Origin of the sequence: Streptomyces sp. NPDC088124, from assembly GCF_040685895.1 — a bacterium.
GTDB lineage: Bacteria > Actinomycetota > Actinomycetes > Streptomycetales > Streptomycetaceae > Streptomyces.
Genome location: NZ_JBFBJB010000023.1, coordinates 57,672 through 114,311, shown reverse-complemented (window position 1 = coordinate 114,311; position 56,640 = coordinate 57,672). Strand labels below are relative to the sequence as shown.

Here is a 56,640-nt window from a genome sequence, read left to right as displayed (position 1 = left end):
CCTGCGGACGGTACGCCTCCCAACGCGCTCCTCCACCAGCCCGAACGTCATCTTCGGCAACGGCGCCGACTCGACCAGCTCAGGAGCGGCGTCCGCGAACTCCCCCGGAAGCCACGACGTGGAGAGCGCCACCACGCCGCCGTCGTCCGGATACCTCCGCTGCCGCCTGACGAAGCCGGTCCGCACCCGTCGTCTGCTTCGCCCCCAGGTCCACGAAGGTCCCCTGGGTCGACGACCGTACGTATCCCTCGGCCTGCAGTTGCTTGATCCCCTTGGCCGCCGTGGCCGTGGCTACGCCCGCTCGCTCACCTGACCCCGGTCGCGGCACGCGCCGCGTCAAGGATCGTGTGCGCGCCCCGACCGATGAGATCGGCGGCCAGGGCCGCGCCCAGCTTCTCCGGCTCACCGGACGGACCGGCAACCCTCCCTGAAACACGCTCTGTTCCGTCCAAGGATGTCACTTGGCCGAACAGCGACAGTTTCCCGTCCGGTGAACTCACCGCGTATGCGCCCAAAGGGACACTGCACCCGCCGTGCAATTCGGCCAGCAGTGAGCGTTCCGCCCGCACTTGAGAGTCGGTATCGAGATCTCCTGTGGCGGAGAAAATTTCGCGGGCGGCCGCATTGTCCTCGTGAATCTGGATTCCCAGCGCACCCTGTCCCGGGCTCGGCGGAAAAAGATCCGGGGGCAGGATTTCCCCGATCGCGTCCTCCAGGCCGAGTCGGCGGAGTCCCGCGACCGCGAGGACGACCCCGTCCAGGCCCATGGTCTCGATCTTCTTGAGGCGCGGCGGGACATTGCCCCGGATGGGCACCACCTCAAGGTCGGAACGTACGGCAAGGAGCTGGGCGATCCTCCGGGGCGCACCCGTTCCAACCCGCGCGCCCTGCCGCAGGTCAGCGAGGGTAGATCCGCATAGTGCATCCCTTATGTCCTCACGTCCGGGCGGGGGCAGGAGCACCAGACCCGGCGCGTTGGCAGTCGGCAGGTCCTTCAGGGAGTGAACGACAACGTCCACCTCCCTCCGTACCAGGGCCGCTTCCTGCGCGGAGCTGAATGCGGAGCCACCACTGAGCGCCGATACGCCGGGAAGCTGCGACTTTCGATCCCGGTTCGCAATGGATCGCTCATACAGACAGCGGGTCGGTAACGGCCGCTATTCCGGTGGCGGAGCCGTGCTGTCCCGTACGACCAGCCGCGTGCCGAACTCGATACGGGTGTCCGCCTGGTCCGCGTGGCCGGCCTGGTCGCCCTGGCCCTGGTCGGCGCGGCGCAGCCGTAGCAGCATCCGGGCCGCCTCCTCGGCCATCTCCACCAGGGGCTGGTTGACCGTGGTGAGCGCCGGGCTCGACCACTGGGCGAGCGGGATGTCGTCGTACCCCACCAGGGAGAAGTCCTGGGGGATGCGCAGGCCGAGCACGCGCGCCGCCTCCAGCACGCCGAGCGCCTGGAGGTCGCTGCCCGCGAAGATCGCGGTGGGCCGGTCGGGGCCCTGGAGGAGTTCGGCCGCGTGTGCGTGGCCCGAGCGGACGTGGAAGTCGCCGAAGCGCACGAGTGTGGGGTCGACGTCGACGCCCGCCATGCCCATGGCCGAGCGGAAGCCGTCGAGGCGGGCCAGGGAGCAGAGCATGTCCTCGGGGCCGGTGATGACGGCGATCCTGCGGTGGCCGAGGTCGAGCAGATGGCGGGTGGCGGCGAGGCCGCCGGCCCAGTTGGCGGAGCCGACGGACGGCACGTCGGGTTCCGGGTCGCCCGCCGGGTCGATGATCACGAAGGGGATGGCCCGGGACCACAGCTTCTTCTTGAGGTCGTCGGGAAGCGTGGAGAAGACGAGGACGACGCCGAGCGGGCGGCGCCGCAGGACGCCCTCGACCCAGTCGGCGCCCGGGGAGTGGCGGGTGCCGGTCTCGGTGAGGACCACGCTCAGACCGGTCTCCTTGGCGACGTTCTGGACGCCCCTGATCAGCTCCATGGCCCAGGTGCTGTCCAGTTCGTGGAAGACGATCTCGATGAGCGGGGCCTCGGGGGCGGTGGGGCTGGAGCGGCGGTAGCCGTGGGCCTCCAGCAGTTCCTCGACCTTGCCGCGGGTGGGTGCGGAGACATCAGGACGCCCATTGAGCACTTTCGAAACTGTCGAAAGAGAAACCCCGGCTTGCGAAGCCACCTGAGCCAGGGTGACCCGGCCTGCACTTGTCTCGTCTCGCATGGACTGAAGGATAAGGCACCGGAAGTCGGGCGGAAGTCGGTAACGGTTTGACTGTGTGGTGACCGCACTGTTGACCGTTCCGTAGAGGAGTTCTACGGTCACACGCCAGATACTTTCGGCAATGTGGCCGATACTTTCGAGAGGTCGAGAGGTCGACGATGAAGGCGATGAAGACTCGCACGACTCGCGCACGGTTCTCCCGGACCGTCGCCGGCTGCGCGGCGCTCCTCCTGGGCCTGGGCCTCACGGCCTGCGGCGGTGGCGGCAGTTCCTCGGGCGGTGGCGACGAGTTCCACGTACTCGTCTACGGCGACGCCACCAACAAGGTGGAGAAGCAGATCGTCGAGACGTTCAACAAGACCTCGAAGGTCAAGGCGGTCCTGGACACGGTCCCCGGAGCCGACTACCAGAAGAAGCTCCAGACCACCATCAGTACCCCGCAGGCGCCCGATGTCTTCTTCAACTGGGGCGGCGGTTCCATCCAGCCCTTCGTGAAGTCGGACCTGCTGCTGCCGCTCGACGATCTGGTGGCGAAGGCGCCGGGGCTCAAGTCGAACTTCCTGCCGTCCGTGTACGACACGGCGGTGATCGACAACAAGGCGTACGGCGTGCCCATGCGCGGCACCCAGCCGGTGCTGCTCTTCCACAACAAGAAGGTGCTCGCGGACGCGGGCGTCGAGGCGCCGAAGACCTGGGACGACCTGCTCGGCACGGTCGCCAGGCTCAAGGCGAAGGGCGTCACGCCGATCGCGCTGGGCGGCGGGGACAAGTGGCCGACGCTGATGTGGTTCGAGTACCTGTACGACCGGGTGGCGGGCCCTCAGCTCTTCAAGGCGGCGCTGGCCGGGGACAAGAGCGTCTGGGAGAGCCCGGAGAGCAAGCGGGCGCTGGCCATGCTGAAGGAACTGGTCGACGCGGGCGCGTTCGGCACCAACTACGACTCGGTGAAGTTCACCGACGGCGGCTCCCCGGCCCTGCTGGCGGCCGGCAAGGCGGGCTTCGAGCTGATGGGCTCGTGGGTGTACTCGACCCAGCGCGACGTCAACCCCGACTTCGCCAGGAACGGCCTGGGGTACACCACCTTCCCGACGGTCGACGGCGGCAAGGGCGACCCGGCCGATGTCGTCGGCAACACCAACAACTTCTACTCGGTGCTGAAGAAGACCGAACACGCGGACGCGATAGCCGAGTTCCTCAAGCTCATGTACTCGGACGAGTTCGTCGAGGCGCAGCTCGCCATCGGGAACCTGCCGACCACCACGAACACCGAGAAGTTCCTGGACTCGACGGAGGACCCGGCGTACCTGAAGTACCAGTTCGACCTGGTCAGCAAGGCGCCCTCGTTCCAGCTCTCGTGGAACCAGGCGTACCCGCCGGCGGCCGACGCCCCGATGATGCAGGCCGTCCAGGAGTTCTTCAACGGCTCGATGGACGCCGACGGCTTCATCAAGGCCATGCAGGCCCTGTCCACCGACTGAGAGCGACGGACACCGGAGATGACCGAGACAGCCGACACGGCCGCGGCTCCCACCGGCCGGGGCCCGGCCGGGCATACGGTGGCCAGGCCCGGGATCCTCTGGGCGCTGCCCGCCGCCGCCTTCTTCGCCCTGTTCGCGATGGTCCCGCTGGTGCTGGTCGCGGTCCTCTCGTTCGCCGAGTGGAACGGGCTCGAAGCGCCGCGCTTCGCGGGGTTCGACAACTGGACCGCGCTGCTCCACGACCCGGTGATGATCAAGAGCCTGTGGCTGAGTGTGCTGCTGACCGTGCTCGGGGTGGTCACCCAGACCCCGCTGGCGATCCTGCTCGGGGTCTGGGCCGCCGGGCCGCAGCGCAACCGGGCGGTGCTCTCGGCGGTCTTCTTCGTGCCGCTGCTGCTCTCCGCCACGGCGATCTCCGTCCTGTGGCGGGCGCTGCTCGACCCAAACTTCGGGGTGCCGGCGGAGCTGACGTGGCTCTTCGGCGACGGCAATCTGCTGGGCACCAGGACCGGGGCGATCTGTGTGCTCGTGTCCGTGGCGGCGTGGCAGTTCACCCCGTTCCACGCGCTGATCTACCAGGGCGCGGCGCGGGCCGTCCCGCCGGTGCTCTACCAGGCGGCGGCGATCGACGGGGCCGGGCGCGGGCGACGGTTCTTCCACATCACGCTGCCGCAGCTCCGTAACTCGATCATCACGTCGGTGATCCTGATGGTGGTCGGCGGGCTCACCACCTTCGACACCGTGCTGATCCTGACCCAGGGCGGCCCCGGCACCGACACCAGCATCAGTGCCTACTACATGTACCAGAAGGGGTTCCGGGAGTTCGACTTCGGCCAGAGCGCGGCCATCGCGCTGCTGCTGGTCGTGGTCGCCACGGTGATCTCGCTGGTCATGGTGCGGATCTCGGGCTACGACAAGATGGCCGGCACCAAGGAGGGAATGTGACGGGCCGTTCCGTGGGCGGAGGGAGGGTGTCGGGCCGTTCCGTGACGAAGGGGCGTCCCAACCATCTCGCGGGTCTGGGCGCCCTGCTGTGGCTCGGGCTGGTGGCGCTCCCGCTGTACGTGATGCTCGGGGCGACCGTCCAGAGCCGCGCCGAGTACAGCGCGAACGGCCCGCTCGCCTTTCCGCGCTCCTTCTCCCTCGACAACTACGCGCAGGACTTCTCCAACGGCTTCGGCCGCTACTTCCTCAACACGGTGGCCGTCACGGCGAGCGTGGTGGCGATCGTGCTGCTGCTGGTGCCCCCGCTGGCGTTCTCGATCGTACGGAACCGGGGGCGGGGCACCGTCCGGATCTTCCGGCTCTTCCTTCTCGGGCTCGCCATCCCCGCCCAGGCGGTGATCGTCCCGATGTTCTACGCGATCAGCAAGGCGGGCCTGTACGACAACCTCATCGGGGTCATCCTGCCGACCGCCGCGTTCTGTCTGCCCGTCTGCGCGCTGATCCTCACCGGGACGATGCGCGACATCACCGGCGACCTCTTCGAGGCGATGGCCATCGACGGGGCGAGCACGCGCCGCGTCTTCTTCCAGCTCGTCGTGCCGCTCTCCCGGGGCGGGATCGCGACGATCGTGGTGTTCTCCGCCCTCCAGGCGTGGAACGGCTTCCTCTTCCCGCTCGTGCTGACGCAGTCGGAGGAGACGAAGGTGCTCACTCTCGGGCTGTACAACTTCCAGACCGAGCACGGCGTCGACATCCCCGGTCTGCTGGCGGCCGTGGTGCTGTCCACGCTGCCCGTCCTGTTCGTCTACCTGTTCGCCCGCCGAGCCCTGGTCCAGGGGCTCATGGGGGTCGGAGGAAAGTGATCGACAACGTGAGCACCGAGACCACGGCCGTGCCCGGGGCCGCCCTCCTGTCCGAGGCGCGGGCCCGCCGCGTCGAGGAGCTGATCGCGGCCATGACCACGGAGGAGAAACTGGCGCAGCTCTACGGGCTGTGGGCGGGCGCCTCCGCCGACGGCGCCGAAGTCGCCCCGCACCAGCACGACATGGACGCCCCGCCCGCCCTGGCCGACCTGCTGCCGTACGGCCTCGGCCAGCTGACCCGGCCGTTCGGCACCGTGCCGGTCGATCCCGCGCTGGGCGCCCTCTCCCTGATGCGTACGCAGGAGCGCGTCGTGGCGGCGAGCCGCTTCGGCGTGCCCGCCCTGGCCCACGACGAGTGCCTCGCCGGCTTCGCCGCCTGGGGCGCCACCACGTACCCCGTCCCGCTCTCCTGGGGCGCGTCCTTCGACCCGGAGCTGGTCCGGGAGATGGCGGGCGCGATCGGGCGGGACATGCGCTCGGTCGGGCTGCACCAGGGGCTCGCGCCGGTGCTCGACGTGGTGCGCGACGCGCGCTGGGGGCGGGTCGAGGAGACCATCGGTGAGGACCCGTATCTGGTCGGCACCGTCGCCACGGCCTATGTGCGGGGCCTGGAGTCGGCGGGCATCGTGGCGACGCTGAAGCACTTCGCCGGGTACGCGGCCTCGCGCGGCGGACGCAATCTGGCCCCGGTGGGCATCGGTCCCAGGGAGCTGGCGGACGTGGTGCTGCCGCCGTTCGAGATGGCCGTGCGGGAGGGCGGCGTACGGTCCGTCATGGCCGCCTACAACGATCTCGACGGGGTGCCGTGCGCGGCGGACGAGCGGCTGCTGACCGGACTCCTCAGGGACGTCTGGGGGTTCGGGGGCACCGTGGTCTCGGACTACTTCGGGGTCGCCTTCCTGGCCACCCTGCACGGGGTGGCGGGCGACCGTGCGGAGGCCGCGACGGCCGCGCTCGCGGCGGGCGTCGATGTCGAGCTGCCCACCGTCAACACGTTCGGACGGCCGCTGCGGGACGCGGTCGCCGACGGGCGGCTGCCGGGCGAGGTGGTGGACCGCGCGGTACGCCGGGTCCTGACCCAGAAGGCCGGGCTCGGGCTGCTCGACCCGGGGTGGAGCGCCCGGCCGGCGGCCCTGACCGGGCCGGCGCCCGACGGGACCGGCCCGGACGGGACCGGCCCGGACGGCCCGGAGCGGCTGCGCGGCACGGTCACCCTGGACTCCCCCGCGCACCGGGACATCTCCCGTCGGCTCGCGGAGCGTTCGGTGATCCTGCTGCGCAACGACGGTACGCTGCCGCTCGCGGCCGGGGCCGCCGGACCGGCGAGGATCGCGCTGATCGGCCCGCAGGCCGAGACCCCTACGGCGGTGCTGGGCTGCTACTCCTTCCCCGTCCATGTCGGCGCCCGGCATCCGGACACCCCGCCCGGCATCGAACTTCCCACGCTGCGCGAGGCGTTGGCGGCGGAGTTCCCGGAGAGCGAGATCGTCACGGTGGCGGCCACCGGCATCGACGACCCCGTCGTCCCCGGCGTCCCCGGCGCGGTCCTCCCGGACGGCTTCGCGGAGGCGGTACGGGCGGTCCGCGCCGCGGATGTCGCCGTCCTCGCGCTCGGCGACCGCGCGGGGCTCTTCGGGCGCGGCACCAGCGGGGAGGGCTGCGACGCCGAGACCCTCGATCTGCCGGGCGCCCAGGCCCTGTTGCTGGACACGGTGCTCGACGCGGCGCGGGCGGCCGGCACCCGGGTGGTGGTCACCCTGCTCGCCGGCCGGCCGTATGTCCTCGGCCGGGCGGTCACCGAGGCCGGGGCGATCGTGCAGGCGTTCTTCCCCGGGCAGGAGGGCACCCCGGCGGTGGCGGGCGTGCTCAGCGGCCGGATCAACCCCTCGGGCCGGCTCCCGGTGAGCGTCCCCCGGCTGGCGGGCGCGCAGCCGTCCACGTATCTCGCGGCGCCGCTGGCCCGCGCGAGCGACGTCTCCAGCATCGACCCGACACCGGCCTTCGGGTTCGGCCACGGGCTGACGTACACGTCGTTCGCCTGGTCGGAGCTGGAGGTCACGACGGAGGGCGCCGCACTGCCCACGGACGGCGCGGCGCGGCTGGCGTTCACCGTCACCAACACGGGCGGGCGCGCGGGCGTCGAGGTGGTGCAGCTCTATCTGCACGACCCCGTCGCCTCGGTCGTCCAGCCCGCGCAGCGCCTGATCGGCTACGTACGGCTCCCGCTGGCGGCGGGCGAGCGGGCCAGGGTCGGCGTCACCGTACCCGCCGATCTGGCGTCGTTCACCGGGCGCGACGGGCGCCGGATCGTCGAACCGGGGGCGCTGGAGCTGCGGTTGGCGGCCTCCAGCACCGATGTGCGGCTGACCGCCGCGCTCGCCCTGACGGGGCCCGTACGGTACGTGGACCACACCCGCGCGCTGCACGCCACGTTCACCGTCGGGACGCGATACCGGCCACGGGAAACCGACGGGATGTGAAGATCTTGTAGCCGCCCGGGGGCCCAGCGGATAGCGTGACGGCACGTCGCCACGGATACGACGCATGCCAAGGAGCGCGGCGGACAGGACGGACGCGCGCATCGGCTCGGTCGGCCGGGTGGGAGACAGATCAGATATGACGCCGACTCAGCTCCGGGCGTACGCCGCGGTCGTCCGCCTGGGTTCGGTCAAGGGGGCCGCGGCCGATCTCTCGGTGTCCGAGGCCGCGGTCTCGATGCATGTCGCCCAGCTGCGCAAGGAGTTGGGCGACAGGCTGTTCGCCAGGACGGGCGCGGGCCTCGCGTTCACCCCCGGCGGACTGCGGCTGGCCAGCCGTGCCACGGAGCTGCTGGGGCTCCAGGACCGGACCATCCTGGAGGTCAGCCAGGCCGGTTCGGGCCGCAGGCTGCTGCGCGTCGCCACGTCGAGCCTCTTCGCGGAGCACGCGGCGCCCGGCCTCATCGAGCTGTTCGCGGGCCGGGCGGACGACCTGGACGTCGAGTTGAGTGTGCACAGCCCGCAGCGGTTCGCCACCCTGCTGCGCAACCGCACCGTGGACGTGGCGATCGGACCGCGTCCGGCGGTCGTGGACGACGGCATGAAGTGCACGCCGTTCCTCAACTACCAGATGGTGGGCGTCGTCGGCCCGGACCACCCGCTCGCCGGCCGGCGCCCGGGGCCGGGCGAGCTGCGCCGCCAGACCTGGCTGCTCGGTCCGTCGGCCGCCGACCGCGCGGGCCTCGTCCCCTCCGTACTCCAGCAGCTCCAGGTGGACGAGGAGAACCAGCGGATCTTCCAGAGCCACGCGGCGGCCCTGGAGGAGGCCAAACACGGCAAGGGCGTGGCGCTGGCGCTCTCCTTCTCCGTCACCCGGGCGCTCTCCGGCGGGGAACTCAAACAGCTCCTGAGCCCCGCGCTGCCCGCCAAGGGCTCCTGGAACGCCCTCGCCCTCCCGGGCCGTGACGCGCCGCCCGCGGCGGCCGAGTTGATGCGTTTCGTCACGACGCCGCGGGCCCTACAGGCGATGCTGCGCGGGGAGGGTGTGACGGCGGGCAGGTTCCGGCCGGCCATCCATGTGACGCTGTGGAGCTGACGGGCCCGGCGGCGCGGTGCGCGACCGGGCCCGTCCACCGACCGCGCTCGGCCGGGTGCTCAGCCGGTTGCGTTCTGCTTCTCCCTCGCCGCGGCGGAGGCGCCTTCCGGTGGATTGACGCCGACCAGGCGGTGGGCGCCGATCCGCTTCAGCAGCGGGCCGGTGAGGACGGTGGTCACCACGGCCATCACCACCATGATCGAGTAGAACTGCTGGTCGATCAGGGCCATTTCCAGGCCGACGGTGACGATGACGATCTCGGTGAGCCCGCGCGTGTTCATCAGGACGGACGCCGTCAGCGCCTGCCCGTGGTCCGCGCCGGCCAGACGTCCGGCGGCGTAGACCCCGAGCGCCTTGGTGGCGATGGCGACGGTGATGACCAGCACGAGGGTGAGGAGGACCCCACCGCCGAATCCGGCGAGGTCGACCTTCATGCCGGCGACGACGAAGTAGAGCGGCAGCAGCAGATAGCCGGTCTGCTGCGTCTGGTTCACGACGAGGACGCGCAGCGACTCGGACATCGCGCGGGGCATGATCGCGCCGAAGGCGAACGCGCCGAAGATGAAGTGGATGCCGAGCCACTCGGTGGCGGCGCTGGACAGCAGCAGGCCGGCGATCAGCACGGGGAAGAGGACCGTGGCCTGCTTGTCGTTGTGTTCGGCGTACTGAACGGCCCTCTTGAGCGCCGGCCGGACCAGGAAGGCCATCGCCAGTACGTAGAGCGGCAGCAGCACGAAGCGCCACTCGCCGGTCGCGCCCGTGAACGCGATGACACCGGCCAGGCAGATCCAGGCGACGATGTCACCGATGGCCGCCGCGACGAGCACGATGGCGCCCGTCGCCGTACGGTTCAGCTCACGGTCGGACAGGATGCGCGCCAGCACGGGGAAGGCCGTCACGGACATGGCCACACCGACGAAGAGCACGAATCCGGTGTGACTCTCGGGCGCGTAGGTGGAGGCGAGCGGTATCGCCAGGGCGACTCCGCCCGCGAGCGGGAGCACGACCGAGCCCACCGCGATGCTCAGGGGGATGCGCTTGCGGCCGCGCAGCAGCGCCCCGTCCATCTCGTAACCGACGAGGAACATGAAGGTCGCGAGGCCGACGTTGGCCAGGCCGGAGAAGACGGGCTGCACACTCTCCGGGAAGATCTTCTCGCTCACGGTCGCCGACAGCACCACGGGGCTGACGAGGATGCCGGCGAGGATCTCTCCCACGACGGCGGGCTGTCCGATCCGGCGGAGTGCGGCTCCCAGCAGTTTGGCTGCGGTGATGGCGAGTGTCAGCGCCAGGAAGAAGTCTGATACGGCGTTACCAGTCATCAGTATCGGCCTCAGGTGGGTGGCCGGGCGTGTCGCGGCCGGCCGGGCACGGTGGGTGGACCGGTGGGCCTGCTGTGACCGCAGGCCCACCGCGGTACGTTCAACACACGTGCTGTACGGGGGTGGTGCGCGGGATCGCATGACGGGCGGGCAGTGTGTCCGGCGCCGGTGGTCGCCTCACCCGTGGCGCGTCACACCGACAGGAAGTCCTTCGCGGCGATCAGCACCCGCCGGTGGGCCTCCTCGGTCCCCACGGAGATCCGGACACCGTCGCCGGAGTACGACCTGACCCGCGCCCCGGCCCGCAGCGCCGCGGCGGCGAAGCGGTCCGACTCCGGTCCGAGGGGCAGCCAGACGAAGTTGGCCGACGACGGCAGCGGCACCAGCCCCTGCGCGCCGAGATCCGACCGGAGGTCCGCGCGCATGCGCCGTACCGTACGGAGCCGTTCGGCCAGGTCGCTCCCCTGTGCCAGCGAGATCACGGCCGCCCGCTCGCCGGAGCGCGTGACGGAGAAGGGGATGACCGTCTTGCGGGCGCGCACCGCGATCTCCGACGAGGCGAAGGCGTAGCCGACCCGCAGCCCCGCCAGGCCGTACGCCTTGGAGAACGTCCGCAGCAGGACGACGTTCGGGTACTCCCGGATCAGGCCGAGGTCGTGCGGATCCTCCTCCTCGTCGAACTCCATGTACGCCTGGTCGAGAATGGCGACGACGTGGGACGGGAGGCTGTTCAGGAATCCCAGCAGCTCACTCCGCGGGATCCGGCGGCCGGTGGGGTTGTGCGGGGAGCACAGGATGACCGCCCGCGTACGGGGGTTCACCCGCTCCAGCAGCCCCGCCAGGTCGTGCTCACCGGTGGTGGTGAGCGGTACCGGTACCCCCTTGGCGCCGGTGACGGCGATCAGCAGGGGGTAGGCGTCGAAGCCCGGCCAGGCGTGGAGGACTTCGTCGCCGCGGCCCGCCAGGACCAGGAGCAGTTGCTGGAGGACGCCGCCGCTGCCCGGGCCGACCACCGTCTCCTCGGTCTCGGCGCCGAAGTGCCCGGCCAGTGTGCCCTTGAGCACGCGGGCGGTGGGGTCGGGGTACAGGTTGACCTGGAGGCTGCTCCGGCGCAGCGAGTCCACCACCGCCGGCAGCGGTGGCAGCATGAGTTCGTTGTTGGAGAGGTCCAGGACGTCCTCGGCCCTGCCGGGCTCCGTCGCCTCCGTTCCCTGGATCGCCTCCGTCGCCTCCGTTCCCTGTGTCGCCTCCGTCCCTTCCGTGGCGCGGTAGGCGGAGAACCTGTCCAGCTCGGACGTCCTGAAGGATGGCTGCGTGACATGGCGTGCCGTCATCAGTGCCCTGTTCTGTGAGTAGCGGTTTCGGTTCCGGACCGGGGCCGTGAGACACGCCGCGGGGGAAGTCACGGGTGCTCACGGCCCCGGTTCACACCGGTGTCGGGCGGTTCACACCAGGTTCAGCCGCGGCTGCTCCGAGCCCCGTAGGCAGGCTCCGAACCCTGTAGCGCGGGCTCCGAACCCGGCTGCGCGGGCCGCGGTCCGAGGCCGCCGTCCAACGGCAGCGGCCAGGCGGCGAAGGAGCGCAGGCCGTACAGCAGCGGAGTGCCGTCGGTCTGGGCGATTCCGGCGACCTCACCGAAGACCACGGTGTGGTCGCCCACCTCCTGGGTGCCGCTGACCCGGCACTCCGCCACCGCGAACGCGTCCTTGGACAGCCACGGCAGACCCGACCGGCACTGCTTCCACTGCACGCGCGAGAAGCGGTTCGGGTCGGGGCCCGAGAACACCTCCGCCGCGTGCCGTCCGCCGTCGTGCAGCAGGTTGACGGCGAACCCGCGGGTGGCGGAGACCGCCTCCAGGGTGGCGCTGCCGTTGCGCAGGCAGACCAGCAGTGTCGGCGGGGACAGGGTGGCGCTGGTGACCGACGAGCAGGTCATGCCGCGGGGCACACCCTGGGCGTCGAGGCTGGTCACCACCGCGATCCCGGTGGGGAAGGCGCTCATCAGATCGCGGTAGTGCTGCTGCTCGGTCGTCACGCCGCCCGCCGCACCCTTCACGACGCACCGTGCAACTGACGCAGCAGGTCATAGGTCGACGGCAGCGACTCGACCAGGTTGTCCCCCTTGCGCTTGACGTCGGCGAACAGCAGCTCGGACTCCGCGATCGACTGCGGCTTGTAGGCGAGCGCGGGCAGCGGGTTGCGCGGCATCAGGCCGAGGCCGGCGAAGATGCAGTAGTAGCTGCCGTTGGTCCAGAAGTTCCGGAACTCGGCCTCGAAGTTGCCGTAGTAGGTCCCCTCGTCGGTGACCGGCAGGTTGACCGGCAGCCCGGCCCGGTACGTCTCGACCTTGTCCTTGATGGAGTCGGCCAGCTTCAGTTCCTTGTTCGCCCGCCAGAACGGCGTGTCGACGCGCGGCGAGAAGTAGTAGTGCGCCTGGAGGAAGTCCCGGGTGTCGTCGAACATCTCCTCGATCTCCCGGTTGAACCGGTCGACGAGCACCTTGTCGAAGGTCTTGTCGGGGAAGTGCTTGGCCAGCATGTGGATGGCCGCGTAGATGAAGTAGATGCCGCTGGACTCCAGCGGCTCCACGAAGCACGACGCGAGGCCGACGCTGACGCAGTTGCGCACCCACGCCCTGCGGTTGCGGCCGACCCGGAAACGGACGTGGTTGAACTCGGTGTTGTCCGGGTCGAGGCCCCACAGCTTCGAGAAGGCCAGGGTGGCCTCGTCCTGGGTGGCGAAGTGGTTGGAGTAGACGTGACCACTGCCGAACCGGCCCAGCATGGGGATCTTCCAGGTCCAGCCGGCCTCCATGGCGATCGAGGAGGTGTACGGCTCGACACCGTTCTTCTCGTCGTCGTGCGGTATGGCCGTGGCGACCGCGCTGTTGCACAGGAGGTGGTCGCTCATGTCGATGAACGGCTCCTCCATGGCCTTGTTGATCAGCAGCCCGCGGAAGCCGGAGCAGTCGACGAAGAGGTCACCCTGCAGGAGCCGTCCCGACTTGGTGCGCAGGGCGGTGATGAAGCCCCGTTCGTCGGTGAGGACCTCGGTCATCTCGTCCTCGACGTGCTCGACCGCCTGCTTGGTGACGGCGAAGTTGCGCAGGAACGCGGCGACCTTGCTGGCGTCGAAGTGCCAGGCGTAGTTGGTCGCCCGCCGCATGTCGAGGAAGCGGGGCGCCTTCTTGGCGTTCATGATCGCGGTGTCGGCGAAACACGCCTCGTCGAAGTTCTCGTCCGTCTCGCCCTGGAGCCGCTTGGCCGCCCAGTAGTGGGACAGCGGTATCTGGTCGGCGGACGGCAGCAGTCCGAAGGGGTGGTGGAAGGTGTCGGTGTGACCGTCGTCGAGCGTCCGGGGATCCGGAGTGCCTTCCCCGGCTGTGCGCCAGTTGATGAACTTCACCGCCATCTTGTAACTGGCGTTGCACTCGCGCATCCACTCCTCCTCGGGGATGCCGAGGTAGTCGAAGAACGCGCGCTGCAGGTTGGGGACGGTGGCTTCGCCCACACCGATCCGCGGGATGGTGGGCGCCTCCAGGACCACGATCTTCACCGTGTTCTGCAGCGCCTTGCCGAGATACGCCGCAGCCATCCAGCCGGCGGTGCCGCCGCCCAGGATCACGACTGTCTTGATTCGATTGTCCACGTTGTTCTCCTTCAGAGATTCGAGCAAAGTGGGCTTTTCGGTGGTCCGGGCACGCCGCTTCTGCCTCTTGAGGGAGGCCGTTCTTCGGAAGGGCGAGTTCTCGGGGGCCCGCGGGCGCCTCGGTGGGCGCCCGCGGGTGCCGGCGTCAGGCGGAGAGAAGTCCGCGGGCGCGCAGGTCTTCGACGACCTTGTCGGTCAGGCCCGCGGCGCGGGCCTCGGGAAGGGTGAGGGATCCCGGGATGCTCTGTTCGAAGGCGAAGACGTTGTCGGGGTCGTACCGCCTCTTCACGTCCATCAGCCGCGGGAGGCTCTCCCCGTAGTAGGCGTGCAGCCAGTTCTCCAGATCGCGGTCCGGACTGTTGACGTAGGCTCCGCCCGTCATGAAGGCGTCCATCTCCTCGCGGACGCCGGACAGCCAGCCGAGGTGTTCCCGGTCGTGCTCCGCCCCCTGCCAGTGGCCGAGGTACTCGACGCAGATGGACGCGTCGCGGTGGGCGAACGCCGAACTGTCCGGGGACACACTGCCGAGCACCTCGCCGCCGAGCCCGTAGAGCCCCGTCTTGACCCCGGCCGGCGCGTCCTTGTGCCAGCGCTCCAGGGTCTTCAGCGCATCGGAGTCGAGCGGCCCCGCCGACAGCGCGGGCACGAACTTGGCGCGAATGGACGGGACTTGCTCACTGAACGTCCCGACACACTCCATGTAGGGCATGGTGCGCACGAAGGAGTCGCGCGGCGGGAACCTCTCGACCAGCGGCTGGAGGATCGACTCCAGCTCGTCGGCCGACCCCTCGAACAGGCCGGTCGTCATGACCGTACCGACCGTGCTGGAGAAGACGTTGAACCGGGCGTTGACCCGCGAGTCCGCCGAGAGGAGCCAGTGCTGCCAGGCGTCGAGCACCGCCATGCCGCCCTGCCAGTCCCACTCCAGCTTGAAGATGGTCACGTCGGAGATGGGCCGCATCTCGAAGGTGTACGAGGTGGCGATCCCGTAGTTGCCTCCGCCGCCTCCCCGGCAGGCCCAGAAGAGATCCGGGTGATGGTCCGCGTCGACCTGGAGCTTCTCCCCCCGCGCGTCGATCACGGTGAGGCCCACCAGGTTGTCGATGAGCAGGCCCCGCGAGCGGACGAGCATCCCGATGCCGCCGCCGAGCACGTGCCCGCCGATCCTGATGTCCGGGCAGACCCCGGCGGGGATGGTGCCGCCCACCGACCAGAGGTTCGCGTACACCTCACCGAGCATGACACCGGGGCTGATGACGGCCCGGGTCCGGTCGTTGTTCACGGCGATCGAGCCGAGCTTCGACAGGTCGATGATGATGCCGTCGTCGACCGTGCAGAAACCCTCGCTGTTGTGACCGCCGGAACGGATACGGAACGGGACCTCGTTGTCCCGCGCGTATCCCAGCGCCGCCGCCGTCTCCGCTTCGTCGCACGGGTACATGATGGCCCGGGGCCGGCAGTCGAAACGGTCGTTCCAGATGCGTCGTGCCCGTTCGTAGTCCGGGTCGGCCGGCGAGACCACCGTGCCGGCGTTCCGGGGATATCTGTCCATTCGTCGTCCTCCACCTTCGGACAGCCTGGGAGTTCTGGTGCCTCACAGCACCTGGCACGTCACGGCATTCGTCGCGCCACGGAATTCGTCACGTCACGGAATTCGTCACGTCACAGCGCCTGGCACGTCACCGTGCCCGGCACGTCACTCGGAGCCGACGTGGCCGTGTGCGAAGTGCCGGACGGTGACCTTCCTGACCCGCCCCGACGGATCGTCGGGGGCGGGCGGACGCCACGCGGCGTACGTGTGGGTGATGCCGCCGCCCCGGCTCTCCAGGTAGCAGATGATGTTGAGCGGCCAGCCCGCGTTGCGGAAGAGGTACTCGTCCATCCGGCTGGGGTTCTCGCTCAGGTTCTCCGTGCCCCGTTCGTGCGCGGGCCCGATGCGGTGCCAGTCCGGGTGCATGTGGACCGATCCGAGCATCTCCAGGCCGGCGTTCTCGAACTCTCTGACGATCTTGAGGAGTTCACGCGAGTCGCACCAGAACCCGCGCTCCCCGTCGTCGTACTGCTTGCCGAACTGGGGGACGATGTTCTCCTTGAACTCCTCCAGGGGGACGGACTCGACGGCCCGGACGTTGGTGGCGAAGGCGACCTGCCTCACGATCATCGCGTCGCCCTCGAACGTGCCGCCCAGCAGTCCGAAGCTGTTGGGCCGGTGCAGCCGCGGACCGGCCGCCTTCACCGACGCCAGACCGAGGCTGTACTGCTCGATCGCGTCCTCGACGAAGGGCGCGAAGGTCTCGGTGTCGATGACCACCACGTCGAGGTTGTCCAGGATTCCACCGGGGTCGCTCTCGCCCCGCGGGACCGTGCTCTCCAGCATTGTGGTGCTCCTCTCCGGGAATGACGGGGACGTCACACGATTCCGCCGTTGGCGTGCAGCACCTGCCCGTTGATCCAGCCGCCCTGCTCACCGAGCAGGAAATCCACCACCGCCGCGATGTCGTCCGGCCGGCCGATCCTGCCCAGCGGGATCTGCCCGGCCAGCGCCTCGATCGCCTCCGGCGGCCGGCCGCTGAGGAACAGTTCGGTGCCGGTGGGTCCCGGGGCGATCGCGTTGACCGTGATGTCCCGGCCGGCCAGTTCCTTGGCCAGCTGCCGCGTCAGCACCTCGACGGCGGCCTTGGAGGCGTTGTAGACCGCCTGGCCGGGCGCCCCCAGGGCCAGAGCGGAGCTGGAGAAGGTGATGATCCGTCCGCCCGTACGGACCCGGGTCGCCGCCGCCCGCAGCATGTGGAAGGTCCCGCGGAAGTTGACGTCCACGACCCGGCGGAAGTCGTCGTCGTCGGTGCCCGCGAGGGGGCCGCGCCGCGCGGCGTGGGCTCCCGCACAGGTGACAACGATGTCCACCCCGCCGAAGGTCTGTTCCGCCTCGTCGAAGAGGCGCGCGGCACCGTCCGGTTCCGCGATGTCCGCGAGCACGGCCTTCGCCTGTCCGGCTCCCGATCCGGAACCGCTCCCGGCTCCGGCTCCGGCTCCGGCTCCGGCTCCGGAGATTTCCCCCACCAGCTTCTCGGCGGCCACGGTGTCATGGGCGAAGCCGATGACCACATCCATGCCGGCGGCCGCGAGGTGACGGGAGATCTCCGCCCCGATGCCGCGGCTGCCGCCGGCCACGATCGCCACCGTACGTGGCGTGGCGGCCGTCACTTCTCCGACTCCGCACGGACGCGCAGCTCACCGATGGCCGCCCGGCCCTTCTCCGACCAGCGGGACTCCTCCGCGTCCTCGAACCGCTGCCCGTACGACTCCAGGAACTTGATGCGGTCGGGCACGGGATCGTCGACCCGGTTCAGGAACGGCAGGTCGGAGTCGACCATGTGCCGGATGGCCAGCAGCGGAATCGGACTGCGCAGCGGCCGGAACCCCGGGTTGTGGAGCCCGCCCTGCTCGCTGCGCGGATGGAACTTCCCGATCATGAGGCCGGAGGCGACGAACTCCGCCTTCAGCCTGCGGTGTGTTTCGTCCACCACCTCGGCCGCGTCCTCCTCGCTCACATCGGGGAGGATCACCATGATCGCCTTGTCGATGGCCTCCTGCCCCGACCGGGGTTCCATGTCGAGGATGGTCTGCCGGTACGAGGCGATGATCCCGTCGATCTCGGCCTCGGTGCGGTTCGCCGTGTGCAGGACGACGAACGAGACCCGGTTCATGGCCAGGGCACGCGGAATGAAGGGACAGACCGAACCGCCCCGCCCGAGATCGGGATGCGGCTTCGAAAGGAACTCCGTACACCAGTCGGCGATGGTCCGGATGAACGGCAGGTCCTCCGCGATCCGGGCCAGGTCCTCCGGGCGGTAGAGCACGGGACTCCCACCCGACGGGGAATTCCCGTCCACGACGGGATTTTCGTCCACCACGGGATTCCCGTCCGGCGGGGAACTCTTCTCCGCGGAACTCTTCTCTGCGGTACTCATATCGAGCTCACCTCCGGTTCACCAGGTAATCGGGAGTTCCGCGATGGCATGCGTCATCATGTCCGGCTTCCAGACGATCTCCTCGGCGGGCACCGCCAGCCGCAGATCCGGGAAGGTGCGCACGATCACGTCGTACGCCTCCTGGAGCTGCACCCGCGCGAGATACGCGCCGATGCAGTAATGCGCGCCCTTCCCGAAAGCCATGTGCGCGTTGTCCACCCGGTGGATGTCGAACCGGTCGGGGTCCGCGAACTTCTTCGTGTCGCGGTGCGCCGACGAGATGAGCGGCATGACCCCCTCGCCCCGCCGGATCTGACCGGACGGCAGATCGACGTCCTGCGTCGCGACGCGGAGGAAGCCCACATCGGCGGGGAAGTCGTGCCGGAGCACCTCCTCGACCGCGGCCGGCACCAGCGAGGGATCCGCCACGAGCTGCGCGTACTGCTCGGGGTGGCGCAGCAGCGTGAAGATCCCGCGCCCGATCGACGTCATGGTCGTCTCGTGCCCGGCCAGCAGCAGCGAGCGGGCGGTGTCGCACAGCTCCGCCTCGCTCAGCCGGTCGCCGTCCTCCGTCGCCTGGATCATGGCGTCGAGGAGATCCGTTCCCGGTTCCCTGCGGTGCTGCTCGATGAGGTCGACCAGGTACGCGAAGAACTCCTCGCGCCCCGTGACGCGCTCGTCCGCCATGTCGGGCGTGATGCTCATGGCCACGTACGACCAGTGGCGGAACTGGGCGAGATCGCTGTCGGCGACCCCGAGCACCCCCGCGATCACCCGCATGGGCAGCGGTTCGGCGAGGCCGGCCATCAGGTCGACGGGACCCGGGGCGGCCGCCACCATGTCGTCGACGAGTTCCTGGACGATCTCCCGGATGCGCGGCCGCAGCTTCTCGATGTTCCGTACGGTGAACGCGCGGCTGAGGAGCCGGCGGACCCGGGTGTGCCGCGGCGGGTCCATGTTGATGAGCGTGTCGCGGTCGTCGGACATGTCCGCGCCGGACTGCAGCCGGGGGCATCCGGGCTTGCTCAGGTCACGGCTGAACCGCGGATCGGTCAGGACGGCCTCGACGTCGTCGAAGCGCACCGCGAGCCGTACGGCGTCACCGCTGGGCAGGGTGACCTGCCCGAGGGGATCGGACTCACGCCGCCAGGTGCAGCTCTGCGGGACCGCGCCGAGCGGCTCTTCGGGAAAGGGAAAGAATTCAGCGGACATGGCTCTCAGCTTTCAAAGGTGAGCAGGGGCACGTCGTACAGCTCGGTCTTCACCGGACGACGCATGTGCGGGGAGGCGACCTCGACGATCAGCATCTCGGTCAGGTACTGGACCGTGGCCGATATCAGATGACTGGAATAGGCGAGGGCCGACTGCTGCTTCAGTCCGACCGTGACATGCACGTGCGGCACGACGATGTCCCGGTCGGGGTCGTAGGAGAAGGTGCCGCTGCCGACGGCCTCGACCTTCTCCAGGTATACGGGGAGGCGGACGGGGGCTTCCGGGTCCTCGACCCGGTCGCACGTTCCCGCGATCTCGGTCTCGGCGAAAGCCGCGAGGAACATCGGGATGTAACCCTGCCGGACATCGTTTTCCTTGCAGAAGTCGGCCAGCGTCTGGAAGAAGTCCTCCTTGTGGTCGAAATTGAGTCCGAAGGACCTTCCGATCGTGAGCTCGCTGCTGCGCATGCTGAAACCACTCCCGTCGTACGTGTGGGCAGGGAAAATGCGGAGGAAAGGCAGAGGGGAAGCAAGGCGAGGAGAGAAGCGCGAGGAGGAGTCCGGCGCCCGGCGTCAGACGTCGACGCGCAGCGACTGGGACTCCAGCCAGGAGTTCAGGTCGAGCACCATCTCCAGGCTGATGCGCGTCACCGTGGACGCGGACTCCTCGGCCGGCGACTTGAGCAGGGTGCGTACGGCCTCACCGTCCAGCAGGGGCAGTACGGGGGCGTTCCCGTCCGCGATCAGGTCGCTGAGCGTGCCGCGCAGCGCCTTCCCGTACGCGGGGTCCTGGGTGGCGGGATACGGGCTCTTGCGCCGCTCCAGGATCGACGCCGGTACGAGGTCGGAGACCGCGGCGCGCAGCAGGCTCTTCTCGCGCCCGTCGAAGGTCTTGAAGGCCCAGGGTGTGTTGAAGACGTACTCCACCAGCCGGTGGTCGCAGAACGGCACCCGGACCTCCAGGCCGTGCGCCATGCTCAGCCGGTCCTTGCGGTCGAGCAGCATGTTCACGAAACGGGTGAGGTGGAGGTAGGAGACCTCCCTCATCCGGCGTTCGCGGGCGCTGACCATCGGCAGGTACGGCACCTCGGCCAGCGCGTCGCTGTACCGGTCGCGCTCGTACGCGAGGACGTCGAGCTGTTTGCGCAGCTCGGGGTCGAAGAGGTCCTCGGGCCGCTGCTTCTGCATCATGAAGACGAGCCAGGGGAACGTGCCGGAGTCCACCGCCTTCGGCAGGTGGAACCAGGCGTACCCACCGAACACCTCGTCCGCGGACTCCCCTGACAGCGCGACGGTCGAGTGTCCCTGGATCGCGCGGAACAGCATGTACAGCGAGGTGTTCATGTCGCCGCTGAACTGGGGGTATTCCCAGGCGTCCATCACACTGGCGCGCAGCCGTGGATCGGTGAGCTCGGTGGTGTCGAGTGTGATGTCGGTGTGATCGGGGCGCAGGTGTGCCACCGCGTCGCGTACGAAGGGCCCGTCGGCGCTGCCGCGCATCTCGTCGGGCTGGAAGTGGTCGGCGTAGCCGGCGAAGTCGACGGCGAACGACCGGGTGTCCCCGTGTTTCAGGGCCAGGGCGGTGAGCGCGCTCGAATCGAGGCCGCCCGACAGCAGGCTGCAGAGCGGGACGTCCGAGACGAGCTGCCGCTCGACGATGTCCTCCAGGAGCTCGCGCACCGTACGGACCGTCGTGTCCAGGTCGTCGGTGTGTTCCTGGGCCGTGAGCTGCCAGTACTGCCGCTTGGTCAGGCCCTGGCGCCGTACTCTCACCACTTGTCCCGCGCGCACTTCGTGCATGCCCTTGTAGAGGGAGAGGCCGGGCGTCTGCGTGATGGTGAAGATCTCCCGCAGTCCGTCGGCGTCCACGGCCCGGTCGGCCTGCGGATGGGCGAGGATGGCCTTCGGCTCGGATCCGAAGAGCACACCGCCGCCGGGGAGCGGGTAGTAGAAGAGCGGCTTGACACCCATCCTGTCGCGGATGAGCAGGAGTTCCTCGCGCCGGACGTCCCACAGCGCGAAGGCGTAGATCCCGTTGAGCTTGTCGACGAGGTCCTCGCCCCACTCCAGGTAGCCGCGCAGGACGACCTCGGTGTCGCTGTGGGTGCGGAAGCGGTGTCCTCTCGCCTCCAACTGGACTCTCAACTCACGAAAGTTGTAGACCTCGCCACTGTAGGTGAGGACGGCCACGTCGTCCGCGGCCATCGGCTGGCGGCCGCCTTCGACATCGATGACCGCGAGCCGGCGGTGCCCGAGCGCCGCATGGGGGGAAAGCCAGATTCCGGTGTCGTCCGGCCCCCGTAACGCCATGGTGTCCGTCATGGCCAGCACTGTGGACCGCTCTCCGGTCAGGTCGCGGTTGAAATCTACCCAGCCTGCGATACCGCACATATGGCTTCCCATTCTCGGTTCGATCGCTTCGACCCCGACCCCACCGGTACGCCGGACCCCGGTCCCGGCAAATCGGCATGCCAAGGCCGTCTGTGAGAGATGGGCGCACGTCGGTAAGGCCGGAACGCGGACAACGCGGGACTACGGATTCAGGGTCTCTACGGAGTGGTCTGTGCCGGGGTCAGCAGAGGTCAGCAGTAAGGGTCAGATTGAAACAATTACCCGATGACGCGCCGGAAAGGGCGGCGGGTTGGATTCGACGGAAGGGGTGCTCGATGACAGTGGTCCTGCAGATCCGATGTCTTTCAGAGGTATGTGGTCGCGCATCCCTGGAGTGGATGCGGATGTTCGCTCTGTGCAAGCGGCCGGCGAGAGCAACCACCGGCCGAGGTGCTTGGTAACGGTCAATCACACGAATACGGTCAAGCACTGCGTCGGGGCCAGATCCTGCCATGGCCCCTTCTCGCGGTCCAGACCGGCTTCTTAGCGCCTGTGCATTCCGGCCTCACCGCATGACGAACCGGCCATGAGCCACAGCCCGTTCGGCCACAGTCAGGCCACTCCGAAGCCTTGTCCGGGCCACCAACGGTCCATTGGACACAGAGCGCCGGCCGTGTCGGCACCCCTTCACAGAAACGTTTCTTCTACCGGACCGCACCGCTCCGGAACGCCGGCAGGCGCCTTCGCACCGAAGCCGGACACGGTGTGAGGATCGGTCGGCCCCCGCGGCGATCCGGGCTCGACCCGGATGGCCGAATAGAGCTCATTTCATACGCCGTTAATACTCCGAGAGGCATTCCGCGCGACGGGGAAAGAGCCCCGGAAACACTCGGTGGCGATTCGGCGTCTTTCACGCAAACTGCACCTTTGACCAGTTTGTTTGCCCTTGAGGACAGCCGGTGTGCCCTCGGATGTCTTGATGAGGACAACAGCCGGCAACACGCCAGAAATTCCGTCCGGCGGAGGGCGGGAAGCAGCCACCGCGACGGGGCGACCGTGCGCGGTATCAGCGCCTGAAGTTCACACCCCGTCCGGGTGCATTCCGGCATCGCGGGCGAGCAGCGCCGCCTGTACCCGGTTTTCGCACCCGAGCTTGGTCAGGATGCGGCTGACATAGGTCTTCACGGTGGCTTCGCTCATGTGCAGCCGCCTGCCCGCGTCCGCGTTGGAGAGGCCCTCGCCGAGCAGCGCGAGCACATCGCGCTCCCGGGCCGACAGCCGGTCGACACGCGCTCTGGCCTCGTCGGCGCGGGTGGTGGCCCCCGGGGAGGCGAGGGCGTCCACCACGTGCCGGGTGGCCGCGGGCGAGAGATAGGCGTTCCCGGCCGCCGCCGCCCGCACCGCGTGGATCAGCTCGTCGGGCGCGGAGTCCTTGAGGAGGAAGCCGGCGCCGCCGTGGCCGAGCGCGCGCAGCACGTTGTCCCGCTCGCCGAAGGTGGTGAGGATCAGCACCCGCACGTCCGGCGCGGCGCGGCGCAGCTCGGTGAGGGCCGCCAGCCCGTCCATCACCGGCATCTGGATGTCCAGCAGGGCCACGTCCACGGCGGTGCCCCGGGCGCTCTCCACCGCCTCACGGCCGTCGCCCGCCTCGGCGACGACGTCGATGTCCTCGGCCGAGGTGAGGATCATTCTGATGCCGGCCCGGATGAGCGGCTCGTCGTCGGCGACGAGGACCCGGATCACAGAGCCTCCTGCGCGGTGTCGGTCATGGAGCGGATGGCGTGGCCCCGCCATCATGCCCTGCCCCGACCGGGTAGGCCGCACCGAGGTACGGCGTAACCCGCCGTACGTCACGCGGAGGTTGGGCGCCACCCGCCGTACGTCACACAGCGGTCGGGCGCCACCCGCCGTACGTCACACAGCGGTCGGGCGCCACCCGCCCCACGGCACGCCGAGGTCCGGCGCCACCGCGCGCCGGGTCACGTCGCCCGGAACGTGTCCTTCGCGACCAGCTTCCCGTCACGGAAGCAGAACCGGAAGACCTTCAGGCTGTCGAGGCTCTCGTCCTCGTCGGAGATGAAGTGGCGGCAGGTCGCGCCCTCGGGCGCGGCAGGCGCCTGGTCCGCCAGGTCCGAGGTCGTCCACGAGTCCCCGGCGGGCAGTTTCTCCTGTACGTCCGCCTCGGCATCGCCCACCTTCACCGATTCGTACACGCTCGGCGAGATCTCGGCCCGCTCCATCTCCTTCATCAGCTCCTTCGTCCCCCATATCCCCAGCGCGACGATGCCGCCGACCAGGACGACGGCGACAGCGGCACAACCGATGGCCACATTCTTCTTGTTGGTCATGATGGTGGTGAACTCCGTTGGCGGATCGATGCGGTTGATGACCGCTCCACCATCGCCCGCGGCGCCCCTCCTCATCTGCCCCACAAAGTCGCTCCCGGGACCGACGGAAGTCGCGCCGTCCGGGCCGGGCCCCGGCCCGCCGTCCCCGGTGCCGTACGGCAGCAGGCCGGCGATACGGAATCCGCCGTCCGCGGTGGGACCGGTGTGCACCATGCCGCCGACGAGCCGGGCCCGTTCCCGCAGGCCCTTCAGTCCCTGGCCGCCGCTGACCACGGCCGGCCCCCGCGCCGCCCCGGCCGGTACGGGCCCGTTGGCGACCTCCACCACCAGGCTGTCCGGCTCGTAGCGCAGGGCCAGGCTGATCGGGGCACCCGGGGCGTGTTTGTGGGCGTTGGTCAGGCCTTCCTGGGCTATGCGGTACGCCGCGTGCTCGACGGCGGGCATCAGCGGCCGGCGGACGCCGGACCGGTGCAGCTCCACGGCCGCGCCCGCCGCCCGGGAGGACTCGACCAGACCGTCGACGGAGGCGGCCGGCCGCCGGCCCGGACGCCCGTCGCCCGCTCCGGCGGCCGGGCGGGGACCGTCCCTGCCGTCCGGCCCCTCCCCTTCATCGCGGTCGTCGCGGAGGATCCCGACGGCCTCGCGCAGCTCCCCCATCGCGGTCACGGAGGCCTCCCGCAGGATCCGTACCCCTTCCCGCTGGCGGTCGGTCAGCTCCGGATCGACCTGCAGGGCGCCCGAGTGCACGGATATCAGGGCGAGTTGGTGGCCGAGGCTGTCGTGCATGTCCCTGGCGATACGGTGGCGCTCCAACAGGCGCGCCTCCCGTGCCACCATCGCCTGCTCCCGTACGAGCTGGGCGTTGTTGCTCCGCAGCGCACCGAGCAGCGCATGACGCTGGGCGCGGTAGCGGGCGACCAGCCCCGGCACGATCGCCAGCGCCAGGAACATTCCCCCGCTCACCGCGCCGGTGGTGGCCAGCGACATGACGGAGCCGGCGCTGATCTCGTCGTAGGCGACCAGCGCCGTATGGGCCACGAGCGCGGCGGCGTACGCGCCGGCCACCCGCCAGGGTTTCACGATGCGGCTGCCCGCCGACCAACTCGCGTAGACCAGCAGCGGAACCGCCGCGATCAGCGCCCCCGCCGCCGCGGCGGAGAGGACCAGCACCGTCGCCGGCAGGGCGCGCCGGGTCAGCGACAGCAGGGCGACGCCCGCGACGACGGCGAAGGTCCGGGCACCGAACCCGGATCCCACGACGTCGAACATCCCCGCGATCCCGGCGAGGGCAACGGTGAGCACGGCCTCCCCGGCGATCCGGTAACGGCCCCAGGGCGACGCGGCGGCAAGCCGGGTCAGGAGCGTCCGGGCGGTGCGAGGGGTGTCTGCTTCTTCCACTTCCACGGACCGACGATAGGCAACGAGCGGGAGCGCCCGCATCATCCCCCCGTCGTACGGGCGAACGACGAAAGTTGACAACTCCTGCCGGGACGGCGGCCGTTCGAGGCTCCGGTGCCGTCGCCTTCAGTCGTTCCTGACCGCGACTTCCGGTAACTGCGCCGGGCCGGCCGCCACGGCGACGATGAACGGGTCGCGCTGGAGGTCCGGCGGACGGTACCGGCCGAGCCGTACGAGAAGAAGACAACGGGAGACGTCACATGAACAGCACACACGTACAGGCACACGAGCGGTTCACCATCCGGCAGAAGATGACCCTCAGGGCCAAGGAGTACGTGGTGACCGCGGTCGGGCCGGACGGCTCCGAGGGCGAGGTCGTCGCCTTCGCCCACCAGAAGCGGATGACGCTCGGCGAACAGATGACCTTCTACACCGACGAGTCCAGGAAGCACGTCCTGTGCACCTTCGAGGCCCGCGAGCTCCTCGACCCCGAAGCCGGGTACGACGTACGGGACGCGGTGGGCCAGCCGATCGGCTCCTTCGGCAACGAGGCCATCGCCTCCCTCCTCCGCTCCACCTGGACCCTGCGACAGCCGGGCACGATCAATCTCACCGGGCGGGAGCGCAACCGGGTGGTGGCCGGGGTGCGCCGGATCTGGGAGTGGCTGCCGTTCACGGATTTCGTGCCCTTCCTCTGGCCGTACCACTTCGACTTCACCGAGGGCGACAAGCGGCTGATGGCGGTCGACAAGAAGTTCGGACTGCGGGACCGGTACGTCCTCGACATCCTCGCCCCGGACCTCGACCGCCGCCTCGCCATCGCGCAGGCGGTAGCGCTGGACGCACTGGAGGAGCGCTGACGGCTCCCGCCGCACGGCCCGTCGAGCACGTCAAGAAGGCCGGGGCCCCTGCCAAGACGTGCGGCGGCGCCACGGCCTGTCGTACCGGCCGCCGCAGGTGCGGCACGAGGCGGTACAGAGCGCGGCGGCCGGGGTCACACGGTCCGCGGGCCCGGCCGGACAGGGATGACCCGAGATCGTCACCGACAGTATCGTCCGGCCGGTCGGCGATGTCCCCGGCCCGCCTGCCGGCGAGCCCTTGGCGTCAGTCGCCCGGTCGCGGGATCAGGCCGCCCTCGTGGGCGGCGATGGCCGCCTCCACCCGGTTACGGACGCCCAACTTGCCGAGCACGACGCTGACATGCGCTTTCACCGTGCCCTCGACCAGGTGCAGTCGCTGTGCGATCTCCGCGTTGGACAGCCCCGCGCCGACTCCGGCGAGTACGTCGCGCTCCCGCGCCGTCAGCCGGCTCAGCGGACGGTGCGGGTGCGCCGAGCGGTGCGCACGCATTCCGGCGATGACCCGGGCGGCGACCCGAGGAGACAGATAGGCCCCGCCGGCCCCGACCGCCCTGACGCCGTTGAGGAGCTCCCGCGGGTCGTCCGCCTTCAACAGAAAGCCGTCGGCGCCGTCTTCGAGCGCCCGGGCGATGTACTCGTCCTGCCCGAAGGTCGTCAGCATGACCACACCGACCGCGGGCAGTTCCCGGCGGAACCGTGCCACCGCCGTCAACCCGTCGAGACCGGGCATCCGAATGTCCAGCAGGACCACGTCCGGCCGGTGACGGCGGGTCGACTCGATGGCCTCGTGCCCGTCTCCCGCCTCGGCGACCACCTCGATGTGCGGATCCCGCGCCAGGATGGCCCGCACGCCCGCCCGCACCATCGTCTCGTCGTCCGCCACGAGGACCCGGACCGGTCGATCGCGCGGTGTCGTCCCTTCCACGCGACGAGCCTACGGGCGGCTCGCCGGCGGGTGGGCCGGTGAGCCCGGAGATCCCTCCCGGGTGGCGGCACCCCCTGACGAAAGGCAGGGCGCCGCTTCCCTTCGACCGGTGGGAGCCGCCCCCGCCCGCCCCTAGCGTCGTCGCCGTACGAAGGCTCCGCGCCGAGCCGCGACCGACCACGGAGGAACCGCGTGATCACTGTCGGAGGACTCTCCAAACGCTACGGCGACATCGTCGCCGTGGACGATCTGACCTTCACCGTCCAGGCAGGCCGTGTGACCGGCTTCCTCGGCCCCAACGGATCCGGCAAGTCCACCACAATGCGCATGATCCTGGGTCTGGACCACCCCACCCGTGGGCAGGCCCTGATCGCCGGCCGGCCCTACGCGGATCTGCGCCGGCCGCTGCGGGCGGTCGGCGCGATGCTGGACGCCCGGGCGGTGCACCCGGCGCGGTCCGGCCGTGCGCACCTGATCGCGCAGGCCCGGACCAACGGAATCCCCCTGGGCCGCGTCGACGAGGTGCTCGCGACCGTGGGCCTCGGACAGGCGGCCCGTCGGCCCGCCGGGACGTACTCCCTGGGCATGAGCGGGCGGCTCGGAGTCGCCGGGGCGCTGCTCGGCGACCCGCCCGTGCTGATTCTGGACGAGCCCGTCAACGGACTCGACCCGGAAGGCGTGCGGTGGATCCGCCGACTCGTGCGCGACCTGGCGGCCGAGGGACGCACCGTGTTCCTCTCCAGCCACCTGATGAGCGAGATGCAGCTGACCGCCGACCACCTCGTCGTCATCGGGCGGGGGCGGCTGCTCAGCGATACCTCGATGAGGGACTTCCTGGCCGCGGCCTCGACCGCGTCCGCGCGCGCCTCGGTACCCGACCCACGGCAGCGGGCCGCGCTGGTCCGCCGGCTGACGGCTCTCGACGGCGTGGGCGTCGGGACATCGGCGGACGGCGGACTCACCGTGGAGGGCCGGACCGCCGCCCAGGTGGGCGACCTCGCTCATGACCTCGGGGTACGGCTGCACGGCCTCGGCGACGTCCGGGTGTCGCTGGAGCAGGCGTACATGGATCTGACCGCCCGGAGCGTCGAGTACGCGACCGACGGCACCACGGAAAGGGACGCGACATGACCGCGACGACGCACGAGGGGCGTGCCGTGCCGCCGCCGCCCGCGCCCGGACGGACGGCCCGGTGCACATCAGGCGGTTTCGCCGGGGCGGTCGCCTCCGAGTGGGGCAAACTGTGGTCCGTGCGAGCCGCCTGTCTCTGCCTTCTGGCGGGCCTCGCGGCCACGGGGTTCTTCACCTTCTACTACGCCTCGATCGCCCGCATCAACGGCCATCCGGTCCAGCCCGTCGGGAACGCCGCGGCCGCCTCCGTCGTCCTGTCCCAGTTCGCCGTCGTCGTCCTGGCCACGGTGGCCGTGACCTCCGAGTACGCGACGGGGAGCGTACGGGCCACCCTGCTGTGGGTGCCGCGGCGCCATCAGGTCCTGGGGGCGAAGGCCGTGGTGACGGCAGGCGTCGCGTTCCTCGGCGGCGCGGGGTTCGCCGCCGTGGGCACGGCCACGGCCTGGGGGGCCTTCGGCGGGCGGGCGTCGTTCGACGCCGCTGAAACGCTCGGACAGCTCCTCGCCATCGGTGTCTACCAGGCGCTCGTCGCCGTGCTCACCGTCGGCACGGCCTTCGCCGCCCGTCACCCGGCGGGCACCCTGTCCTTCGCCGTCATGCTCCTGTGGGGGCTGCCGACCGTGCTCCTGGGGCTCGGCGTCAACGGGGTCAACCACGCTCTGCCGCACGGGGCGGGCGACCACCTCATGCGCCTGGGGGACGACGCACCGTACACGTCGGCGACAGCGGCCCTGATCGTGGTCGCCTGGGCGGCGGCCGCCCAGGCGACCGGCCTGTACGTGCTGCGCCGCAGGGACGCCCTGTGAGGTGACCGCCCGGCCCGCCCGGAAGGCCGACGCGCCTCCCCGTATCGTCGGCCGCCTGGCAGCCTGGACGCCCGGGTGCGCGCCGGCAGGGCCCGCCCCGGGGCACGTGAGGCCACCCGACACGCCACCGATGGCCCGCCGACCGGAAGGACGCCTCCCCCACCATGCCGCGCCAGCTCGTCCCGCCGCCCCGACATGTGCTCGCCGACGCCGCCCTGTGGGCCGTGCTCGCCGCCGCCACCGGGTACGGCTTCCGGGACGCGGGCGCGGCATCGCCCGTCGTCGGCCTGCTGCTCCCGCTGACTGTCCTGGCGGTGGCCGTGCCGCTGTCCCGAAGCCGGCCGGGGACCGCGGTGTTCGTCGTCAACGGGCTGTGCGTACTGGGCCTGGCCGACCCCGTCACCCCGGGCAACGCCCACGTCCTCTCGCTCGCCGCGCTGAGCTGTCTGCTGGGCGCCCGCGTCGCCACGGCCCGGGGTCCTCTTCTGGTACTCGCCGCCTGCCTCGCCGTCGACGTCGCGGCGTGCGCCGTGCTGGGCGCGCCCGCCGTGTGGTGGTTCTACGCGCTGACCGTGCTGCCCGCCGCACTCCTGCTGCCCTGGCTCGCCGGACGGCATGTGCGCGGCCGACGCGAACTCGTGCGGGAGGGCTGGCGGCAGGCCCGGAGCCTGGAGGACCGGCAGCACCTGATCGCGGAGCGGGCCCGGCTGACCGAACGCGCCGGCATCGCCTCCGACATGCACGACTTCCTCGGCCACGCCCTGAGCCTGGTCGCCCTGCGCGCCGGCGCCCTGGAGCTCTCCCCCGATCTCACCGACCGCGACCGCGCGGACCTCGCCGAGCTGCGCGGAACCGTCACCGACGCCGTCGAGCAGTTGCGCGAGGCCGTCGCCGTCCTGCACGAGCCACGGGAGCGGGGCGCGGACCCGGTGGGCCTGCCCGTCACGGACGGCGTCGAAGACCTGCTCGGACGGGCGGTCGCCTCCGGCGTCGCGGTGCGCTGGGAACGGCACGGTACGGTCCCCGCGCTGTCGCCCCTGGTCGAACGCGGTATGTACCGGGTGGTGCAGGAGGGCCTCACCAACGCGGTGAAGCACGCGCCGGGCGGCGCGGTCCGGGTCAGCGTCAGCCATGAGGCGGACCGCACCCGGGTGACCGTGGTCAACGAGGCCCCGCCGGGGCCCTCACCGGCGGGCGGCCGGCCGGACAGGCCGGCGGCGGACGGCCGCGCCGGCGGTCCCGGTCAGGCCGAGGACCACCGGGAACCCGGCCCCGCGCGCCGGGGACTGACGGGCCTTCGGGAGCGGGTGAGCGTACTGGGAGGCTCGCTGTGGGCAGGTCCGCACCAGGGCGGGTTCCATGTCGCCGCCGTCCTCCCGCACCAGCCCCCCGACCGCCGCGCGGACCGGGCATCCGACCCGGCCCCCGACCCGGCCTCCGGCTCGGATCGGGACGCGGACGCCGGTGTCCCCCGGGAGTCCGCCGAGCGGCTCGCCGAGGTACGAGCCGCCGCGCGCCGCCGCGCCGTGCTCGCCTTCGCGGCACCGGCCGTCGCGGCGGTGTTCTTCGTACCGGCCGCCGTCTTCCTCGCCTGGCAGCTGACGACCGGCGTCCTCCCGCCGTCCGGGTTCGACCGGCTGGAGGCGGGGCGCTCCCGTGCCGAACTCGCCCATCTGCTCCCGGCCCGGGCATTCCCGTACCCGCCCGACCACATCCGTTCCGCCGCCCGGCCGCCGGACGCGGACTGCGCGTTCTACCGCTCCGGCCGCGATCTGCTGAACGAGGTCGACCTCTACCGGCTCTGCTGGCGCGACGACGTTCTGGTGGCCAAGGACACCATGGACGCGAACCGACGCTGACCGGCCGCCCGTCAGCCGCTCGCCCGACGGAACGGGCCGCCGCGGACGGTACGGGCGCCCCGGCAAGCGGGGCGTCCCGGCAGTCAGACCCGCCACCCTGCCGAAGACCCGCGCGGTGTCACGCGGAGCCGTGCGACCTCTCGTGGCGGAAGTCGCGGGGCGAGAGACCGTACGCGCTGTGGAATGCGCGCGTGAAGGTGGTGTGACTGGGGAATCCCCATCGCGCGGCGACGTCGTGAATGGTGGTGCCGCTCTGCGCCGGATCGGCGAGGTCTTTCCGGGCGCCTCGCAGTCGCAGGCCACGGATCATGGCCGCGACCGTGGTGTCCTGGTCCCGGAAGAGCTGGTGCAGGTAACTGGTCGAGATGTGATGGGCCACGGCGACCGCGCGCGGGGTCAGGTCCGGGTCGTGCACATGACGGCGGATGAACGCCTGGATTTCCATCGTCAGGGCCCGTCGGCGCGTCTCAGGGCCGAGTTCGTCGTCGGTGGCGAGATGGTGGGTGAACAGCGCCGAGAGCAGATCGACCACGATCGCGGCCAGTCGTTGCCCGTCCGTCGGCCGGTAGACGGCGGTGTCCCGGGCGATCTGGGTCAGGAAGGCCACGAGCAGGCCCCCGAATCCTTCTCGCCCGGACAGCCGGTATCGGCTCAGCTTTTCCAGCCCGTTCCCGGACAGCGGCAGCAGGGCTTTCGGTACGTCGAGCCCGATGCCGGTCTGAGGGGCGAGCGTCCGGACCTCGATGGTGCGCGAACTGTCCACGACACACAGGGCATCGGGGCCGTACGCCATCTCATGGCCGTTCCGGGTGACGTACAGCGTGCCTCGCAGAGGAATGGAGATATTGACCTGCTCCGGGTCGGACTGCCGGATCAGCCGTGGAGTCCGCCGGAAGGAAACCGGCTGGAAGCGGGTGGGCCACACCGAGATCCCGTCGAGCTCCAGCAGCCGCTGCGACGCGCTGAATTCCTTCCGGTACTCGCTGTCCAGCTCCAGAGGCGCGGTGCACTGCCGCATCAGCTCACGCCAGCGGTCGAACCGGTCCGCCGCCGGAACGTCCTCGCTCCTGAACACCGTCTCGATCATCGGCACCGTTCCCGTCGCCCGTCCCCGGCGGCCGTGCGGGTGACCGAACGGCACGACCGCGCCGATGGGACACTATGCCAACGCCGAAGTGGAAGTAAACGAGGCGAAGTCCACCGCGCGGACAGGACCCGGGCCTCGGGCGGTGCACTGCCTGACAGTGTCAGATCTTCCTCGCAGTAGCCAACTTCTCCGTGCGTCGCCGGAGTTGACGTCGTACGGTCGCCACATGCCCGTAGACGAACCCATGCCGGCCCCGACCACCCTGCGCCAACGCCGCCGGGCCGCCGCGACCCAGGAGATCCTGGACACCGCCGAGTCCCACATCGCCGAACACGGAGCGGTGGCCCTGTCCCTGCGCGCGGTCGCACGCAGCCTCGGAATGACCGTGCAGGCGCTCTACCACTACTTCCCCAGCCGGGACGCCCTCGTCACCGCGCTCGTCGAAAAGGCGCACAGCGACCTGGCCGACGCCGTACAGACCGCCGTCGACACCACGACGGAGGTCGGGGCCGTGCCACGGCTGGTGGCCGCGGCCGAGGGATACCGCCGATGGGCCGTCACCCGTCCCGAGCACTTCAAGCTCATCTACGGAACGCCGCTGCGGTCCTACGCGGCCCCCGCCGGGGGCCCGTCCACCCAGGCGGTCCTCCGGATGAGCGCGGTCTTCGAGCGCGAACTGTTCGCCGGGTACACCAGGGCGCAACTCGCCGCGGCGGACACCCCCGCGCTCTCACCACCGCTCCTGGCCTATCTGGAGCAGCTGTCACCGCAGGGCCAGGAGAGCCTGCCGCCCGCCGCGACCTCTCTCCTGCTGAGCGCGTGGGGGCACCTGCACGGCCTCGTCGTCCTGGAGGTCTTCGGGCACACCTCGTTCCTCGGCGACCATCAGGCCGAGATCTTCCGCATGGCGATGCGGAACATGGCCGAGGAGATCCACGGCCGGATACCCCACGCGTGAGCAACTCGCCACGGCCCGACGGAGAGCCGGCAACCACTCGTCATTCAGACGGTGAGGACGAGCTTGCCCTGGAGGTGACCGGCGTCGAGCAGCCGGTGCGCGTCCGCGACGCGCTCGAACGGGAACGTCTCCTGCACGTGGACCCGGAGCCTGCCCTGTTCGACGAGTCCGACAAGACCTCGCAGGGCGACCGGATCGGGGTCGACCGCGATACCGCTGAAGCGCATGCCGGCCGCCTCGTACGCGGCGACGAGTCCGGCATCCTCCTCCGCGACCGCCGTCACCAGGTGACCGCCCGGGCGGAGCACGTCGAGCGACCGCTCGACGGTGTCGCCGCCGATCGTGTCGAGCACGACGTCGATGTCACGGACCGCCTCGGTGAAGTCGACCGCCGTGTAGTCGATCACCTCGTCGGCGCCGAACCCCTCGACGAACTTCCGCTTGCTCCCGCTCGCGGTCGCGATCACATACGCGCCGAGCGCCTTCGCGATCTGGATCGCGACATGGCCGACCCCGCCACCACCGCCGTGGACCAGGACGCGGTCGCCCTCGGTCACGCCGCCGAGGTCCACGAGGCCCTGCCACGCCGTCAGCCCGACGACCGGCAGCGCCGCCGCCTCGACGTGCGAGAGCGACGCCGGCTTGCGTACCAGGTGCAACGCCGGCGCCGACACGACCTCGGCGTACGCCCTCGCCGCCCGCGGGAACAGCGGCATCCCGAACACCTCGTCGCCGGGCCTGAACCGCCATGTGGACGCCTCCTCGACCACGCCGCTGATGTCCCAGCCGAGGATGAACGGCGGTCGGCCGAGCAGCGGGAACTCCCCGGCGCGCAGGCGCGCTTCCAGCGGGTTCAGCCCGATCGCCTTGACGCGGACGAGAACCTCGGTCGGGAAGGGCTGAGGCGCGGGCGCGTCCACGATGGTGAGCACCTCGGGACCGCCGAGCGACTGCTGGGTGATGGCTCGCATGACTCTCCTGGCTTTGGAAGGGGGAGAGAACCCAGGCTAGGTTTCCGATAGGAACCAGCAGGTACCTTTGGCGCCATGAGCGGTTTCGGTCCCGGCGGCCCCTTCCTCGCCGACTGCCCGGGGCGTCTGACGATCGAGCTGATCGCCGACAAGTGGACGGCGGTCGTGCTCTACGGCCTCAGCAGGGGCCCGGTGCGCCATGGCGAGCTGATCGAACTGATCGGCGGCATCTCCCGCAAGGTGCTCACGCAGACGCTCCGACGACTCGAAGCACACGGCCTCATCCGCCGCCACGCGTACGCCGAGGTGCCGCCCCGTGTCGAGTACGAACTCACCCCGCTCGGGGCGACGCTGATGGATCCGATCCACATGCTGACCGAATGGGCGAGGGCGAACGGCGACGCGGTGCTCGACGCGCTCGACGCCGCCCCCGAGCCGGTCACCCCGAGCAACTGACGCCCCCTGCCAGGGCATTGAGTATCCTCTGGGCCGCTACCCGGTATCGGCCACGCCCAGGTCATGACTGCCGAGGCCGATGGCGACCGAACGGGGGCGTGGTTCGTGGCGCATCCGGTGGAAGTCCCACAACCGCTCGGCGTCCGCCCGTGCCTGTGCCGAGATCTATGCATGCTCCCTTCGTATTCCTTTCGTACCGGGCTGTGCCAGGAATCGTGAAGTTGTACGCCGCCACGCGCCATGGCTACCGGGTGGCGCCGTCGGGCCAGAGGACGGTGACCGGTACGCCGACGCGCTCGGCGTAGGCCACGACATCGGCGGTGCCGCCGTAGCCGCGCGCGGGCAGCCCGTCCCACACGGCGAGTACGAGGTCGGAGCGACCGACCAGGACCTCGCTCCCGGCCTGGTGGGCCTCCGAGGTGGACTCCCTGAGCCCCGTGTGATGCGTCTCGGCGGCCTGGGACAGAAGCGAGTCGTAGTCGTGGTGGTGCCAGTCGGGAAGTCCGTCGCGGTATTCGGCAGCGGGAACGACGACTTCGAGGCACCCGCCCACGGAAAGGACGGCCTGGGCCCACCAAGTGTCGGGCCCGTCCGCGATACAACTGACGCCGACAAGGTCTGATGCGTCGAAGGAGGCAGCCCGCTGGGCGAGCAGCGCCTTGACCTGGAGCTCAACGGCAGGCGGCAGACCACGGTGCCCGGTGATACCGACGCGCATGGCGGGTCCTTTCTACAGGTATGCGGTATGGAGCTTTTCGTCGAATTCGCGCACCGTAGTCGGTGGTGAAGGAGATAGATAAGAGCGGCGCAGACCGCGCGCTCTCTCGACGATCCGTCCGGAGCGCAAGCGTAGTCCCTCGGCAAGCGCGCGGTTGGCGAGTCCAAAAGCTGCGTCGATATCGCCGTCTGCAAGACGACGCGTAGCGATGTCCAGAGTCAGCATGGCCCGTTGTTTGTCGTGTCCGCCTGTGAGAGCGGTGGCCATCGTTTCGTCACCCGTGCGCATACGGTGCGCGGGGGCGAGCCGTGCCGCGCAGGAGATTCGACAGGCCGCGATCTTCCGCTCGTCGAAGGCAAAGATCCAAGGCCAGGCAACTGGTTCGGAGCCGGAGATTCGTCCAGCACGTTGCTCGCACGTGACAAGCGCCTTGTCACAGGCCCGACGGTCGCCGCTTGTGGCGTGGGCGACTGCCTCGATCGACGAAAGCCATGCAGCGGCGAGCGCCGGTACATCGGGCCCGAGTTGGCGGCGGGCGTGTTCGACGAGGCGCAGTGCTTCATGCGGGTTGCCGGTATCGGCCTCGAAGGATGCGAGTGAGCCGGTCTGGTAGGCACTCAGCAGAGCATTACCGGTCCCCCGGGCGGCGCCTATTGCGGATCCGTACCACCGCCGAGCGGAGCCGTGATCAGCCATGTCCCAGGCCAGCCAGGCAGCGAAAGAGGCCGCTTCGGAACCGACGGAGGCCATCTGTGAACGGTGTGACGCATTGGGAGCCAGATCTGCGATGGCCTGGATCAGCCTCAGGTGTCCGTGCACGGCTTCGGAGAGGCTTCGCGACGTAACGGTCGCGTCGAGTCGGCGGTATGACGCCGTGGCTGTACGCAGCGATGCGGCCTGAGAGTTGTCCCACTCAGCCGGTACGGACACGGATCCGGTGACGATGAGGGGCTTGGCTGTAGCTGCGGCGGCGGCAGCCAGGAATTCGCGACGCTCCACAGGCAGGTGTCCATTCGTATCCTGGTTGGCGAGCCCGACCAGTTCGAACGGTAGTCCAAGAGCGCCGGCGGCGCTCGCCAGGGTGGTCATGTTGTAGCTGCCGGTTCCGTGATTCTCCAGACGGGACACCGCCGCCTGCGATAACTCGCAGGCGTTCGCGAGCTCCCCTTGCGTCAGGCCCACCATTCGTCGCGCGCGGTGAATGACACGGCCGTAATCGCCCACGCGAGAAGCGTCTCTGATGTCGCCGAATGCGTACCAGTCAATCTTCTGTGTATCCACGATTGCCAGCATCTCATCACTCAGCGACCTGTTGATATGCAGTCGCCGGATATCCGTATACGCCCAGTGAATGCCGCATGGCTAGGTGGGCAGTTGGTCCGGTTTGCTTACAGCTCATCGGCGCCTCGGGGCTGCCGGAGCCTCATCCGGCTCGCAGTTGCGCTGAACGCTGCCCCCCGACGATGTCGAGTCCATGTCAAGCCCATGCGCTTATCGGCATGCAACCGAGGGGACTTACGCAATGGCCCTGCTTCCGAAGCGGTACGAATACGCATACCGTCGCCCATCTGCGGGGCCGCCGCCGCAGCTCATGCTGGTCAGCGCCCCGGAATCGGTCCGGGCGGCCCGTGCGTATGTCCGTGAGTTCGCCGCGTACCACCTGCCGGGCGTCAGCGGAGCGTACGTGCACGATCTCCAGCTCGTGGTCTCGGAGTTGGTGACGAACGCGGTGCGATACGGCACCGAGCCCGGGGACTCCGTACTGGTCCTGCTCGCGGTCACCGACACCTGCGTACGGATCGAGGTACGGGACCCGGTGCGGCGGCGGCCTCGGTGCCGGGCCGTGTCCCAGGAACGCGACCGGGGGCGCGGGCTGTTCATCGTGCAGGCACTGGCGGAGTGCTGGGGCGTGACCGAGCGCCCCTTCGGGAAAGCCGTCTGGGCCCAGGTTGCCCGGTGAACGGGACGCCTGGCGGTCAAACCTCTTCGCCCGGGGCGCGGTTCGTCGCAGACCCGGGCGTCATCGCCACCTGCATACGGCTGCGTGCCGTCGCCGGAAGCGCGCTCGCGGGCGCCACCGGCATACGAGGCGCGTAGTGGGGCGTGGACACCGCCGTCCCCCGCTGGTCCTCGTCCTCGCCTCGGCGGCGCTGGTCGTGTTCGTCGTGAGCCTCCTCAGCGACCACCTCGACCGATAGCCCGGCCTGCTCAGGCCACTCGGCCCTCGTCGCCCTGACGCCGTCCGCCCATGCCTTTGCACGCGCGGCAGAGACCACGGGCGAGCCGTAGCGCGCCCCTTCAGACTCCCGCTCCGGCCGGCACTCCCGGCGAAGGAACAACCGGCCGGAACGGGACACGGGCCCGGCCAACACGATCCGGGCCCCGCAACTGCACCCAACGGCACAGGAGGCCACCATGCGACACCCCACCGACCCCGTCAACCACGGTGGAGAGGACGACAACGGCAGCGGCGACGACGGAGACGGCACCCCCTCCGGAGGCTGCGGCGACGGCGACGGCTGCGGACGCCGATAGCACCCACACCAGCAACACCACGCGGCCCCGCCCGAACTCCCCGGGCGGGGCCGCCTCCAAGGAGACCCCAAGAGCCCCAGCAGACCCAGGAGCCCACGTGTCACCCCACCACCACGCCTACCTCTGGCATGGCCACGGCACCCTCCTCGTCACCCCCGGCGACGCCCACCGCCGACCCGGCCACCCCGAATTCCCCACCACCCCCCTCATGCCCCTCGAACCCGCCCACTGGCTCCTCAAAACACCCACCCACATCCAAGCCACCTTCAGCCAAGCCCAAACCGAGGACGCCGCCCGCTGGTACGCCCATCAGCTCCAGCAGCACGCCGACATCCTCACCGGGACCTACGCGCCCACCGCCGACCTCACCCGACGGCTGACCGCCCGCGCCGACATCACCGGCGGCTGGTGGACCACCGGTGGGCGCTTCCTCTCCCTCAACCTCATCGCCTGCGACCCCCACCCCCAACGCCCGCACCACGACTGCCCCGCCCCTCAGCGCTGATACGGGTCCCTACGTGCGGGATCTGTTCGAGCGCCCGGGCCAGGGAGCGGAAGGTGTCCGCCGGCAGCAGTGCGTCGCAGTACGGGAGCGCCGCGGCCATCGTCGATACGCGCGGCTCGAAACCCGGGGCCGAGGCGCGCGGGTTCAGCCACACCACCCGGTGGGCGCGGCGGCGCAACCGGGCCATGGCCGCGGCCAGTTCGTCCGCGGAGTCGCCGTCCCAGCCGTCCGAGCCGATGATCACGATCGCCCCGCGCAGCGCGCCGCCGTGGTGCGAGGCGAGCAGTGTGCGCAGGCAGCTCGCGATCCTGGTGCCGCCGAACCGGTCCGTGACCTGCGCCGTCGCCCCCTCGATGGCAAGCTCGGCGGACCGGTGGCGCAGCACCGCGGTCAGCCGGGTCAGTGAGGTGGCGAAAGCGAAGGCCTCCGCGTCGGCCGTGAGTGCCAGCGCCCGCATGAGGTGGAGGTACGCGACGGCCTGGGCCTGCATGGACCGGCTGACGTCGCACACCATGACGACCCGGCGCGGCGCGGCGACCGGTGCCACCCGCACCAGTTCCATCGGCTCCCAGCCGGTACGGCGCGACCGGGCGAGCGTGCGCCGCGGCGCGATCCGGCCCCGCCGCCCCCGGCCCGGCGCGACGCGCCGCGACCGCCGGGTGGGCCACTCCCGTACGGCCGCCTCCAGCCACCGTCCGAGCAGCGCGCTCTCCTCGGGGCCCAGCGCTTCGAACGGTACGTCCGCGAGCCCGTCCAGCGCGCTCGGCAGGCGCTGCGGGGCGGTCAACTCACGTTCCTCGCCCTCGACATGCTCGGTCTGCGCCACCACCTGGGGCCGCGTCGCCCAGGGCAGCCCGCCGTCGCCCTCCGGCACCCCGTCCCGCCGCACGGACGGTGCCGAGGCGGGGCGTTCCGCCGCACCGGAGGGCCCGGCGGGGCCGCGCCGGCGCGCGTGGGGGTCCACACCGAGGACGGTGTCGCCGAACACGGCGTCGAAGACCGCGTCGAACACGGCCAGGTCGGAGTGGCGCCGTACGAGAGTGACCCGGGCGGTCCAGTACAGCGGCGTCCTGGTACGCGGCCGGGTGCCGTCCAGCGCGCGGACGAAGTCCTCGACCGCCGTGAACCCGACCGTCAGCCCGCGCGCACGCAGCCGCTCGGCGAACGCCACGGCGAAGGCGGCCCGGTCCGTGCCGCGCAGCAGCAGGGGCGGGGCGGGCGCCGCGTCAGCGGACAAGGAGGTAGACCACGACCGCTATCACGACGACGGCCCCGGCCACGACGGGGAGGAACCGCTTGTAGACCGACGCCCCGGCGATCCCCATCAGATCGAGCGGTGCGACGTCGTCGTCCTTCTCCTCCGGAGCCGGAGCCGGAGTCGGAGCCGGAACGTGAGTCCGCGCCGGAGAAGAGACCGGTGTCTCCCGTACCGCGGCGGGGGCCGATGCCGCCAAGGGCTCGGGCTCGGGTGCCGGAGCCGGAATCGGAGTCGGCTCCGGTGCGGGTGTCGCCGCTGGCTCCGGCGCTTGCGCGTGCAGCTGCGCCTCCAGGTTCTGTACGAACTGGCTCAGCAGCTTCACCGACACCTCCTTGATCATTCCGCTGCCGAACTGGGCGATCTTCCCGGTGATGTTGAGGTCCGTCACGACCGTGACGACCGTCGTGTCCCCCTCCGCCCGCAGCGTCGCGTTGATCAGCGCCGACGCGTTGCCCGCGCCCCGGGAGTCCTTCCCCTTCGCGCGGATCACGGCCCGGCGGGCGGCCGCGTCCTTCTCGACGATCTCCGCCGTACCCGCGTACTGGCTGATCACCGGACCGACCTTGATCTTGATCTTTCCGGTGTAGACGTCCCCGTCCACGCCCGTGAGCTGCGCGCCCGGCATGCAGGGCGCGATGCCCTCCAGGTCGGTGAGCACCTCCCAGGCACGGTCGACGGGCACCCCGACGGTGAACTCGTTGTCGATCTTCATGGGTTCCTCCGTTGGCTACGCCGACGCGGGCTCGGGAAAGCCCAGGCCGTCCAGCGCTTCGGTGATCGTGGTGTGGTCGTCCGGGCTCTTGGCGATCGTGCTGAGCGTGCGGACGATGTCCGCGCGCACCAGCTCCGAGGCCCGCAGCGCCGACAGCGCCGAGACCCAGTCGATCGTCTCCGCCATGCCCGGCGCCTTGTCGAGGTCGAGCCGTCTGACCCGGCCGATGAACTCCGCCGCCGAGGCGATCAGCGGTTCGTTCGCGGCGGGTACGGTACGGCGCAGGATCTCCGCGGCGCGCTCGGGCGCCGGGAAGTCGATCCAGTGGTAGAGGCAGCGGCGGCGCAGCGCGTCGTGCAGCTCGCGGCTGCGGTTGGACGTCAGGATCACCACCGGGCGCCGGGCGGCCGTGAACGTGCCCAGCTCCGGGACGGTGAGTGACGCCTCGCCGAGGAACTCGAAGAGCAGCGCCTCGAACTCGTCGTCCGCGCGGTCGATCTCGTCGATCAGCAGCACCGGCGGTACGGGTCCTTCGTGCCGTATCGCCCGCAGGATCGGCCGGTCCTGGAGGAACTCCTGGGTGAAGAGGTCGGCGTCGCTCAGCGGCTCGTCGCGTGCTTCCGCGAGCCGTACGGCCAGGAGCTGGCGCTGGTAGTTCCACTCGTACAGCGCCTCGTTGGCCGTCAGGCCCTCGTAACACTGCAGTCGCACCAGTGGTGTTCCCATCGCCCGGGCCAGCGCCTTCGCCGCCGTGGTCTTGCCCACGCCCGGCTCCCCCTCGACGAGGAGCGGACGCTCCAGGGCGAGGGCGAGGTAGAGGGCGGTCGCCGTTCCGTCGTCGACGAGGTGGCCGACCGCGTCGAGGCGGCGCCGTACGTCGTCGGCGTCCGCGAACAAGGGGACGGGGACGGGGTCGGTGTCGTTCATGTCGTGCTACCGCCGCTCCCCTCCGCCGCGTACCGGTCGCGGCACCCGGGGGCGCAGAACCAGACGTCCTTTCCGTCGACGGAGAGGTGCGGGGTGTCGGGCATGACCGTGACCGACATGCCGCAGACGGGGTCGGTCGCGGTCGGCGGGGGTGAGGGTGGGGACGGGGCCGGGGGCCGGCCCCCGGCGGCAGGGGTCCGGGCGGCCCCGCCGGGAAGGACTCCGCCCCCGGTGGCCCCGGCGCCCCCGCGTACCGCCGTGATGACCTCCGCCAGGATCGACAGCGCGACCTCCGGTGCCGTGCGCGCGCCGATGTCCAGACCCGCCGGGGTGGAGATCCGGGCCCGTTCCGCGTCGGTCAGGCGCAGTTCGTCGAGGAGGGCCCGGCCTCGCCGGGGGCTCGCGACCAGGGCGATGTAGCCGATGCCCGCGTCCAGCGCGGCGCGCAGGGACACGGTCTCGTCGCGGCCGTGGCTCGCGACGACCACCGCGTCCGCGCACCCCTCCGGCGCGCCGTCCGGCAGGGAGCGGGCCGTGGCGTAACCGAGCACGTCCGCGAGGGCGACGAGGGCGTCCGCGACCGGGGTCCTGCCGACGATCTCGACCAGCGGCGGGGGCAGTCTCGGCGCCAGGAAGATCTCCAACGCCCCGCCCGACAGGCAGGGGTTGACGACCACCTGCGCCCCCGGCGACTCGGGGAAGTCCGCCTCGCCCTCGGGCAGGACCCGCAGCAGCAACGGGCCGCCGCCGTTCAGGGCGCCCAGTGCGGCCGTACGGACGGAGCCCTCGGCGCACACCCCGCCGACGAAGCCGTCGATCGTGCCGTCGCGCGTGATGATCGCCTCGTCACCGGGGCGGGCGGAGCTGGGCACCTGGGCCCGTACCACCGTCGCGTGCACGAACGGCACGCGCCCGGCGGCGAGTTCCGCCATTCTGGCCGCCATCCGGGCCGCCCGGTCCGTCACCGGCGCTGCCGTCGTGGGCACCGGCGCTGGCTTCGTGGTCACCGGCGCTGCCGTCGTAGTCACTGACGCTGTCGTCATGGTCATCCGTACGTTCGCCACCCTCGTAACCCTCACTTCGACCGCGATCCGGCTCAGATCGGCGGCGCCGGCCGCCCCCGCATCGCCTCCCACACCCGGGAGGGCGTCAGCGGCATGTCCGCGTGCCGGATGCCGTACGGCCGCAGCGCGTCCACCACCGCGTTCACCACGGCCGGCGGGGAGCCGACCGTCGCGGACTCGCCGACGCCCTTCGCGCCGATGGGGTGGTGGGGCGAGGGCGTGACCGTGAACCCCGTTTCCCAGTCCGGGACTTCGAGCGCCGTCGGGATCAGGTAGTCCATCAGTGAGCCGCCGAGGCAGTTGCCGTCCTCGTCGAAGGAGATCATCTCCATCAGCGCCATCCCGACGCCGTCGGTGAGGCCGCCGTGCACCTGGCCCTCGATGATCATCGGGTTGATCCGGGTGCCGCAGTCGTCCACCGCGATGAAGCGGCGTACCTTGACCTGCGCCGTGCCGGGGTCGATGTCCACGACGCAGATGTACGCGCCGTGCGGGTAGGTCAGGTTCTCCGGGTTGTAGCAGATCTGCGCCTCCAGACCACCCTCGATCCCCTCCGGCAGATCGCCCGCGCCGTGCGCCGCCATCGCGATGTCCTGGATGGTCACGGACTTCGACGGGTCGCCGACGACCGTGAACGAGCCCTTGTCCCACTCCAGATCGGCGACCGACACCTCCAGCATCCCCGAGGCGATGATCCGCGCCTTGTCCCGCACCTTCCGGGCGACCAGGGCCGCCGCCGCGCCCGAGACCGGGGTCGAGCGGCTGCCGTACGTGCCGAGCCCGAAGGGTGTCTGGTCGGTGTCGCCGTGCACCACGTCGATGTCGGCGGGCAGGATGCCGATCTCCTCGGCGACGATCTGCGCGAACGTCGTCTCGTGGCCCTGGCCCTGGGTCTGCACGGAGAGCCGTACGACGGCCTTGCCGGTCGGGTGGATCCGCAGCTCGCAGCCGTCGGCCATGCCCAGGCCGAGGATGTCCATGTCCTTGCGCGGGCCCGCGCCGACGGCCTCGGTGAAGAACGAGACGCCGATGCCCATGAGTTCGCCGCGGGCCCGCTTCTCCGCCTGCTCGCGCCGCAGTTCGTCGTAGCCGGCCAGCTCCGTCGCCAGCCGCATGGTCGGCTCGTAGTTCCCGGAGTCGTACACCCAGCCGGTCTTGGTGGTGTACGGGAACTGCTCGGGCCTGATGAAGTTGCGCCGCCTCAACTCGACCGGGTCCATGTCGAGTTCGAAGGCGAGGCAGTCCACGATCCGCTCGACCAGATAGACCGCCTCGGTGATCCGGAACGAGCAGGCGTACGCCACCCCGCCCGGCGCCTTGTTGGTGTGGACGGCGGTCATCCTCGCGTACGCGGCCTCGATGTCGTAACTGCCGGTGAACACACCGAAGAACCCGGCCGGGTACTTCACCGGCGCCGCCACCCCGTTGAACGCCCCGTGGTCCGCGAGGACGTCGGTGCGGATCGCGAGGATCTTCCCGTCACGGGTCGCCGCGATCTCGCCGCGCATGATGTAGTCGCGGGCGAAGCCGGTGGAGATGAGGTTCTCGGAGCGGTCCTCCATCCACTTCACGGGCTTCCCGGTGAGCAGCGAGCCGACGATCGCGCAGACGTAACCCGGGTAGATCGGGACCTTGTTGCCGAACCCACCGCCGATGTCGGGGGCGATCACCCGGATCTTGTGCTCGGGCAGCCCGGCGACGATCGCGTACAGCGTGCGGTGGGCGTGCGGGGCCTGGGTGGTGGACCAGAGGGTGAGCCGGCCGTCGATCGCGTCGTAGTCGGCGACCGCGCCGCAGGTCTCCATCGGCGCCGGGTGGACGCGCGGGTAGACGATGTCCTGGCTGACGACGACGTCGGCGCGGTCGAAGACGGCGGCGGTCGCCGCCTCGTCGCCGGTCTCCCAGTCGAAGCAGTGGTTGTCGGTCTTGCCCTCGATGTCGTCCCGGATGACGGGCGCGCCGACCTCCAGGGCCCGGCGCACATCGACCACCGGGTCGAGCTGGTCGTACTCGACGTCGATCAACTCCAGGGCGTCGCGCGCCGCGTAGCGGTCCTCGGCGACGACGAAGGCGACCTCCTGGCCCTGGAAGCGCACCTTGTCGGTGGCGAGCACCGCCTGGACGTCGTTGGAGAGCGTGGGCATCCACGCGAGGCCCTTCTCCGCGAGCATCGCGCCGGTGACGACGAGCTTCACCTTGGGGTGCGCCTCGGCCAGCGTCGTGTCGACGGAGACGATCCGGGCGTGGGCCATCGGCGAGCGCAGCACGGCGAGATGGAGCATCCCGGGGAGCTGTACGTCGTCCACGTAACGGCCCCGGCCCCGGATGAAGCGCGGGTCCTCCTTGCGGAGCATCCGGCCGTGGCCGCAGGGTTTCCGGTCGTTGTCGGTGAACTCGGTGACGGGCGCGGGCGCCGGGACGGCCGAGTGGTCGGCGACGGTGCTCATGACTCCTCCCCGGCGGTGACGGCGCTGCGGGTCCCGGCCTCTTCGGCGGCGGCCCACTGGACGGAGCGGACGATGGAGGAGTAGCCGGTGCAGCGGCAGATCTGGCCCGAGACGGCTTCCCGTATCTCGTGCTCGGAGGGGTTCTTGTTACGGTCGAGCAGCGCCCGCGCGGTCATCAGCATGCCGGGGGTGCAGAAGCCGCACTGGAGGCCGTGGCACTCCATGAACCCCTGCTGGACGGGGTCGAGCCGGCCGCCCTGCTCCAGGTCCTCGACGGTCCGTATGTCGTGGCCGCCGGCCATCGCGGCCAGCACCGTACAGGACTTGACGGGCTCGCCGTCCATCCAGACCACGCAGGTGCCGCAGTTGCTGGTGTCGCAGCCCCAATGGGTGCCGGTGAGCGCGAGGTGGTCGCGGAGGAAGTGGACGAGCAGCAGCCGGCCCTCGATCTCACGGGTGACCTCGTCACCGTTGACGGTCATGGTGACCTGCATGGTCAGCCTCCCTGGGGGTAGTTCGGGCCGGGGGCGGGGGCAGGGGAACTCCCCGCACCCGCCCGCGCGTCCGCGATGCGCGCCACCGAGCGGCGCAGTGTGCGTACGGTCAGCTCCTTGGCGAGGTGGCGCTTGTACTCGGCGCTGCCGCGCCGGTCCGTGACCGGGTCGCAGGAGGCCGCCGCGATCTCGCCCGCCCGCGCGTACAGCGCCTCCGAGGGCTCCCTGCCGCGCAGTTCCCGGGAGATCTCCGGCAGCCCGGTCGTGTTCGGCCCGACAGCGGCGAGACCCACCCGCGCGTCCTCGATGACACCGTGCTCCGCGTCCAGCCAGACCGCCGCGCCCGCCGAGACCACCGCCCAGTCGCCCGCGCGCCGCTCGACCTTCTCGTACGCGCTCGCGCCGTGGGGCCGGAGCGGGAGGATCACCTCGATCAGCATCTCGGCGTCGCCCACCGCCGTCTCGTAGGGACCGCGGTGGAACTCCTCCATGGTGACGGTGCGCCGGCCGCCGCTGCCCTGGATCACACAGCTCGCGCCGAGCGTCGTGCACACGGCGGAGAGGTCCTCGGACGGGTCGGCCTGGCAGAGCGAACCGCCGAGCGTGCCGCGGTTGCGGACCACGGGGTCGGCGATCACGCGCTCCGCGTCGGCGAAGATCGGAAAGGTCGCGGCGAGCGCGGCGGACTCCAGCAGCTCGCGGTGGCGGGTCATGGCGCCGATGCGTATGCGGTCCGGCTCGACCCGGATGTAGCCCAACTCATCGTAGAGATCGTTGATGTCGATCAGGTACTCGAAGTTGGCGAGCCGCAGCTTCATCATCGGGAGCAGACTGTGACCGCCGGCCACCAGCCGGGCCGTGTCACCCAGCCGGTCGAGGAGCCCGATGGCGTGATCGACGCTGGTGGCGCGTTCGTACTCGAAAGGGGCGGGAACCTGCATCAGCGATCCCTCTCTTGTGGCGCCCTCGCCACAGCCGCTTGCCGGCCCCCGTCGACGCCGTCATTTGGCTGCACGAGGTGCGGAAAGTCAACAGCGAATTAAGGTGTCGCTTAGGTCCCCGGAAGAGCCTCGGGAACGAACGCGAGCGCGCCGCGCACGGCTTAAGCGAACGCTGAAGTCTCCTTTGACAGCACCGGCCCCGGGCCCCAGGCTGCGCCGAAAGCTCGGAGGGAGCACAGGTGCGGGACATCGCCGGATCCATCGCCGCATGGCAGGCCGCAGGGGTGCGCTTCGCCCTGGCCACCGTCGTAGGGACCTGGAATTCGGCGCCGCGCGGCCCCGGCGCGTCGATGGCCGTCGCGGAGGACGGCGAGGTGGTCGGCAGCGTCTCGGGCGGCTGTGTCGAGGGCGCGGTGTACGAGGTCGCGCGGGAGGTTCTGGCCACCGGCGAGGCCCAGCTCAAGACGTACGGGATCAGCGACGGCGACGCGCTGGAGGCGGGGCTGACCTGCGGCGGAATCGTGGACATCCTGGTCAGGCCGGCCGACGCCACGCACTTCCCCGGGCTGCCGGAGGTGCTGGAGCGCATCGCGGCGGGACTCCCGGTGGCGGTGGCGTCGGTACTCTCCGCCGATCCGGGCGCGTACGGGGTCCACGGGACACCGGGGACCGCTGAGGCTCCGGTGCCGGGCGGGAACCTACTCGTGCGCCCGGCGGCGGACGTCACGGAGACCCCCGCGGAGACCGCCCCGTTTCCCTCCCCGTGTCCCTCTCCGGTACGGGGCACCCTCGGCGGCGCCCGGCTGGACGCGGCGGTCACCGAGCAGGCGCGCGGCATGCTCGCGCAGGGCCACACCGGCGTCGTCCGCATCGGGCGCCACGGCGAGCAGCGCATGGACGAACTGACGGTCTTCGTCCAGTCCTTCGCGCCGCCGCCCCGGATGCTGGTGTTCGGCGCGATCGACTTCGCGGGCGCGGTCGCGCGGATGGGGAAGTTCCTCGGCTACCACGTCACGGTCTGCGACGCCCGCCCGGTCTTCGCCACCCGGCGGCGCTTCCCCGACGCGGACGAACTGGTCGTCCAGTGGCCGCACCGCTTCCTGGAGGAGCATCCGGTGGACGCGTCCACGGTGATCTGCGTACTGACGCACGACCCGAAGTTCGACGTCCCCCTGCTGGAACGCGCCCTGCGCACCCCCGCCCGCTACATCGGCGCCATGGGCAGCCGCCGCACCCACGAGGACCGCCTCGCCCGGCTGCGCGAGGCCGGCCTGAGCGAACGCGAACTGGCCCGCCTCTCCTCCCCCATAGGGCTCGACCTGGGCGCCCGTACGCCCGAGGAGACGGCGGTGGCGATCATGGCGGAGATCATCGCGCTGCGCTGGGGCGGCACGGGCGAACGGCTGACGCGTACGGAACTCCCCATCCACCACGGTCAGCCGGTGAGATAGCCGCCCGGGACATCCACGCCGGTGCCGGTCGGACCCCGCGTCCGCTCGGTCGAGGGCCCCTCAGTCGAGACAGAACTCGTTGCCCTCGACGTCCTCCATCCAGAGGCACGACTCGTTCTCGTCGTCCGCGAGCAGCAGCCGCACCCGTACCGCGCCGAGCGCGACCAGCCGCGCGCTTTCGGCCTCCAGCGCGGCCACACGCTCCTCACCCACGAGTCCGGTGCCGACCCGCACGTCGAGATGGACCCGGTTCTTGACGACCTTGCTCTCGGGAACGCGCTGGAAGTACATCCGCGGGCCCACACCTGAGGGATCACCGCAGACGAACGACGCGCCCCGGCGCTCGGGCGGCAGCGTCCGGTCGTAGTCGTCCCAAGTGGCAAACCCCTCCGGCGGAGGCGGTACGACGTACCCCAGCACCTCGCACCAGAACCGGGCGACGCGCTCGGGTTCCGCGCAGTCGAAGGTGATCTGGACCTGCTTGATCGACGCCATCGCCCCATCGTAGAGGCGGGGTCCGGCGAGGTACGACGGGGTTTTCGCAGCCTCAGCGGAAGGGCCCCCGACCGGTCTCGGTCGGGGGCCCTTTCACCTACTGGTTACCGCTGGTGGGCGCGGACGGTTTCGAACCGCCGACATCTGCTTTGTAAGAGCAGCGCTCTACCCCTGAGCTACGCACCCGTGGATGAGGCAACAGCGTACATGGCACACGGGGCCGGGCCGCAAACCCGGGTCATGACGCCGAGGGGGCGCGGCTCTCGTCCGGGGGTGGGTACGGGGGGTAACCCCACCCCGGGACGGTGGGCGGCCGGATCGGACGGGTGAGGGATCGTTCGTACCGTGGAGGGCACACCACTTCGGGCCGCCGGAGCGGGCCGTGCATCGGGCATCGCGGACCGGGGAGCCGGCCGGCGGCAGGACCTTTGGGGGACGATCATCGTGGCCGTACGCCGTCAGCACACCCGTACGCTCATCGCCGCGGGCGGAGCCGCGCTGCTCGCCCTGACGGTCGGTGGGTGCGGCACGGACGCATCCGGGGCGCCCGTCGAGGAGAAGGCGTTCCCGTTCAGCGGGAAGACGCTGAGGATCGACGCCGGGAACTCCGCCGTCGAGCTGACCACCGGCGAGGTGCGGGATGTCGAGGTGACCCGGCAGGTCGACGGCTGGGCGTTCCTGGGGAGCGGGCCGCGCCCCGTCTGGAAGATGGAGGGCGACACCCTGACCCTCAAGGTGAAGTGCCGGGCGCTCGTGAGCGACTGCGAGTCCCGGCACCGGGTGACGGTGCCGCGCGGCGTCGCCGTCACGCTCGACGGGGACAACGGGAAGGTGACCGCCACCGGGTTCGACACCGCGCTCAAGCTCGCCACCGACAACGGCGCGATCTCCGTACGGGACTCCTCCGGGCCGCTCGACCTGAAGACCGAGAACGGGAAGATCACCTCGGAGAACACCTCCGCCCCGTCCGTGGCCGCGCGGACCAGCAACGGTGCCATCCGGCTCGCGCTCCGCACGGCGCCCGGCACGGTGAAGGCCGTCACCGACAACGGGAAGATCCAGATCGACCTGCCCGCCGCGTCGGCGCCGTACGCGGTGACGGCGAAGAGCGACAACGGAAAGATCGACGTGTCCGTGCCGACCAGCGAGAACAGCGCCCACGTGGTGAAGGCGCGCACCGACAACGGGAAGATCACGGTACGAAGCGCGAACTAACCGGCCCGCGTGTTCGTCATTACCTGGTGGGAGAATGAACCAGGGCAGGGCGAACTCGGCACGGGAGAGTGATGTGACGGCGACACACGCGCGGCCGTACGCAGGAGCCGGCGCACGTGCCGTCGGTGGCGCCCCGGCGGGTGCGGGCCGCGGGCTCGCGGGCCTCCGGGACGTGCTGGCGCTGGTCCTGCTGCCGGTGCCGCTGCTGGTGGCCGCCGTGCCCGGCGCCTTCGCGGGCGGGGGGACGCGGCGCTGGTTCGGCGGTCGCGGCGAGAGCCTGCGGGCGGACGCGCAGGCCGCCAAGGACGCCGCCGCGGCCTCCTTCTACGAGCTGGACACGGCCCAGCGCGACCTGCGGATCTCCATAGAGACGATCACGGCGGTGGACAGCTCGCCGGGCGCCCGCAAAGCAGTCGCCGACTTCGCCGCGCTGGGGCAGCGGATCGACGAGGTGAGCCACGGCTACATCAGCGCCGTGGACGCCCACGACCTGGACAAGGACGATCTGGAGCCGTCGGCCGCCTCGAAGGCGCGCGCCGACCTCACCAAGGCCAAGCAGGAGCTGGACCGGGTCAAGGGCGATCTCGACCGGTTCGAGCAGGGGCTCGGACCGCTGCTCGACAAGGCCGAGACGCAGCTCGCACGGCTGGCGCCCGCCGTGGAGCGGGCCCGGCAGGCGCTGCTGGCCGCGAGCGACGCGCTCGACGCGGTACGCGCCGCCGGGCTGCGCGCCGACGACCTGGCGGCCCGCCTCGCCGCGCTCGCCCCCGAGCTCACCAAGCTCAACCAGGGCGCGGGCCGGCACGGCGTCGCGGAGACCCTCCAGCGCGCGGACCGCGTCAAGCGGGACGCCGAGTCCGTACGGGCGGAGGCCGAGCGGCTGCCCGAGCGGGCCCGGGAGATCGACCGGCGGCTGGTCTCGCTGCGTACCCGCGCGCAGGCCCTCACCACCCGCGCCGGGACGGTCGAGCCCGTGCTCAGCGAGTTGCGCAGACGCTTCACCGCGGCGTGCTGGCAGGACCTCCAGCAGGTCCCCGACCATGCGGCGGGCAGCGTACGGCAGGCGGAGGAGAAGCTCGCGGAGGCGGCGAAGGCGCGCGAGGAGCAGCGGTGGCCGGACGCGACCTCCCTGCTGAGTACGGCGCGGGCGCTGCTCAACGGCACGGACGAGGCGGTGTCCGCCGCCGGTGACCGCCTCCAGCGGCTCAACGCGGTGGCGAAGGACCCGCAGCAGGAGATCGACCGCACGCGGTTCGCGATACGGGACGCGCAGCGCCTGGCCATGTCCGGCCGGACCACCCCCGAGCCCCGGCACGCCCGCCCGCTGGACGACTCGGTGGGACGGCTGGACCGGGCGGTGTCCTCGCTGGAGGGCCGCCACCCCGACTACTGGCACTTCCTGACCGAGACCGAGGCGGTACGGCGGCGGGTGGCCCAGGTGGTCGCGGAGATCCGCGAGGAGCGCGGGGCCGGGCAGTAGGGCCCGGTCGCGTGGCCAGCCCCCGGTCGAGTTGTCGGTCCGTCCCGGTGGGCGGATCCTGAGGATGCGTACGGGTACGTACGGGTGCGTGCCCGTACGTAGGTGTACGCACCCGTAGCAGGCCACCGTCCGAAGGAGGCCGCCCATGGCCAGCCCAGCGATCCGCCCCTCCCCCGGCACCGTCCGCGGCCACCGGGGCGCCGGACGGCGAAATGGCCCACGCCGGCACGTCACGCTCGATGAGCACCTTCCGCTGGACCACCGGCTCAACAAGGTCTACCGCGTCGGCGCCGGGCTGATGGGGCTGGCCCTGATCGCCTTCGGGATCCTCGGTCTGATGGACCGGATCGGCTTCTTCGGCACGGGCGGCCAGCAGGTCGCGGGACTCAACGCCAACGGCACACTGAGCGTGCTGTCCATCTGCGTCGGAGTGCTGCTGCTGGCCGGCATGGTGATCGGCGGGAACACCGCGTCGACGATCAACATGGTCCTCGGGGTCCTCTTCATCATCAGCGGGTTCGTCAACCTGGCGCTGCTGGACACGAGTTACAACTTCCTCGCCTTCCACCTCCAGAACGTGCTCTTCAGCTTCGTCGTCGGGGTGCTGCTGATGTTCTTCGGCATGTTCGGCAGGGTCAGCGGCAGCCTGCCGCACGACAATCCGTACTGGCGGGCCCGCCACCCGGAGCAGGCGGAGCGTGAGCTGCGGCAGCGCAGGAAGGCCCTGGGCGGCCCCGCGGGCGAGAGCCACCAGAGGGAGACGGGCGTCGGATAATCTGAGGCGTATGCCTCGCTACGAGTACCGCTGCCGCTCCTGTGGTGACACCTTCGAACTCAGCCGCCCGATGGCGGAGTCCGCCGCCCCGGCGTCCTGCCCCGAGGGGCACGACGACACGGTGAAGCTGCTCTCCACCGTCGCGGTCGGCTCCGGCGCCAAGGGCGGCGCCCGCGGCGCCCCGGCCCCCGCCGCGGGTGGCGGCGGGGGCTGCTGTGGAGGCGGCTGCTGCGGCTAGCGGTTTGCAGCGGCGTCCAGCAGACGGCGCAGGATCTCCTCGCCCGCCGCGACACCCGTGTGCGGGAGTACGTCGACGTGCGGGGCGCGCCACCGCTCGTCGGCCAGTTCGCCGTGGCCGGGCCGGAACGCCCGGTCGGCGGCGAGCAGCAGGTCCGCGTCGAGCAGCGAGTCACCGGCGGCCAGAGTGAGTCCGGCGCCGGTCCTGCGGGCCACCTCCCGCATGGCCGCGCTCTTGGTGAGCGGCCGCGGCACGGCGTAGATCTTGCGGCCCTGGAGCGAGACGGTCCAGCCACGCTCCCCCGCCCAGTCGGCCAGTTCCTTGACCCAGCCGTCGGGCAGCAGCGCGCGGTCGACCACCAGATAGGCGAACAGGTCCTCGGCGACCCGTTCCTTGAGGAGCCACGCCGGATCGGCGGTCGCGCTCAGATGCGCGCGGACCTCGGCGAGCGGCGCGCACTCGGCGGCCAGCCGCGCGGCCACCCGGGCCTGCCAGTCGGGGTCCGACTCGCCGTCGACCAGCAGGTGGCCGCCGTTGGCGCAGATCGCGAACTCCGGTGCGGGGCCCGGCAGACGGATCCGGCCGTACTGCTCGCGGGTGCGGGTCGTCGTCGGCACGAAGACGGTCGTGCGGGCGATCCGGTCGAGGAGCGCCGCGGCCGTCTCCGTCAGATAGGACAGCGGCTTGCTCTCGTACACCTCGACGCAGAGGAGTCGCGGCGCCAGCGCGTCGGGCATGTGCAGGTGCAGGGCGGCGGCGGAGTAGATGAGGGTGCGGTCCAGGTCGCTCGCGACCAGGACCGGGGCCGTACCGGAGTCCGTGCTCACGCCGTGGCCACCGCCTTGCCGTCGGCGCCGGTCGCGCCCCGGGTGTACCGGGGGTGGATCAGCCCGACGCAGGTGTACGGAAGGCCGTCGACCTCCTCCACGGGCACCCCGCGCTGCTCGGCCAGCAGCCGCACATGGTCGAGATCGGCCCCCGCGCCGCGCTGGGCGAGGATCTTCCAGGGGACGCGGCGCAGCAGGACGCGGGTGGTCTCGCCGACGCCCGGCTTGACCAGGTTCACGTCATGGATGCCGTACTCCTCGCTGATCCGCTCGACGGCCGCCCACCCCTCCCAGGTGGGGGCGCGGTCGGCGGCGAGGAGTTCCCCGGCCTCCTTGGACACCGCGTCGGCGACCTCGTCGAAGCGGGCCGCGACGGTGTCGAGGAAGTGCTGCGAGACATCGGCCCCGGCCAGCTCCCGGTAGTGCTTCGCGCCGTGGAAGTCGTCCGGGCCGACCAGGTCGGCGCGGAGGACCGTACGGGAGATCAGTCCGGAGACCGTGGAGTTGAGGCAGGCGGAGGGGATGAGGAAGTCCTCGCGGGTGCCGTACGTCCGGACACAGCCGCCCGGGTCGGCGAGGACCGCGATCTCCGGGTCGAAGCCGTCGAACCCGGCCAGCGCCTCGGCCAGTTCGCGGGTGATGGCGCCCTTGCCGGTCCAGCCGTCGACGAAGACCACGTCGGCCGGGTCGTGGTGGGCGGCGAGCCAGCGCAGGGCGTTGGCGTCGATGCCCCGGCCGCGCACGATGGAGACGGCGTAGTGCGGCAGGTCCAGGCCGTGGCGGTGCTGGGCCCAGCGGCGCATCAGCACACCGACGGGGGTGCCGGCGCGGGCCAGCGAGACCAGCACGGGGCGGGGTGAGCGCTCGGCGAGCACCGTCTCGGTGACCGTGCCGACGGCTCGGGCGACCCGGGCCGCCGAGGTCTCCAGGGCGGCGGCGAACAGCTTCTGGTACCGCTCGCTCGGCTGGTACTCGACGGGCAGGGACTCCGCGTAGTGCGCGCCACCGCTCTGGATGGCCTCCTCGCGCTCCTCCGTCGGGGCCTCCAGCTCGACGTTCGAGAGGTCCTGGAGGAGCCAGCCCACGTCCTGCGGGGCGTAGGAGGAGAAGGCGGGGCCCCGGAGGGGGTCGGGGAGCATGGCGGGTTCCTGCCGTTCTGGGCCGTACGTGGGGGTTGCGGTGGGGGCGGGCGCGGGGGTGTACGAGGGGATCACGGCGAGGAGCACGCGGGGCGTGTGCTCGGCGAGGCGGGCGAGGAGGCCGCCGGGGGCGTGCAGCGCGGGGGTGTCGGCGACGGAGTCGACCACCGCGACGACGGCGTCGAAACCGCCGCCCGCGACGTTGTACGCGTACCGGTCGCCGCCGTCCTCCGCCGTGACGGTGTCGTGGGCGGGGAAGACGAGGCGGCTGCGTATCGCGTATCCGGGGTCGTCCACGGCCAGCACGGGCGAGCGCGTCGTGGTCGAGTAGCGCACCTCCGGGGCCGCGCCACCATGCCCGGCCTCGCTCTCGGCCGCGGTCTCGCTCCCGTACGTACGCTCCAGCTCCCCGGCCAGCCGGAGCGGCGCGTACATCAGCTCCTCGAAGCCGAGGACGAGTACGCGCCGGACGTCGCCCAGTTCGGTGGCGACGGCGCGCGCCAGCGCGGGCAGCGCCGTCTCCAGGCCCGCCCGGTGGGCGGGGGTGAAGCCGTGCCGGCCGCCGTCCGGGACTCCGTCCGGCCACTCCAGGGCGACCCGGGACGTCCGGGAGGCGCTCTCCGGGGCGTCCGACGCCGCGCGCCGCCCCGGGACCGGCACCGGCGCCTCGTGCCGGGCCACCAGCGCCTGGCCCTTCTCCAGCACGCCGTCCGGGAGCCGGACCGTACCGGAGGCCAGGGTCACCAGGTCGACGCGCGCCCCGATCTCACCGGCGAACTCGGCGAGCCGCCCCTGGTCGGCCGCCGACCGCATGTCGACCAGGGCGACGATCACGTACCAACGCCGGGGGTAGCGGTCGTGCAGGGCCCGGATCGTGTTCAGGACGGTGTTGCCGGTGGAGAACTCGTCGTCGACGAGGACCAGCGGCCCTTCCGAGGCCAGCAGCCCGGGGTCCTCCGGCAGCAGCAGGTGGGAGGTGGCGTGCGAGTGCGACTCCTCGAAGCCGCCCGCGGTCGCCACGCCCGCGACCGCCCGGCGCGTGGAGTGCAGATACGTCGCGTCCCGCACCCCGTCGGCGACCGCGTGGCCGAGGCCGGTCGCGGTCTCCGCGTAACCGAGCACCACGGTCCGTCCGGCCTCCGCGCCCAGCAGCTCCCGTACGCGCTCGCCGAGCCGGACGCCCGTGCCGTGGACGACGGCCGGGCTCTGCGGCACGTGCTTGCCGAGCACGTTCGAGACGAGGAGATGGGCGCGCCGGGGGTTGCGGCGCAGGGCGAGGCCGAGCAGTCCGCGCAGCCCGTCGTCGCCGGTCAGCTCGACGCCCAGCCGCTCGGCGACCCATGTGCCGGACCAGACCATGCCGGTGTTCTCCTCCGTGTCGGTGATCGTCGCCGTGTCCGTGACCCTCGCCGTGCCCGTGTCAGCGGTTCCCGTGGCGTTCCGTCCCGGGCCGCTCATTCCGCGAGTCCGGCCGTCAGCAGCTCCACGAAGCCGACGTCCTCGCGGGCGACGCCGAAGACCTCGGCCCGCCGGAGCGTGCGTTCGGCCCAGGCGCGGTGCGGCTTCACCTCGTTCATCTTGTTCGTGTACGCCGACCGCAGCACCCCGCCGCCGCCCCGCTCGGGGCGCAGGATGTCCTGGGCGTCGCTGAACTCCTCATGGCTGACGACCGACAGCGCGTGCACGGGCGGCACATGCGACGGGTGGATGCAGGTCTTGCCCAGGAGCCCGTTGGCGCGGTCGAGTTCGATCTCGCGCAGCAGGCCGTCGAGGTCGTGCTCGATCAGGGCCGTACGCAGCTCCTCGGCGCGCCCTTCGAGGAAGGGGCTGCGGCGGAGCTGCGGCTTGAACATGCGCTCCTGGAGCCGGAAGTACTCCCAGACGGGGCCCGTGATCGTGAAGCCGGTGCCGTCGGCGCGCCCCAGGACGTTGACGACGTCCGCGATGACCCCGGCGACGATCCGTACGTCGTACGCCGTCATGTCGGGTGAGCGGCGCAGCCCGTACGCCGAGCAGAAGTCGGTGACGCCGAGGCGGAGCGCGAGCACCCGCTCGCGGTATTTGTCGACGGCGTTGGCGATGCCGGTGAGCGTCTCGGTCCTGGTCTCCAGGTGGAGGAGTTCGGGCGATTCGAGGACGGGCATCGCGTAGAGCGTGCGTCCGCAGGCGGCCTCCGCCTCGGCGAGGGCCTCCAGGAAGGGGGTGCCGCGTTCCTCGGTGAACTTGGGGAGTACGAATCCGGACAGCAGGCGGACGGAGGTGCCCATGCGCCGGACGAGGTCGGGGATCTGGTCCGGTTCGCGGACGCGGATGAAGAGCAGCGGTGTCTCGGTGCCCCGCTCGGCGAGGTCGGCGAGCTCGGCGAACTGGCGTACCAGGTTGGCCTCGGCGCCCTCGACCTCGGCGTCGTGGATGGAATCCTCCAGGCAGAGCACCATGGAGACGACGCCGCGTCCGGCCTGCTTCACTACGTCGTCGGCGAGCCGGGGCCGGGTCGCGGGGCTGTAGAGGGTGGCCCCGAGGGCGACGGAGAGCAGCCCGGCGGGGGATCCGTCGGTGAACTCGCATGGTTCCCGGTGGAACAGGCCCTGCCGGGCAGCGGGCGGGATATGCCCGAAATGACGCATGTGAATCCCCCGTACTGCCGCTTCGGCCCGTTGGCCTCGTGGCCGGTAATAGTACGTATGGCCGGGTGTCAAGAGTTCCCCGGGCGCATGAAATCCTGGTAACTCGTCTGCTTCTCGGTGGTTCCACCGGCGTACCGGTCGTACGGCCGGCGGCGCGGACCGTGGAGGAGCGGCCTCCACGTTGTCCCGGCGGGCGCTGGGAAGGCAGGATGGCCGGTATGACGCACGCGATGCTCAAGGGCTCGAACGTCCCCCTCGACGCCATGGCCGTACGAGCCGTGCTGCGCTGGTCGCCCGGCGCCGGGGTGCCCGATGTGGACGCCTCGGCGCTGCTGCTGGGCTCCGGCGGCCGGGTCAGGTCCGACGAGGACTTCGTCTTCTACAACCAGCCGAGGCATCCCTCCGGGGTGGTGCGCCGGCTGCCCAAGAAGCAGGTCGGTGAGT

At 71.0% G+C, this 56,640-nt stretch carries 51 protein-coding genes, 1 tRNA gene and 1 pseudogene (2 of these 53 running past the window's edge); 19 read left to right on the top strand and 34 right to left on the bottom strand.

Annotated features, from left to right (window positions below; translation table 11 throughout):
* The 3 genes from AB0P17_RS20540 to AB0P17_RS20530 form a co-directional block, all read right to left on the bottom strand.
* A protein-coding gene (locus AB0P17_RS20540; RefSeq protein ID WP_365812881.1) for a UTRA domain-containing protein crosses the window boundary here: on the bottom strand, nucleotides 1-186 show its 5' portion. 183 nt of this gene lie to the left of the window's left edge; the window shows 186 of its 369 coding nt (coding positions 1-186); it begins with the start codon at nucleotides 184-186; its stop codon lies off the left edge, out of view.
* A 119-nt stretch (nucleotides 187-305) separates the two neighbouring features.
* Complete coding sequence (hemC, locus tag AB0P17_RS20535; protein ID WP_365812946.1) at nucleotides 306-1,121, bottom strand: hydroxymethylbilane synthase; 816 nt, start codon at nucleotides 1,119-1,121, stop codon at nucleotides 306-308.
* Between the two features lie 36 nt (nucleotides 1,122-1,157).
* Nucleotides 1,158-2,207 carry a LacI family DNA-binding transcriptional regulator gene (locus AB0P17_RS20530; protein WP_365812879.1) on the bottom strand — a complete coding sequence of 350 codons (1,050 nt, stop codon included), beginning with the start codon at nucleotides 2,205-2,207 and terminating at the stop codon, nucleotides 1,158-1,160.
* Nucleotides 2,208-2,374: 167 nt separating this feature from the next.
* On the opposite strand from AB0P17_RS20530, the gene AB0P17_RS20525 reads away from it, so the two are divergent.
* The 5 genes from AB0P17_RS20525 (at nucleotide 2,375) to AB0P17_RS20505 (ending at nucleotide 9,066) form a co-directional block, all read left to right on the top strand.
* Nucleotides 2,375-3,685: an extracellular solute-binding protein gene (locus AB0P17_RS20525; RefSeq protein ID WP_365812877.1), complete on the top strand. Its 1,311-nt coding sequence runs from the start codon at nucleotides 2,375-2,377 to the stop codon at nucleotides 3,683-3,685.
* An 18-nt stretch (nucleotides 3,686-3,703) separates the two neighbouring features.
* Nucleotides 3,704-4,630, top strand: a complete 927-nt coding sequence (locus AB0P17_RS20520; protein ID WP_365812875.1) for a sugar ABC transporter permease — start codon at nucleotides 3,704-3,706, stop codon at nucleotides 4,628-4,630.
* 41 nt (nucleotides 4,631-4,671) lie between these two features.
* Nucleotides 4,672-5,493, top strand: a complete 822-nt coding sequence (locus AB0P17_RS20515; RefSeq protein WP_365812874.1) for a carbohydrate ABC transporter permease — start codon at nucleotides 4,672-4,674, stop codon at nucleotides 5,491-5,493.
* A gap of 92 nt (nucleotides 5,494-5,585) precedes the next feature.
* On the top strand, nucleotides 5,586-7,973 hold the full coding sequence (locus tag AB0P17_RS20510) for a glycoside hydrolase family 3 N-terminal domain-containing protein (RefSeq protein WP_365812944.1): 2,388 nt from the start codon (nucleotides 5,586-5,588) through the stop codon (nucleotides 7,971-7,973).
* Nucleotides 7,974-8,109: 136 nt separating this feature from the next.
* Nucleotides 8,110-9,066: a LysR family transcriptional regulator gene (locus AB0P17_RS20505; RefSeq protein WP_365812872.1), complete on the top strand. Its 957-nt coding sequence runs from the start codon at nucleotides 8,110-8,112 to the stop codon at nucleotides 9,064-9,066.
* A gap of 59 nt (nucleotides 9,067-9,125) precedes the next feature.
* On the opposite strand, the gene AB0P17_RS20500 is transcribed toward AB0P17_RS20505, so the two are convergent.
* The 13 genes from AB0P17_RS20500 to AB0P17_RS20440 form a co-directional block, all read right to left on the bottom strand.
* Nucleotides 9,126-10,388 (bottom strand): cation:proton antiporter, encoded by a 1,263-nt coding sequence (locus tag AB0P17_RS20500; RefSeq protein WP_365812870.1) that lies wholly within the window; start codon nucleotides 10,386-10,388, stop codon nucleotides 9,126-9,128.
* Nucleotides 10,389-10,579: 191 nt separating this feature from the next.
* Nucleotides 10,580-11,722: an aminotransferase class I/II-fold pyridoxal phosphate-dependent enzyme gene (locus tag AB0P17_RS20495; RefSeq protein WP_365812868.1), complete on the bottom strand. Its 1,143-nt coding sequence runs from the start codon at nucleotides 11,720-11,722 to the stop codon at nucleotides 10,580-10,582.
* Between the two features lie 122 nt (nucleotides 11,723-11,844).
* Entirely contained in the window at nucleotides 11,845-12,423 is a 579-nt protein-coding gene (locus AB0P17_RS20490) for a flavin reductase family protein (RefSeq protein WP_365812866.1), read from the bottom strand.
* Between the two features lie 17 nt (nucleotides 12,424-12,440).
* Entirely contained in the window at nucleotides 12,441-14,036 is a 1,596-nt protein-coding gene (locus AB0P17_RS20485) for a tryptophan halogenase family protein (protein ID WP_365812864.1), read from the bottom strand.
* A 145-nt stretch (nucleotides 14,037-14,181) separates the two neighbouring features.
* Nucleotides 14,182-15,588, bottom strand: a complete 1,407-nt coding sequence (locus AB0P17_RS20480; RefSeq protein ID WP_365812862.1) for an FAD-binding oxidoreductase — start codon at nucleotides 15,586-15,588, stop codon at nucleotides 14,182-14,184.
* Between the two features lie 144 nt (nucleotides 15,589-15,732).
* Nucleotides 15,733-16,413 carry a hypothetical protein gene (locus tag AB0P17_RS20475; RefSeq protein WP_365812860.1) on the bottom strand — a complete coding sequence of 227 codons (681 nt, stop codon included), beginning with the start codon at nucleotides 16,411-16,413 and terminating at the stop codon, nucleotides 15,733-15,735.
* A 32-nt stretch (nucleotides 16,414-16,445) separates the two neighbouring features.
* Nucleotides 16,446-17,240, bottom strand: a complete 795-nt coding sequence (locus tag AB0P17_RS20470; RefSeq protein ID WP_365812858.1) for an SDR family oxidoreductase — start codon at nucleotides 17,238-17,240, stop codon at nucleotides 16,446-16,448.
* Nucleotides 17,237-18,007: a DUF6875 domain-containing protein gene (locus AB0P17_RS20465; RefSeq protein ID WP_365812856.1), complete on the bottom strand. Its 771-nt coding sequence runs from the start codon at nucleotides 18,005-18,007 to the stop codon at nucleotides 17,237-17,239. The genes AB0P17_RS20470 and AB0P17_RS20465 overlap by 4 nt, the downstream gene beginning before the upstream one ends.
* An 18-nt stretch (nucleotides 18,008-18,025) precedes the next feature.
* Complete coding sequence (locus AB0P17_RS20460; RefSeq protein ID WP_365812855.1) at nucleotides 18,026-19,219, bottom strand: cytochrome P450; 1,194 nt, start codon at nucleotides 19,217-19,219, stop codon at nucleotides 18,026-18,028.
* Between the two features lie 5 nt (nucleotides 19,220-19,224).
* Nucleotides 19,225-19,686 (bottom strand): DUF296 domain-containing protein, encoded by a 462-nt coding sequence (locus tag AB0P17_RS20455; protein ID WP_365812853.1) that lies wholly within the window; start codon nucleotides 19,684-19,686, stop codon nucleotides 19,225-19,227.
* Nucleotides 19,687-19,791: 105 nt separating this feature from the next.
* Nucleotides 19,792-21,609 (bottom strand): asparagine synthase (glutamine-hydrolyzing), encoded by a 1,818-nt coding sequence (gene asnB / locus AB0P17_RS20450; RefSeq protein ID WP_365812850.1) that lies wholly within the window; start codon nucleotides 21,607-21,609, stop codon nucleotides 19,792-19,794.
* Nucleotides 21,610-22,629: 1,020 nt separating this feature from the next.
* A complete protein-coding gene (locus AB0P17_RS20445) occupies nucleotides 22,630-23,292 on the bottom strand; it encodes a response regulator transcription factor (RefSeq protein ID WP_365812848.1) in 663 nt (220 codons plus the stop codon).
* 236 nt (nucleotides 23,293-23,528) lie between these two features.
* Entirely contained in the window at nucleotides 23,529-25,295 is a 1,767-nt protein-coding gene (locus AB0P17_RS20440; RefSeq protein ID WP_365812942.1) for a histidine kinase, read from the bottom strand.
* A gap of 260 nt (nucleotides 25,296-25,555) precedes the next feature.
* Between AB0P17_RS20440 and AB0P17_RS20435 the strand changes: the two genes are divergently transcribed.
* Entirely contained in the window at nucleotides 25,556-26,155 is a 600-nt protein-coding gene (locus AB0P17_RS20435; RefSeq protein WP_365812846.1) for a hypothetical protein, read from the top strand.
* Nucleotides 26,156-26,399: 244 nt separating this feature from the next.
* On the opposite strand, the gene AB0P17_RS20430 is transcribed toward AB0P17_RS20435, so the two are convergent.
* A complete protein-coding gene (locus AB0P17_RS20430) occupies nucleotides 26,400-27,080 on the bottom strand; it encodes a response regulator transcription factor (RefSeq protein WP_365812844.1) in 681 nt (226 codons plus the stop codon).
* 192 nt (nucleotides 27,081-27,272) lie between these two features.
* On the opposite strand from AB0P17_RS20430, the gene AB0P17_RS20425 reads away from it, so the two are divergent.
* The 3 genes from AB0P17_RS20425 (at nucleotide 27,273) to AB0P17_RS20415 (ending at nucleotide 30,876) form a co-directional block, all read left to right on the top strand.
* Nucleotides 27,273-28,211: an ATP-binding cassette domain-containing protein gene (locus tag AB0P17_RS20425; protein ID WP_365812842.1), complete on the top strand. Its 939-nt coding sequence runs from the start codon at nucleotides 27,273-27,275 to the stop codon at nucleotides 28,209-28,211.
* Nucleotides 28,208-29,017: an ABC transporter permease gene (locus AB0P17_RS20420; protein ID WP_365812840.1), complete on the top strand. Its 810-nt coding sequence runs from the start codon at nucleotides 28,208-28,210 to the stop codon at nucleotides 29,015-29,017. Before AB0P17_RS20425 ends, AB0P17_RS20420 begins: the two co-directional genes overlap by 4 nt.
* 164 nt (nucleotides 29,018-29,181) lie before the next feature.
* Nucleotides 29,182-30,876: a histidine kinase gene (locus AB0P17_RS20415; protein ID WP_365812838.1), complete on the top strand. Its 1,695-nt coding sequence runs from the start codon at nucleotides 29,182-29,184 to the stop codon at nucleotides 30,874-30,876.
* 118 nt (nucleotides 30,877-30,994) lie between these two features.
* Here the strand turns inward: AB0P17_RS20415 and AB0P17_RS20410 are convergent, their stop codons facing one another.
* Nucleotides 30,995-31,963: a helix-turn-helix domain-containing protein gene (locus tag AB0P17_RS20410; RefSeq protein WP_365812837.1), complete on the bottom strand. Its 969-nt coding sequence runs from the start codon at nucleotides 31,961-31,963 to the stop codon at nucleotides 30,995-30,997.
* Between the two features lie 226 nt (nucleotides 31,964-32,189).
* Here AB0P17_RS20410 and AB0P17_RS20405 point away from each other — a divergent pair, with 226 nt between their 5' ends.
* Complete coding sequence (locus AB0P17_RS20405) at nucleotides 32,190-32,921, top strand: TetR/AcrR family transcriptional regulator (protein WP_365812835.1); 732 nt, start codon at nucleotides 32,190-32,192, stop codon at nucleotides 32,919-32,921.
* A gap of 44 nt (nucleotides 32,922-32,965) precedes the next feature.
* Here the strand turns inward: AB0P17_RS20405 and AB0P17_RS20400 are convergent, their stop codons facing one another.
* Nucleotides 32,966-33,892, bottom strand: a complete 927-nt coding sequence (locus tag AB0P17_RS20400) for an NADP-dependent oxidoreductase (protein ID WP_365812833.1) — start codon at nucleotides 33,890-33,892, stop codon at nucleotides 32,966-32,968.
* 75 nt (nucleotides 33,893-33,967) lie between these two features.
* On the opposite strand from AB0P17_RS20400, the gene AB0P17_RS20395 reads away from it, so the two are divergent.
* Nucleotides 33,968-34,348, top strand: a complete 381-nt coding sequence (locus AB0P17_RS20395; protein WP_365812831.1) for a helix-turn-helix domain-containing protein — start codon at nucleotides 33,968-33,970, stop codon at nucleotides 34,346-34,348.
* 42 nt (nucleotides 34,349-34,390) lie between these two features.
* Here the strand turns inward: AB0P17_RS20395 and AB0P17_RS20390 are convergent.
* From AB0P17_RS20390 to AB0P17_RS20380, 3 genes and pseudogenes are all read right to left on the bottom strand, one after another.
* A pseudogene (locus tag AB0P17_RS20390) lies at nucleotides 34,391-34,513 on the bottom strand (YdcF family protein); the annotation flags it as partial.
* A gap of 79 nt (nucleotides 34,514-34,592) precedes the next feature.
* A complete protein-coding gene (locus AB0P17_RS20385) occupies nucleotides 34,593-35,066 on the bottom strand; it encodes a hypothetical protein (protein WP_365812829.1) in 474 nt (157 codons plus the stop codon).
* A gap of 12 nt (nucleotides 35,067-35,078) precedes the next feature.
* Nucleotides 35,079-36,347, bottom strand: coding sequence for a helix-turn-helix transcriptional regulator (locus tag AB0P17_RS20380; protein ID WP_365812827.1), 1,269 nt, complete (start codon nucleotides 36,345-36,347; stop codon nucleotides 35,079-35,081).
* 241 nt (nucleotides 36,348-36,588) lie between these two features.
* On the opposite strand from AB0P17_RS20380, the gene AB0P17_RS20375 reads away from it, so the two are divergent.
* Nucleotides 36,589-37,026, top strand: coding sequence for an ATP-binding protein (locus tag AB0P17_RS20375; protein WP_365812825.1), 438 nt, complete (start codon nucleotides 36,589-36,591; stop codon nucleotides 37,024-37,026).
* 672 nt (nucleotides 37,027-37,698) lie between these two features.
* Nucleotides 37,699-38,106 carry a hypothetical protein gene (locus AB0P17_RS20370; protein WP_365812824.1) on the top strand — a complete coding sequence of 136 codons (408 nt, stop codon included), beginning with the start codon at nucleotides 37,699-37,701 and terminating at the stop codon, nucleotides 38,104-38,106.
* On the opposite strand, the gene AB0P17_RS20365 is transcribed toward AB0P17_RS20370, so the two are convergent.
* The 7 genes from AB0P17_RS20365 to AB0P17_RS20335 form a co-directional block, all read right to left on the bottom strand.
* Nucleotides 38,045-39,343, bottom strand: coding sequence for a VWA domain-containing protein (locus AB0P17_RS20365; RefSeq protein WP_365812822.1), 1,299 nt, complete (start codon nucleotides 39,341-39,343; stop codon nucleotides 38,045-38,047). The two genes, AB0P17_RS20370 and AB0P17_RS20365, sit on opposite strands and share 62 nt — an antisense overlap.
* A complete protein-coding gene (locus tag AB0P17_RS20360; protein WP_365812820.1) occupies nucleotides 39,333-40,076 on the bottom strand; it encodes an SRPBCC family protein in 744 nt (247 codons plus the stop codon). The genes AB0P17_RS20365 and AB0P17_RS20360 overlap by 11 nt, the downstream gene beginning before the upstream one ends.
* A gap of 15 nt (nucleotides 40,077-40,091) precedes the next feature.
* Nucleotides 40,092-41,003: a MoxR family ATPase gene (locus AB0P17_RS20355; RefSeq protein ID WP_365812818.1), complete on the bottom strand. Its 912-nt coding sequence runs from the start codon at nucleotides 41,001-41,003 to the stop codon at nucleotides 40,092-40,094.
* Nucleotides 41,000-42,010, bottom strand: a complete 1,011-nt coding sequence (locus AB0P17_RS20350) for an XdhC family protein (RefSeq protein WP_365812816.1) — start codon at nucleotides 42,008-42,010, stop codon at nucleotides 41,000-41,002. Before AB0P17_RS20350 ends, AB0P17_RS20355 begins: the two co-directional genes overlap by 4 nt.
* Nucleotides 42,011-42,099: 89 nt before the next feature.
* The gene (locus tag AB0P17_RS20345; protein WP_365812814.1) at nucleotides 42,100-44,514 is read right to left on the bottom strand and encodes an aerobic carbon-monoxide dehydrogenase large subunit; all 2,415 of its coding nucleotides are present in this window, start codon (nucleotides 44,512-44,514) and stop codon (nucleotides 42,100-42,102) included.
* Nucleotides 44,511-45,008, bottom strand: a complete 498-nt coding sequence (locus AB0P17_RS20340) for a (2Fe-2S)-binding protein (protein ID WP_365812813.1) — start codon at nucleotides 45,006-45,008, stop codon at nucleotides 44,511-44,513. Before AB0P17_RS20340 ends, AB0P17_RS20345 begins: the two co-directional genes overlap by 4 nt.
* Nucleotides 45,009-45,010: 2 nt before the next feature.
* A complete protein-coding gene (locus tag AB0P17_RS20335) occupies nucleotides 45,011-45,949 on the bottom strand; it encodes a xanthine dehydrogenase family protein subunit M (RefSeq protein WP_365812811.1) in 939 nt (312 codons plus the stop codon).
* Between the two features lie 239 nt (nucleotides 45,950-46,188).
* Here AB0P17_RS20335 and AB0P17_RS20330 point away from each other — a divergent pair, with 239 nt between their 5' ends.
* The gene (locus AB0P17_RS20330) at nucleotides 46,189-47,400 is read left to right on the top strand and encodes an XdhC/CoxI family protein (protein WP_365812810.1); all 1,212 of its coding nucleotides are present in this window, start codon (nucleotides 46,189-46,191) and stop codon (nucleotides 47,398-47,400) included.
* Nucleotides 47,401-47,460: 60 nt separating this feature from the next.
* Here the strand turns inward: AB0P17_RS20330 and AB0P17_RS20325 are convergent, their stop codons facing one another.
* Nucleotides 47,461-47,895 carry a VOC family protein gene (locus AB0P17_RS20325; RefSeq protein ID WP_365812809.1) on the bottom strand — a complete coding sequence of 145 codons (435 nt, stop codon included), beginning with the start codon at nucleotides 47,893-47,895 and terminating at the stop codon, nucleotides 47,461-47,463.
* Nucleotides 47,896-48,006: 111 nt separating this feature from the next.
* Nucleotides 48,007-48,081, bottom strand: a tRNA-Val gene (locus AB0P17_RS20320).
* A 258-nt stretch (nucleotides 48,082-48,339) separates the two neighbouring features.
* Between AB0P17_RS20320 and AB0P17_RS20315 the strand changes: the two genes are divergently transcribed.
* From AB0P17_RS20315 to AB0P17_RS20300, 4 genes are all read left to right on the top strand, one after another.
* On the top strand, nucleotides 48,340-49,110 hold the full coding sequence (locus AB0P17_RS20315; RefSeq protein ID WP_365812940.1) for a DUF4097 family beta strand repeat-containing protein: 771 nt from the start codon (nucleotides 48,340-48,342) through the stop codon (nucleotides 49,108-49,110).
* Nucleotides 49,111-49,183: 73 nt separating this feature from the next.
* Nucleotides 49,184-50,590 (top strand): hypothetical protein, encoded by a 1,407-nt coding sequence (locus AB0P17_RS20310; RefSeq protein WP_365812807.1) that lies wholly within the window; start codon nucleotides 49,184-49,186, stop codon nucleotides 50,588-50,590.
* 145 nt (nucleotides 50,591-50,735) lie between these two features.
* Nucleotides 50,736-51,365 carry a DUF4383 domain-containing protein gene (locus AB0P17_RS20305; RefSeq protein ID WP_365812806.1) on the top strand — a complete coding sequence of 210 codons (630 nt, stop codon included), beginning with the start codon at nucleotides 50,736-50,738 and terminating at the stop codon, nucleotides 51,363-51,365.
* Between the two features lie 10 nt (nucleotides 51,366-51,375).
* Nucleotides 51,376-51,603 (top strand): zinc ribbon domain-containing protein, encoded by a 228-nt coding sequence (locus AB0P17_RS20300; RefSeq protein WP_365812804.1) that lies wholly within the window; start codon nucleotides 51,376-51,378, stop codon nucleotides 51,601-51,603.
* On the opposite strand, the gene AB0P17_RS20295 is transcribed toward AB0P17_RS20300, so the two are convergent.
* The 3 genes from AB0P17_RS20295 to AB0P17_RS20285 form a co-directional block, all read right to left on the bottom strand.
* Entirely contained in the window at nucleotides 51,600-52,340 is a 741-nt protein-coding gene (locus AB0P17_RS20295; protein ID WP_365812938.1) for an HAD family hydrolase, read from the bottom strand. The two genes, AB0P17_RS20300 and AB0P17_RS20295, sit on opposite strands and share 4 nt — an antisense overlap.
* A gap of 86 nt (nucleotides 52,341-52,426) precedes the next feature.
* On the bottom strand, nucleotides 52,427-54,928 hold the full coding sequence (locus tag AB0P17_RS20290) for a phosphoribosyltransferase (protein ID WP_365812936.1): 2,502 nt from the start codon (nucleotides 54,926-54,928) through the stop codon (nucleotides 52,427-52,429).
* 95 nt (nucleotides 54,929-55,023) lie between these two features.
* On the bottom strand, nucleotides 55,024-56,196 hold the full coding sequence (locus AB0P17_RS20285; RefSeq protein WP_365812802.1) for an HpcH/HpaI aldolase/citrate lyase family protein: 1,173 nt from the start codon (nucleotides 56,194-56,196) through the stop codon (nucleotides 55,024-55,026).
* Between the two features lie 218 nt (nucleotides 56,197-56,414).
* Here AB0P17_RS20285 and AB0P17_RS20280 point away from each other — a divergent pair, with 218 nt between their 5' ends.
* A protein-coding gene (locus AB0P17_RS20280; RefSeq protein ID WP_365812800.1) for a TerD family protein crosses the window boundary here: on the top strand, nucleotides 56,415-56,640 show its beginning. Its footprint extends 674 nt past the window's final position; only the first 226 of its 900 coding nucleotides appear in the window; the start codon lies at nucleotides 56,415-56,417; its stop codon lies beyond the right edge, outside the window.

Coding starts and splice junctions, on each gene's coding strand:
- AB0P17_RS20530 (WP_365812879.1), bottom strand. CDS start 2,207: ATGCGAGACGAGACAAGTGCAGGCCGGGTCACCCTGGCTCAGGTGGCT.
- AB0P17_RS20525 (WP_365812877.1), top strand. CDS start 2,375: ATGAAGACTCGCACGACTCGCGCACGGTTCTCCCGGACCGTCGCCGGC.
- AB0P17_RS20520 (WP_365812875.1), top strand. CDS start 3,704: ATGACCGAGACAGCCGACACGGCCGCGGCTCCCACCGGCCGGGGCCCG.
- AB0P17_RS20510 (WP_365812944.1), top strand. CDS start 5,586: ATGACCACGGAGGAGAAACTGGCGCAGCTCTACGGGCTGTGGGCGGGC.
- AB0P17_RS20505 (WP_365812872.1), top strand. CDS start 8,110: ATGACGCCGACTCAGCTCCGGGCGTACGCCGCGGTCGTCCGCCTGGGT.
- AB0P17_RS20500 (WP_365812870.1), bottom strand. CDS start 10,388: ATGACTGGTAACGCCGTATCAGACTTCTTCCTGGCGCTGACACTCGCC.
- AB0P17_RS20495 (WP_365812868.1), bottom strand. CDS start 11,722: ATGACGGCACGCCATGTCACGCAGCCATCCTTCAGGACGTCCGAGCTG.
- AB0P17_RS20480 (WP_365812862.1), bottom strand. CDS start 15,588: ATGGACAGATATCCCCGGAACGCCGGCACGGTGGTCTCGCCGGCCGAC.
- AB0P17_RS20475 (WP_365812860.1), bottom strand. CDS start 16,413: ATGCTGGAGAGCACGGTCCCGCGGGGCGAGAGCGACCCCGGTGGAATC.
- AB0P17_RS20465 (WP_365812856.1), bottom strand. CDS start 18,007: ATGAGTACCGCAGAGAAGAGTTCCGCGGAGAAGAGTTCCCCGCCGGAC.
- AB0P17_RS20460 (WP_365812855.1), bottom strand. CDS start 19,219: ATGTCCGCTGAATTCTTTCCCTTTCCCGAAGAGCCGCTCGGCGCGGTC.
- AB0P17_RS20455 (WP_365812853.1), bottom strand. CDS start 19,686: ATGCGCAGCAGCGAGCTCACGATCGGAAGGTCCTTCGGACTCAATTTC.
- asnB (WP_365812850.1), bottom strand. CDS start 21,609: ATGTGCGGTATCGCAGGCTGGGTAGATTTCAACCGCGACCTGACCGGA.
- AB0P17_RS20435 (WP_365812846.1), top strand. CDS start 25,556: ATGAACAGCACACACGTACAGGCACACGAGCGGTTCACCATCCGGCAG.
- AB0P17_RS20420 (WP_365812840.1), top strand. CDS start 28,208: ATGACCGCGACGACGCACGAGGGGCGTGCCGTGCCGCCGCCGCCCGCG.
- AB0P17_RS20415 (WP_365812838.1), top strand. CDS start 29,182: ATGCCGCGCCAGCTCGTCCCGCCGCCCCGACATGTGCTCGCCGACGCC.
- AB0P17_RS20410 (WP_365812837.1), bottom strand. CDS start 31,963: ATGATCGAGACGGTGTTCAGGAGCGAGGACGTTCCGGCGGCGGACCGG.
- AB0P17_RS20405 (WP_365812835.1), top strand. CDS start 32,190: ATGCCCGTAGACGAACCCATGCCGGCCCCGACCACCCTGCGCCAACGC.
- AB0P17_RS20400 (WP_365812833.1), bottom strand. CDS start 33,892: ATGCGAGCCATCACCCAGCAGTCGCTCGGCGGTCCCGAGGTGCTCACC.
- AB0P17_RS20395 (WP_365812831.1), top strand. CDS start 33,968: ATGAGCGGTTTCGGTCCCGGCGGCCCCTTCCTCGCCGACTGCCCGGGG.
- AB0P17_RS20385 (WP_365812829.1), bottom strand. CDS start 35,066: ATGCGCGTCGGTATCACCGGGCACCGTGGTCTGCCGCCTGCCGTTGAG.
- AB0P17_RS20375 (WP_365812825.1), top strand. CDS start 36,589: ATGGCCCTGCTTCCGAAGCGGTACGAATACGCATACCGTCGCCCATCT.
- AB0P17_RS20360 (WP_365812820.1), bottom strand. CDS start 40,076: ATGAAGATCGACAACGAGTTCACCGTCGGGGTGCCCGTCGACCGTGCC.
- AB0P17_RS20355 (WP_365812818.1), bottom strand. CDS start 41,003: ATGAACGACACCGACCCCGTCCCCGTCCCCTTGTTCGCGGACGCCGAC.
- AB0P17_RS20345 (WP_365812814.1), bottom strand. CDS start 44,514: ATGAGCACCGTCGCCGACCACTCGGCCGTCCCGGCGCCCGCGCCCGTC.
- AB0P17_RS20340 (WP_365812813.1), bottom strand. CDS start 45,008: ATGCAGGTCACCATGACCGTCAACGGTGACGAGGTCACCCGTGAGATC.
- AB0P17_RS20335 (WP_365812811.1), bottom strand. CDS start 45,949: ATGCAGGTTCCCGCCCCTTTCGAGTACGAACGCGCCACCAGCGTCGAT.
- AB0P17_RS20325 (WP_365812809.1), bottom strand. CDS start 47,895: ATGGCGTCGATCAAGCAGGTCCAGATCACCTTCGACTGCGCGGAACCC.
- AB0P17_RS20305 (WP_365812806.1), top strand. CDS start 50,736: ATGGCCAGCCCAGCGATCCGCCCCTCCCCCGGCACCGTCCGCGGCCAC.
- AB0P17_RS20300 (WP_365812804.1), top strand. CDS start 51,376: ATGCCTCGCTACGAGTACCGCTGCCGCTCCTGTGGTGACACCTTCGAA.
- AB0P17_RS20295 (WP_365812938.1), bottom strand. CDS start 52,340: ATGCCCGACGCGCTGGCGCCGCGACTCCTCTGCGTCGAGGTGTACGAG.
- AB0P17_RS20290 (WP_365812936.1), bottom strand. CDS start 54,928: ATGGTCTGGTCCGGCACATGGGTCGCCGAGCGGCTGGGCGTCGAGCTG.
- AB0P17_RS20285 (WP_365812802.1), bottom strand. CDS start 56,196: ATGCGTCATTTCGGGCATATCCCGCCCGCTGCCCGGCAGGGCCTGTTC.